54 protein-coding genes (1 of these 54 cut by a window edge) are annotated in these 55846 nt (G+C 69.5%); 27 read left to right on the forward strand and 27 right to left on the reverse strand.

The features are described 5' to 3' along the window. On the reverse strand, window positions 1-716 hold a 716-nt coding region (locus ABTZ89_RS01595), incomplete at its 3' end, for an aldehyde dehydrogenase family protein (RefSeq protein WP_351038879.1). A gap of 168 nt (window positions 717-884) precedes the next feature. Here ABTZ89_RS01595 and ABTZ89_RS01600 point away from each other — a divergent pair. After that, entirely contained in the window at window positions 885-1991 is a 1107-nt protein-coding gene (locus ABTZ89_RS01600) for a zinc-binding dehydrogenase (protein ID WP_351038881.1), read from the forward strand. A gap of 3 nt (window positions 1992-1994) precedes the next feature. Here the strand turns inward: ABTZ89_RS01600 and ABTZ89_RS01605 are convergent, their stop codons facing one another. Beyond that, window positions 1995-2768 (reverse strand): IclR family transcriptional regulator, encoded by a 774-nt coding sequence (locus tag ABTZ89_RS01605; RefSeq protein ID WP_270954175.1) that lies wholly within the window; start codon window positions 2766-2768, stop codon window positions 1995-1997. 71 nt (window positions 2769-2839) lie between these two features. Between ABTZ89_RS01605 and ABTZ89_RS01610 the strand changes: the two genes are divergently transcribed. Next, window positions 2840-3613, forward strand: a complete 774-nt coding sequence (locus ABTZ89_RS01610) for a 2-keto-4-pentenoate hydratase (RefSeq protein ID WP_351038884.1) — start codon at window positions 2840-2842, stop codon at window positions 3611-3613. A gap of 59 nt (window positions 3614-3672) precedes the next feature. On the opposite strand, the gene ABTZ89_RS01615 is transcribed toward ABTZ89_RS01610, so the two are convergent. Next, on the reverse strand, window positions 3673-4086 hold the full coding sequence (locus ABTZ89_RS01615) for an SRPBCC family protein (RefSeq protein ID WP_351038886.1): 414 nt from the start codon (window positions 4084-4086) through the stop codon (window positions 3673-3675). Between the two features lie 32 nt (window positions 4087-4118). After that, window positions 4119-5129 (reverse strand): aldo/keto reductase, encoded by a 1011-nt coding sequence (locus ABTZ89_RS01620; protein ID WP_270953258.1) that lies wholly within the window; start codon window positions 5127-5129, stop codon window positions 4119-4121. Window positions 5130-5279: 150 nt separating this feature from the next. Between ABTZ89_RS01620 and ABTZ89_RS01625 the strand changes: the two genes are divergently transcribed. Beyond that, window positions 5280-6179 (forward strand): LysR substrate-binding domain-containing protein, encoded by a 900-nt coding sequence (locus ABTZ89_RS01625; RefSeq protein ID WP_270953256.1) that lies wholly within the window; start codon window positions 5280-5282, stop codon window positions 6177-6179. A gap of 60 nt (window positions 6180-6239) precedes the next feature. Here the strand turns inward: ABTZ89_RS01625 and ABTZ89_RS01630 are convergent, their stop codons facing one another. The 3 genes from ABTZ89_RS01630 to ABTZ89_RS01640 form a co-directional block, all read right to left on the reverse strand. After that, window positions 6240-7226, reverse strand: coding sequence for an LLM class oxidoreductase (locus ABTZ89_RS01630; protein WP_351038889.1), 987 nt, complete (start codon window positions 7224-7226; stop codon window positions 6240-6242). A 64-nt stretch (window positions 7227-7290) separates the two neighbouring features. Continuing rightward, complete coding sequence (locus tag ABTZ89_RS01635; protein WP_351038891.1) at window positions 7291-8109, reverse strand: aldo/keto reductase; 819 nt, start codon at window positions 8107-8109, stop codon at window positions 7291-7293. Between the two features lie 35 nt (window positions 8110-8144). Beyond that, window positions 8145-9347 carry an MFS transporter gene (locus tag ABTZ89_RS01640; protein ID WP_351038893.1) on the reverse strand — a complete coding sequence of 401 codons (1203 nt, stop codon included), beginning with the start codon at window positions 9345-9347 and terminating at the stop codon, window positions 8145-8147. Window positions 9348-9517: 170 nt separating this feature from the next. Between ABTZ89_RS01640 and ABTZ89_RS01645 the strand changes: the two genes are divergently transcribed. Next, window positions 9518-9982: a MarR family winged helix-turn-helix transcriptional regulator gene (locus ABTZ89_RS01645; protein WP_351038895.1), complete on the forward strand. Its 465-nt coding sequence runs from the start codon at window positions 9518-9520 to the stop codon at window positions 9980-9982. Between the two features lie 36 nt (window positions 9983-10018). On the opposite strand, the gene ABTZ89_RS01650 is transcribed toward ABTZ89_RS01645, so the two are convergent. Continuing rightward, complete coding sequence (locus tag ABTZ89_RS01650; RefSeq protein WP_351038897.1) at window positions 10019-10891, reverse strand: LysR family transcriptional regulator; 873 nt, start codon at window positions 10889-10891, stop codon at window positions 10019-10021. Window positions 10892-11037: 146 nt separating this feature from the next. Between ABTZ89_RS01650 and ABTZ89_RS01655 the strand changes: the two genes are divergently transcribed. After that, window positions 11038-12348, forward strand: a complete 1311-nt coding sequence (locus ABTZ89_RS01655; protein WP_351038899.1) for an MFS transporter — start codon at window positions 11038-11040, stop codon at window positions 12346-12348. A gap of 68 nt (window positions 12349-12416) precedes the next feature. Here the strand turns inward: ABTZ89_RS01655 and ABTZ89_RS01660 are convergent, their stop codons facing one another. After that, entirely contained in the window at window positions 12417-13211 is a 795-nt protein-coding gene (locus tag ABTZ89_RS01660) for an SDR family NAD(P)-dependent oxidoreductase (protein WP_351038901.1), read from the reverse strand. Window positions 13212-13447: 236 nt separating this feature from the next. On the opposite strand from ABTZ89_RS01660, the gene ABTZ89_RS01665 reads away from it, so the two are divergent. Further along, window positions 13448-14632 (forward strand): Gfo/Idh/MocA family protein, encoded by a 1185-nt coding sequence (locus tag ABTZ89_RS01665; RefSeq protein WP_351038903.1) that lies wholly within the window; start codon window positions 13448-13450, stop codon window positions 14630-14632. A gap of 345 nt (window positions 14633-14977) precedes the next feature. Here the strand turns inward: ABTZ89_RS01665 and ABTZ89_RS01670 are convergent, their stop codons facing one another. Genes ABTZ89_RS01670 through ABTZ89_RS01690 form a run of 5 tightly spaced genes read right to left on the reverse strand, consistent with a single transcriptional unit; the run spans window position 14978 to window position 20434 of the window. Then, window positions 14978-15994 carry an ABC transporter ATP-binding protein gene (locus ABTZ89_RS01670; RefSeq protein ID WP_351038905.1) on the reverse strand — a complete coding sequence of 339 codons (1017 nt, stop codon included), beginning with the start codon at window positions 15992-15994 and terminating at the stop codon, window positions 14978-14980. Continuing rightward, complete coding sequence (locus ABTZ89_RS01675) at window positions 15991-17004, reverse strand: ABC transporter ATP-binding protein (protein ID WP_351038907.1); 1014 nt, start codon at window positions 17002-17004, stop codon at window positions 15991-15993. Before ABTZ89_RS01675 ends, ABTZ89_RS01670 begins: the two co-directional genes overlap by 4 nt. Next, window positions 17001-17897 carry an ABC transporter permease gene (locus ABTZ89_RS01680; RefSeq protein WP_351038909.1) on the reverse strand — a complete coding sequence of 299 codons (897 nt, stop codon included), beginning with the start codon at window positions 17895-17897 and terminating at the stop codon, window positions 17001-17003. Before ABTZ89_RS01680 ends, ABTZ89_RS01675 begins: the two co-directional genes overlap by 4 nt. Beyond that, a complete protein-coding gene (locus ABTZ89_RS01685; protein ID WP_270953242.1) occupies window positions 17890-18816 on the reverse strand; it encodes an ABC transporter permease in 927 nt (308 codons plus the stop codon). The genes ABTZ89_RS01680 and ABTZ89_RS01685 overlap by 8 nt, the downstream gene beginning before the upstream one ends. A 7-nt stretch (window positions 18817-18823) precedes the next feature. Further along, the gene (locus ABTZ89_RS01690; protein ID WP_351038912.1) at window positions 18824-20434 is read right to left on the reverse strand and encodes a peptide ABC transporter substrate-binding protein; all 1611 of its coding nucleotides are present in this window, start codon (window positions 20432-20434) and stop codon (window positions 18824-18826) included. 334 nt (window positions 20435-20768) lie between these two features. Between ABTZ89_RS01690 and ABTZ89_RS01695 the strand changes: the two genes are divergently transcribed. From ABTZ89_RS01695 to ABTZ89_RS01715, 5 genes are all read left to right on the forward strand, one after another. Next, on the forward strand, window positions 20769-21665 hold the full coding sequence (locus tag ABTZ89_RS01695) for an SIS domain-containing protein (protein ID WP_270953240.1): 897 nt from the start codon (window positions 20769-20771) through the stop codon (window positions 21663-21665). 14 nt (window positions 21666-21679) lie between these two features. Next, a complete protein-coding gene (locus tag ABTZ89_RS01700) occupies window positions 21680-22564 on the forward strand; it encodes an ROK family protein (RefSeq protein ID WP_502949500.1) in 885 nt (294 codons plus the stop codon). A gap of 2 nt (window positions 22565-22566) precedes the next feature. Further along, window positions 22567-23421, forward strand: coding sequence for a class II fructose-bisphosphate aldolase (locus tag ABTZ89_RS01705; RefSeq protein WP_270953238.1), 855 nt, complete (start codon window positions 22567-22569; stop codon window positions 23419-23421). After that, window positions 23418-24338 carry a 1-phosphofructokinase family hexose kinase gene (locus ABTZ89_RS01710; RefSeq protein WP_351038917.1) on the forward strand — a complete coding sequence of 307 codons (921 nt, stop codon included), beginning with the start codon at window positions 23418-23420 and terminating at the stop codon, window positions 24336-24338. Before ABTZ89_RS01705 ends, ABTZ89_RS01710 begins: the two co-directional genes overlap by 4 nt. A 68-nt stretch (window positions 24339-24406) precedes the next feature. After that, complete coding sequence (locus ABTZ89_RS01715) at window positions 24407-25186, forward strand: DeoR/GlpR family DNA-binding transcription regulator (protein WP_351038919.1); 780 nt, start codon at window positions 24407-24409, stop codon at window positions 25184-25186. 8 nt (window positions 25187-25194) lie between these two features. Here ABTZ89_RS01715 and ABTZ89_RS01720 read toward each other — a convergent pair whose 3' ends face one another. Beyond that, on the reverse strand, window positions 25195-25842 hold the full coding sequence (locus tag ABTZ89_RS01720; protein ID WP_351038920.1) for a TetR/AcrR family transcriptional regulator: 648 nt from the start codon (window positions 25840-25842) through the stop codon (window positions 25195-25197). Window positions 25843-25950: 108 nt separating this feature from the next. On the opposite strand from ABTZ89_RS01720, the gene wzt reads away from it, so the two are divergent. Continuing rightward, window positions 25951-26718, forward strand: a complete 768-nt coding sequence (wzt, locus tag ABTZ89_RS01725; protein ID WP_351038921.1) for a galactan export ABC transporter ATP-binding subunit Wzt/RfbE — start codon at window positions 25951-25953, stop codon at window positions 26716-26718. A 120-nt stretch (window positions 26719-26838) separates the two neighbouring features. Continuing rightward, entirely contained in the window at window positions 26839-27033 is a 195-nt protein-coding gene (locus ABTZ89_RS01730; protein ID WP_270953233.1) for a hypothetical protein, read from the forward strand. Between the two features lie 65 nt (window positions 27034-27098). On the opposite strand, the gene ABTZ89_RS01735 is transcribed toward ABTZ89_RS01730, so the two are convergent. After that, a complete protein-coding gene (locus ABTZ89_RS01735) occupies window positions 27099-28154 on the reverse strand; it encodes an NAD(P)H-dependent flavin oxidoreductase (protein ID WP_270953232.1) in 1056 nt (351 codons plus the stop codon). 132 nt (window positions 28155-28286) lie between these two features. On the opposite strand from ABTZ89_RS01735, the gene ABTZ89_RS01740 reads away from it, so the two are divergent. Beyond that, on the forward strand, window positions 28287-29183 hold the full coding sequence (locus ABTZ89_RS01740; RefSeq protein ID WP_351038924.1) for a LysR substrate-binding domain-containing protein: 897 nt from the start codon (window positions 28287-28289) through the stop codon (window positions 29181-29183). 3 nt (window positions 29184-29186) lie between these two features. On the opposite strand, the gene ABTZ89_RS01745 is transcribed toward ABTZ89_RS01740, so the two are convergent. After that, window positions 29187-30188, reverse strand: coding sequence for a LacI family DNA-binding transcriptional regulator (locus tag ABTZ89_RS01745; RefSeq protein WP_351038926.1), 1002 nt, complete (start codon window positions 30186-30188; stop codon window positions 29187-29189). A gap of 111 nt (window positions 30189-30299) precedes the next feature. Between ABTZ89_RS01745 and hisD the strand changes: the two genes are divergently transcribed. The 4 genes from hisD (at window position 30300) to ABTZ89_RS01765 (ending at window position 34554) form a co-directional block, all read left to right on the forward strand. Further along, entirely contained in the window at window positions 30300-31619 is a 1320-nt protein-coding gene (hisD, locus tag ABTZ89_RS01750; RefSeq protein WP_270953228.1) for a histidinol dehydrogenase, read from the forward strand. 27 nt (window positions 31620-31646) lie between these two features. Next, window positions 31647-32981: an MFS transporter gene (locus ABTZ89_RS01755; RefSeq protein WP_351038928.1), complete on the forward strand. Its 1335-nt coding sequence runs from the start codon at window positions 31647-31649 to the stop codon at window positions 32979-32981. A gap of 177 nt (window positions 32982-33158) precedes the next feature. Beyond that, window positions 33159-34028 (forward strand): SDR family NAD(P)-dependent oxidoreductase, encoded by an 870-nt coding sequence (locus ABTZ89_RS01760; RefSeq protein WP_351038930.1) that lies wholly within the window; start codon window positions 33159-33161, stop codon window positions 34026-34028. A 10-nt stretch (window positions 34029-34038) separates the two neighbouring features. Then, complete coding sequence (locus ABTZ89_RS01765) at window positions 34039-34554, forward strand: nuclear transport factor 2 family protein (protein WP_270953736.1); 516 nt, start codon at window positions 34039-34041, stop codon at window positions 34552-34554. Between the two features lie 120 nt (window positions 34555-34674). Here the strand turns inward: ABTZ89_RS01765 and ABTZ89_RS01770 are convergent, their stop codons facing one another. Next, window positions 34675-35388: a GntR family transcriptional regulator gene (locus ABTZ89_RS01770; protein ID WP_270953735.1), complete on the reverse strand. Its 714-nt coding sequence runs from the start codon at window positions 35386-35388 to the stop codon at window positions 34675-34677. A gap of 66 nt (window positions 35389-35454) precedes the next feature. On the opposite strand from ABTZ89_RS01770, the gene lhgD reads away from it, so the two are divergent. Further along, window positions 35455-36684: an L-2-hydroxyglutarate dehydrogenase gene (gene lhgD, locus ABTZ89_RS01775; RefSeq protein ID WP_270953734.1), complete on the forward strand. Its 1230-nt coding sequence runs from the start codon at window positions 35455-35457 to the stop codon at window positions 36682-36684. Between the two features lie 7 nt (window positions 36685-36691). Here the strand turns inward: lhgD and ABTZ89_RS01780 are convergent, their stop codons facing one another. Then, complete coding sequence (locus ABTZ89_RS01780; protein ID WP_351038933.1) at window positions 36692-37159, reverse strand: nuclear transport factor 2 family protein; 468 nt, start codon at window positions 37157-37159, stop codon at window positions 36692-36694. Further along, window positions 37156-38046, reverse strand: a complete 891-nt coding sequence (locus tag ABTZ89_RS01785) for an LLM class F420-dependent oxidoreductase (protein ID WP_351038935.1) — start codon at window positions 38044-38046, stop codon at window positions 37156-37158. The genes ABTZ89_RS01780 and ABTZ89_RS01785 overlap by 4 nt, the downstream gene beginning before the upstream one ends. A 204-nt stretch (window positions 38047-38250) precedes the next feature. Here ABTZ89_RS01785 and ABTZ89_RS01790 point away from each other — a divergent pair, with 204 nt between their 5' ends. The 4 genes from ABTZ89_RS01790 (at window position 38251) to ABTZ89_RS01805 (ending at window position 43137) form a co-directional block, all read left to right on the forward strand. Next, window positions 38251-38682 (forward strand): nuclear transport factor 2 family protein, encoded by a 432-nt coding sequence (locus ABTZ89_RS01790; protein WP_351038937.1) that lies wholly within the window; start codon window positions 38251-38253, stop codon window positions 38680-38682. A gap of 152 nt (window positions 38683-38834) precedes the next feature. Further along, complete coding sequence (hutU, locus tag ABTZ89_RS01795; RefSeq protein WP_270953730.1) at window positions 38835-40586, forward strand: urocanate hydratase; 1752 nt, start codon at window positions 38835-38837, stop codon at window positions 40584-40586. A gap of 5 nt (window positions 40587-40591) precedes the next feature. Next, window positions 40592-41809, forward strand: coding sequence for an imidazolonepropionase (gene hutI, locus ABTZ89_RS01800; RefSeq protein WP_351038939.1), 1218 nt, complete (start codon window positions 40592-40594; stop codon window positions 41807-41809). After that, a complete protein-coding gene (locus tag ABTZ89_RS01805) occupies window positions 41806-43137 on the forward strand; it encodes a formimidoylglutamate deiminase (RefSeq protein WP_351038941.1) in 1332 nt (443 codons plus the stop codon). The genes hutI and ABTZ89_RS01805 overlap by 4 nt, the downstream gene beginning before the upstream one ends. A 114-nt stretch (window positions 43138-43251) precedes the next feature. On the opposite strand, the gene ABTZ89_RS01810 is transcribed toward ABTZ89_RS01805, so the two are convergent. The 4 genes from ABTZ89_RS01810 to ABTZ89_RS01825 form a co-directional block, all read right to left on the reverse strand. Then, window positions 43252-44868, reverse strand: a complete 1617-nt coding sequence (locus ABTZ89_RS01810; RefSeq protein ID WP_351038943.1) for a glycoside hydrolase family 13 protein — start codon at window positions 44866-44868, stop codon at window positions 43252-43254. 102 nt (window positions 44869-44970) lie between these two features. Further along, window positions 44971-45858: a carbohydrate ABC transporter permease gene (locus tag ABTZ89_RS01815; RefSeq protein ID WP_351038945.1), complete on the reverse strand. Its 888-nt coding sequence runs from the start codon at window positions 45856-45858 to the stop codon at window positions 44971-44973. Next, entirely contained in the window at window positions 45858-46757 is a 900-nt protein-coding gene (locus tag ABTZ89_RS01820) for a carbohydrate ABC transporter permease (RefSeq protein ID WP_351038947.1), read from the reverse strand. Before ABTZ89_RS01820 ends, ABTZ89_RS01815 begins: the two co-directional genes overlap by 1 nt. A 2-nt stretch (window positions 46758-46759) precedes the next feature. After that, a complete protein-coding gene (locus tag ABTZ89_RS01825; protein WP_351038949.1) occupies window positions 46760-48055 on the reverse strand; it encodes an ABC transporter substrate-binding protein in 1296 nt (431 codons plus the stop codon). A gap of 167 nt (window positions 48056-48222) precedes the next feature. On the opposite strand from ABTZ89_RS01825, the gene ABTZ89_RS01830 reads away from it, so the two are divergent. Next, window positions 48223-49350 carry an ROK family protein gene (locus ABTZ89_RS01830; protein WP_351038951.1) on the forward strand — a complete coding sequence of 376 codons (1128 nt, stop codon included), beginning with the start codon at window positions 48223-48225 and terminating at the stop codon, window positions 49348-49350. A 365-nt stretch (window positions 49351-49715) separates the two neighbouring features. Here the strand turns inward: ABTZ89_RS01830 and ABTZ89_RS01835 are convergent, their stop codons facing one another. The 3 genes from ABTZ89_RS01835 to ABTZ89_RS01845 all read right to left on the reverse strand — a co-directional run bounded on the left by ABTZ89_RS01835 (window position 49716) and on the right by ABTZ89_RS01845 (window position 53081). Next, window positions 49716-51359 carry an HAL/PAL/TAL family ammonia-lyase gene (locus tag ABTZ89_RS01835; protein WP_351038953.1) on the reverse strand — a complete coding sequence of 548 codons (1644 nt, stop codon included), beginning with the start codon at window positions 51357-51359 and terminating at the stop codon, window positions 49716-49718. Next, complete coding sequence (locus ABTZ89_RS01840; protein ID WP_351038955.1) at window positions 51356-52192, reverse strand: IclR family transcriptional regulator; 837 nt, start codon at window positions 52190-52192, stop codon at window positions 51356-51358. The genes ABTZ89_RS01835 and ABTZ89_RS01840 overlap by 4 nt, the downstream gene beginning before the upstream one ends. Before the next feature lie 214 nt (window positions 52193-52406). Further along, complete coding sequence (locus ABTZ89_RS01845) at window positions 52407-53081, reverse strand: GntR family transcriptional regulator (protein WP_351038957.1); 675 nt, start codon at window positions 53079-53081, stop codon at window positions 52407-52409. Between the two features lie 118 nt (window positions 53082-53199). On the opposite strand from ABTZ89_RS01845, the gene ABTZ89_RS01850 reads away from it, so the two are divergent. The 3 genes in view from ABTZ89_RS01850 to hpaE are tightly spaced (at most 17 nt apart) and all read left to right on the forward strand, a layout consistent with a single transcriptional unit that may run on beyond the window. Further along, the gene (locus ABTZ89_RS01850; protein ID WP_270953724.1) at window positions 53200-54690 is read left to right on the forward strand and encodes a fumarylacetoacetate hydrolase family protein; all 1491 of its coding nucleotides are present in this window, start codon (window positions 53200-53202) and stop codon (window positions 54688-54690) included. Window positions 54691-54707: 17 nt separating this feature from the next. Next, complete coding sequence (gene dapA / locus ABTZ89_RS01855) at window positions 54708-55685, forward strand: 4-hydroxy-tetrahydrodipicolinate synthase (protein ID WP_351038960.1); 978 nt, start codon at window positions 54708-54710, stop codon at window positions 55683-55685. Window positions 55686-55687: 2 nt separating this feature from the next. After that, window positions 55688-55846, forward strand: the start of a protein-coding gene (hpaE, locus tag ABTZ89_RS01860) for a 5-carboxymethyl-2-hydroxymuconate semialdehyde dehydrogenase (RefSeq protein ID WP_502949499.1). It continues 1335 nt past the right edge of the window; the window shows 159 of its 1494 coding nt (coding positions 1-159); its start codon is at window positions 55688-55690; its stop codon lies off the right edge, out of view.

Below are 55846 nucleotides of genomic sequence, written 5' to 3' on the forward strand. Positions count from 1 at the left end.
GTGACGAATACCGGGTTGACGCTGCCCAGCTCGCCGAAGAACGGGATCGGCTCCGGCCGGCCGGTGGCGATGTCGAACAGCGCCCGGCCCGCTTCGATCGAGCCGGTGAACGCGCCGGCCTTCACCCGCGGGTCCGCGATGGCCGTGCGTCCGGCGTCGGTGCCGAAGATGACGTCGAAGAGTCCATCGGGCGCGCCAACGGACTCCAGCGCCTGCTGCACGACCTCAGCCGTGGCGGCCGAAAGCCTCGGGTGGCCCGAGTGCGCCTTGACGACGACGGAGCAACCCGCGGCGAGCGCCGAGGCGGTGTCCCCGCCGGCCACGCTGAACGCGAACGGGAAGTTGCTGGCGGAGAAGACGAGGACCGGGCCGAGCGGTTCGAGCACCCGGCGCAGGTCGGGCCGCGCGCCCATCGGCCACTCCGGATCGGCGCGGTCGATCGTCGCCCCGAGGTACTCGCCGCGCGTCACCGCCTGGGCGAAGAGCCGGAGCTGGAACGCGGTGCGGACCACTTCGCCGTTCAGCCGGGGCTCGCCGAGGGCGGTCTCCTCGTCCGCGATCGCCACGAGCTTCGGCGCGGCCTCCTCGAGGGCCGAGGCGATGGCCTCGAGCGCGGGGGCGCGGTCGGCTGGCTGGAGGCGGCTCCACCGCTCGAACGCGCCGACGGCGGCGTCGAGCTTGTGCGCAAGCTCCTGCGGGCTCGTCGCACCGGTCATCGGGCACCTTCTTCCCACATGTGTCCAATATTTCGGACAACGTCTTCTGGTCAAGACACAGTTGCATTCTCGTCCGACCTAGTCAATGGCCTTGACGGCGACAGCGGGCATCTTGATACTCAACCCGTAAGACAGTGTCCGAAGTTTCGTACAACAAGGCGAGGTTCGATGAGAGCAGCAGTCCTGCGCCGGCCCGGTACGCCGTTGACCATCGAGGACGTCGACCTCGACGACCCCGGGCCGGGCGAGGTCGCCGTCCGAGTGTTCGCCGCCGGGGTGTGCCACAGCGACCTGCACTACATGAACGGCGATCTCCAGGGCCGCCTGCCCGCGGTGCTCGGGCACGAAGGCGCCGGTGTCGTCGAGCGGGTCGGTGCGGGCGTGACCCGGGTCCGGCCCGGCGACACCGTCATCACCCTGTGGCGGCCGCGGTGCGGCGAGTGCGAGTTCTGCCTGACCGGCCGGCCCGCCCTGTGCCCGCTGGGGAAGGTGCAGGCGACCTCGGGTGGTCTGCCCGACGGGACGTCGCGACTGGCGTTGAACGGCGAGAAGGTCCACCACCTCATGGGGGTTTCCTGCTTCGCCGAGAAGTGCGTGGTGTCGGAGCGCTCGGTCGTCGCCGTCGACCCGGCCGTGCCGCCCGCGGTCGCGGCGATCACCGGATGCGCTGTGGTGACCGGCGTCGGTGCGGCGCTGAACGTCATGGAGGACGTCGCCGGATCGGGCGTCGTGGTGATCGGGGCCGGCGGTGTCGGGCTCAGCGCGGTGATGGGCCTGCGGCTCGTCGGCGCGAACCCGATCGTCGCAGTGGACACAGTGGACACCAAGCTGGACAAGGCGCTCGAGCTCGGCGCCACCCACACGATCAACGCGAGCACGCACGACGTCGCCGAGGAGCTGGCGAGGATTTCGCCGCGCCCGATGAGCTGGGCGCTCGACGCGGTCGGCGCGCCGCAGACGCTCCAGCAGGCGTTCGAGGTCGTGGGGACGGGCGGCACCGTGGTCGCCGTCGGGCTCGGCAAGGTGGGCGCCACCGTGCCGGTGCCCATCAATCCCCTGGTGCAGCAGGAGAAGCGGCTGATCGGCAGCCTCTACGGCTCGGCCAACACCCCGGTCGACATCCCGAAGCTGATCGACCTGTTCAAGGCCGGTCGTCTGCCGCTGGACAAGCTGCTCGGCGAGCAGTACGAGCTGTCGGAGATCAACGAGGCCTACGCCGCGCTCTCGCGAGGAGCCACCGGTCGCGCGGTGATCCTGCCCGGGGGCGAGGGGTGAGCGTCACGCCGCGTCGGACGCTCCGAGGCGTTGCGACATCTCCTTCGCCCCGGCGAGGACGAGCTCGACGTGGCGCTGCTTCTCGGCGTCGCTCCACCGCACGACGGGCACGGAGATGCTCATAGCGGCCACGCAAGCGCCGAGCCGGTCGTACACGGGCGCGGCGACGCAGGCGGCGTGGTCGTTGGACTCGCAGTTCTCCTCGGCCCAGCCGCGCTCGCGCGCCGCGTCCAGGTCGGCCAGCAGCCGGTGGCGGGTGGTGATGCTGTTCGGCGTCATCTTCTGCAGCGCCCGGTCGTCCGGGAACAACGCGTCCAGTTCGGACGCGGGCAGGGCGCTCAGCATCGCCTTCCCGCCGGCGGTGCAGGTGGCCGGCAACCGGCTGCCGGCCTGCGACACCAGGCGGACCGGGTGGGTGCTGTCGATGCGGACGATGAACACGACGAATCCGCCGTCGCGCACGACGACCTGGACCGTCTCGCCGCAGGCGGCGGCCACCTCGGTCGCGCACTCGCGCCCGACGCTGGCGAGATCGATGCCGCGCTCGTACCCCGCGCCGAGCTGCAGCGCTTTGACGCCGAGCGCGACGCGCCCGGTCTCCTTGGACAGGGTGAGGTAGCCGCGGTCGACCAGCGTGTTGACCAGCTCGTGCGTGGTGGCCCGCGGCAGGCCGAGCCGCCGGGTGATCTCCGGGACGCGCAACTCCTCGGTGCTCTCGGCGAGCATTTCGAGGATGTCCAGGCCCCGGCGCAGGGCTGGAGCGGTCAGGCGGGCCATGATTTCCTCCCAGTGCCAAGGTGCAGACAATGTCCAAAATATCAGACACTCTCGACTTCGTGAGGAGACCCGTGCAGAACGACGCGATCCCGGAACTGGCCAGGCGATTGTGGCAGGCGGGCAACGGCGAGCCCCCGGTCGACCCGGAGCTGGCCGGTTGGCTGGACGACCTGGAGTCGGCCCACGCGGTCGAGGACGCGACCCGGGCCCTGGTCGTCGACGCCGGCGAGCGGGTGATCGGGTACAAGATCGGTCTCACGTCCCAGCCGGCGCGAGACGTCTTCGGGGCTGGTGAACCGGCGGCCGGGCACCTGCTCGCCAGCAGACTGCTGCCCGAAGGCGAGGACCTCGCCATCGCCGAGCTGTTCGCGCCGAAGGCCGAGGTCGAGATCGCTTTCGTCCTCGGCGAGGCGCTCCCGGGCCCGGACGTGACCGCGGGCGATGTCCGCAACGCCACCGCGGAGGTCGCACCTGCCTTCGAGATCGTCGACAGCAGGTGGCGAGGAGGCCCGTCGACGCTCCCGATGCTGGTCGCGGACAACACCAACGCTGCTCGTGCCGTGCTCGGACCCCGCGTCGGGCTCCCCGGCGGGAGCTTGTCGGAGGTCGTCGCGACCCTGTCGATCGGCGACCGGGAGATCCCGGGCAGCGCCACGGCCGTCATGGGCGACCCCGCCGAGGCCGTCGCGTGGCTGGCCCGGCACCTGCTGAACCGCGGGCTCCGGCTGGAAGCCGGTGACATCGTGCTGAGCGGAACCCTTTGCCCGCCAACGGTGATCAGCGCCGGTGATCGCCTGGTCGCCGATCTCGGCGAGCTGGGCCGGGTCGCCCTCGACGTCGACTGATCGCCCGACGCAGCGGTGCCCGCTGCCGGGGGCAGCGGGCACCACTTGCACCTCCGGTGTCACACGCCGAGGGTCTTCTCCAGCGCGGCCAGTCCGTCGGAGTAGATGCCGTGGAACAGGGCGATCGCCTCCTCGTCGCTCGCCCCCACCGGCGTGAAGGTGCCGGACCACTCCACGCGGCTCTGCGAGTCCGACACCTCGTGCACGGTGATCGTGGAGCGGTAGCCGGTGACGGGGAACGGGGCATCGACGATGGAGTAGGTGTACGTGCGGGCGTCGTTGTCGAACGCTTCGAGGCGTTCGACGATGGTGCCGCCCTCCGCGTTGGTCAGGCTGCGGACGCGCCCACCCTCGCTGAGCTCGCTGGTGGGGATGTAGGGCAGCCAGTCGGGCAGCGAGTCGAAGCCGCCGATGAGCTGCCAGACGCGGTCCGCGGGCACCGGGATGTCGACGCTCGTGGTCGTGGACGCCATGATCTCTCTCCTGGGCAGTTGGCGTGTTGGGGTCAGGCGGTGGGGACCGGGGCGTTCGGAGCGATCAGCTCCTCGGCGCGCAAGGCCTCCCAGAAGGCCGCCGGGACGGTCTCGTTGAGCGCGGCCACGTCCTCGGCGATGCGGCTCGGCCGCGTGGCGCCGGGGATGGTCGCGGCGACGGCGGGGTGGGCGAGGGAGAACTGCAACGCCGCCGCCTTGATGCTCACACCGTTCTGCGCGGCGAGCGACTTGATGCGCTCCACCTTGTCGATGATCGCGGCGGGGGCCTTCTGGTACTCGAAGTGCTGCCCGCCGGCGAGGATGCCGGAGCTGTACGGACCGCCGGCGACGATGTCGACGTCCTGGGCCTCGGCGGCCGGCAGCAGGCGCTGCAGGGCGCGGTCGTGGTCGAGCAGCGTGTAGCGCCCGGCGAGGAGGAACCCGTCCGGCTTCGGCTCGTCGAGGTCGAGCGTCATCTCCAGCGGCTCGACCTTGTTGACGCCGAGGCCCCAGCCCTTGATGACGCCTTCGTCGCGCAGCTTCTGCAGGACGCGGAACGCGCCGGTGCGGGCGGACTCGTACGCGGCCACCCACTCGTCGCCGTAGAAGTCCTGCGCGACGTCGTGCACCCACACGAAGTCGAGGCGGTCGGTCCGCAGCCGCTTGAGGCTGTCCTCGATGGACCGGATGGTGGCGTCGGCCGAGTAGTCGGGGACGATCTTGTTGGGGCGGCCGTGCTCGAAGATGCCGCCCTTCTCGCCCAGATCGCGGGAAGCCGGGTCCTCGACCTCGTCGAGGATGATCCGGCCGACCTTGGTGCTCAGGGCGTACTCGTCGCGCGGGCGGTCGGCCAGCACGTCGCCCAGCCGGATCTCGGCCAGGCCCGCGCCGTAGAACGGGGCGGTGTCGAAGTAGCGGATTCCGTTGTCCCACGCGGCCTGCACGGTGGCCGCCGCCTCCTCGTCGGGGATGGCGCGGAACATGTTGCCCAGCGGTGCGGTGCCGAAGCCCAGCTTTCCGGGCAGGGAGGAAGTGATGGACATGCTGAGTGATCCCTCGAATTGCGGGCTGTGACGGGAAATCGCACCTGCATCCGGTGCTCGCTCCGTCGGTTGACAACTTCAAGGCTAGGGACGAAACTTAAGACTGTCCAAGACTTGCTTGGACACAGTTAAGTCTTCTGAGGTCTCAAGATGTTGGACTTGCGGCAACTCCGCTACTTCGTCGCCGTCGCCGAAACCGAACACGTCGGTCAGGCCGCCGAGCGGCTGCACATCTCCCAGTCGCCGCTCAGCAGGCAGATCGCGCAGCTGGAGAAGAACCTGGGGCTCACGCTGTTCGAGCGCTCCCAGCAGCGAATCCGGCTCACCCGGGACGGGCAGGTCTTCCTCGCCGAATCCCGCGCGCTGCTCCAGCACGCCGACCGCCTGGAGAACCTGGGACGTCGGCTGGGCCGCGGGGAAGAGGGCGGCCTGTGCATCGGCTACGTCGCCGATGCCATCCACACCGGAATCCTCCCCAGTGCACTGCGGACGCTGCACGACGCACAACCCGACGTCCACATCGCGCTGTACAACCTGTTGCCCAGCGCGCAGTTCGAAGGTCTGCGGCAGCGCAGCCTCGACATCGCGCTCGTGCACGCGCCGCCGTCCGAGGACGACCCCGACCTGGTGTCGGCGCCATTGCTCCAGGACCCGCTGCTGCTCGCCATGCCGGCGAAGCATCCGCTTGCTGCCAAAGGCGAAATCGCACCGAGCGACCTCGACGGCCAGCCGTGGATCGCGATCGAGAACGCCCAGGATCCCGCCTGGCGCGACACTTTCGTCGCTTCCTGCGCTGCCGCGGGCTTCACTCCGGACATCCGCCTCGACGCCGCGGAACCGCTGACCGCGCTCGGTCTGGTCGCCTCGGGGCTCGGACTCGCGCTGGTGCAAAAGAGCATGGCAGGCGCCACCACGGAGGACATCGAGGTGCGCGAACTCCCTTGGCACGACGGTTGTGTCAAGCTGTGGGCCGCCTGGCACCACATCGACCTGCGGCCCGTGGTGACCGCGTTCCGCGCCACCGTCCTCGGCACGAGCAACGCCGCATAGCACCGAATCGTCCATCGTGGAACAAGTCCACGATGGACGGTTCAGAGGGTGGTAGGGCACTCAGCTGGTGGCGAAGTGCGGCAGCACCTCATGTGCCAGCTCCTTGAGCACCTCTTCGACCGGGCGGTCCCCGGGGCGGAGGTTGAAGGAGACGTGCGCGACACCGAGCTCGCCCATCGCGCGCAGCTGCTCGATGAGGGCCAGCCGGCCGGTCCGCATGCCGAGTCGGAGCGGGGTGGTGTCGGCGGTGGGGTCGTCGAGCAGGTCGAGCTGCATCGGGGTGAGGTACGGCTTCGAGGCGTCCCCGGTGAGCTGCCGCCACTCGTCGGTCTTCTTGCGCAGCGCCCCCAACTGACGGGGGTAGTTGAGGGACGCGTCCGCGTTCTCGGCGATCCACTCGGTGGACTGCTGCGCGGACCCGGCGATGGCGATCGGGATCGTCGAGCCGGTCGGCTTGGGCAGCACCTCGAGCCGGCGGTCGGCGGTCAACCCGATGTCCGGCAGATCGATGCCCTCGCCCGGGGAACGCGGCGCCCAGGCCGCGCGGAGGATCTCCACGCCCTCGCGGAACGCGGCTCCGCGGGTGTGGAAGTCCAAGCCGAACAAGGGATATTCGACCGGCCGGTCGCCGCTGGCCAGGCCGAGCACGAACCGTCCTCCGGACAGCACGTCGACAGTGGCCGCCGCCTTGGCGACCAGCCAGGGCTGGCGCAGGGGCAGCACGACCGCGGCGGTGCCGAGCACCGCGCGCTTGGTGATCGCGGCCAGGTGTCCCAGGTGCGTGAAGGTCTCGAAGACCGAACCCGCGTCGCCGAACTGGACCGGGTCGTGGAGCGGGACGTCCCGCACCCACAGGGCGGCGAAGCCGAGGTCGTCGGCCAGCTGGGCCAGGCGGGCGTGTTCGGAGAGGTCCGGGATGCCGAAGGGCCGTTCCCCGGTGCTGAGCCGGGACTCGCCCCAGTCGTTGTCCAGCGGGAGCTCGAGGCCGAGCGTCGGCAGACCGGTCGGGCCGACGAGGCGGTCCAGCGCGGTGGATTCGGAAGGCATCGTGATTCCTGCGGGGGAGGCGCCGGGCAGGCCGCACGGCTCGCGCGGCCTGCCCGGCGGGCGGTCAGTTGAGGGTGTCGGGGTCCGGGCCGGTGCGCAGGCCCCGGTCGAGACCGGCGATCGCGGTCATCTCGTCCTCGGACAGGGCGAAGTCGAAGACGTCGATGTTCTGCTGGATGCGGGCCGGGGTGACCGACTTCGGGATCACGATGTTGCCGAGCTGCAGGTGCCAGCGGATGACGACCTGGGCGGGCGACTTGCCGTGCCGCTCCGCGATGTCGGTCAGCGTGCTCTCGCGCAGCATCGCGCCCTGCGCCAGCGGGCTCCACGCCTCGGTCGCGATCCCGTGCTCGGCGTGCACGGTGCGCAGCTCGCGCTGCTGGAGACCGGGGTGCAGCTCGACCTGGTTGACCACCGGGACGAGCGAGCTGTTGTCGATCAGCCTGCGCAGGTGCGCGGGCTGGAAGTTGGACACACCGGCGGCGCGGACCCGGCCGTCGGCGACCAGCTCCTCGATGGCCTTCCAGGTGTCGAGGTACAGGTCGCGCGCCGGGGTCGGCCAGTGGATGAGGTACATGTCCACGTGGTCCAGCCCGAGCTTGGCGAGGCTGCTGTCGAAGGCGGCGAGGGTCGAGTCGTAGCCCTGGTCGGCGTTCCACAGCTTCGTGGTGATGAACAGCTCGTCGCGGGCGATCCCGGATTCGGCGATGGCGCGGCCGACGCCGGCCTCGTTGCCGTAGATCGCGGCGGTGTCGATCGAGCGGTACCCGGCCTGCAGGGCGGCGGAAACCGCGGCGGTGGTCTCCTCGTCGGGCACCTGGAAGACGCCGAAGCCGAGCTGCGGGATCTCGACGCCGTTGTTGAGGGTGGTGGTGGGAACCATGGTGGTGGAACTCCTGGTGATCGTTGCGGATCGGGTCAGTGGTGGGAGGCGACCGGCTCGGCGCCCTCGGACGCCGGGACGGCGGCGGTCGCCCGGGTGCGGCGGTCGAGGAAGGCCGCGAGGAACGACAGCAGCAGCGCGGTGCCGGCGAGCAGGGCCCCGACCCAGTTGGGCGAGGTGTAGCCGAACCCGGCGGCGATCACGATCCCGCCGAGCCAGGCGGCGAGGGCGTTGCCGAGGTTGAAGGCACCGATGTTGGCCGCCGAGGCCAGGGTCGGCGCGGCGGAGGCCTGGTCGAGGATCCACTTCTGCAGCGGCGGGACGGTCGCGAAGCCCAGGGCGCCGATGACGGGCAGGGTGATCGCGGCCAGGACCTGGCTGTGCGCGGTGACCGTGAACAGCAGCAGGGTGCCGGACAGGAGCGCGAGCGTGACGAACAGCATGGGCATCAGGGCCTTGTCGGCGAACTTGCCGCCGAGCAGGTTGCCCAGGAACATGCCGATGCCGAACAGCACGAGCAGCCAGGTCACGCCGCCCTCGGAGTAGCCCGCGACGTCGGTCATCATCGGCGCGATGTAGGTGATCGCGGCGAACACGCCGCCGTAGCCGAGGACGGTCATCGCCATCGCGAGCCAGACCTGCACGTTGCGGAACGCGGTGAACTCGGTGCGGATCTTCGCGGCCTCGGGCTTGCCCTGCTCGGGGACGAGCGCGGCGACGCCGAGGAACCCGACCAGGCCGAGCAGCGCGACGATGGTGAAGGTGACCCGCCAGCCGAAGGCCTGCCCGACGTAGGTGCCGCCGGGGACGCCGACGATGTTGGCGACGGTCAGGCCCATGAACATCAGCGAGATGGCCGAGGCCTTCTTGTTCGGGGCGACCAGGTCGGCGGCGACCACGGAGCCGATGCCGAAGAACGCGCCGTGCGCGAACGAGGCGACGACCCGGCCGGTGAGCATGACGCCGAAGGTCGGTGCTGCGGCGGAGAGCGCGTTGCCGACGATGAAGATGCCCATCAGGAACAGCAGCATCTTCTTCCGGGACACCTTGGTGCCCAGGACGGTGAGGATCGGTGCCCCGACGAGGACGCCGAGCGCGTAGCCGGACACCAGCCACCCCGCGGCGGGGATGCTGACTCCGAACTCGCCGGCGACCTGCGGGAGCACACCCATGATCACGAACTCGGTGGTGCCGATCCCGAAGGCACCGATGGCGAGAGCCAGGAGCGCGAGAGGCATGTCGAGGCCTTCCTAGTCCGACTGCGTCTGTGTCTTACGAGCGTCGACAATAGTTGCACACGCGCGCTATTTCAAACGAGGCGTATTGTGATGTGGCAGATAGTTGCACACGCCTCATATGGGTGCAAGCTGGTAACGTTGGTAGTAGGTCAGCTGATAGGAGGTGCTCAGTGGGAATCGCCGACGACGCCGTCGAGGTCCGCGCCCACGGCTGGCGCACGCTCGCCGCGCTGCACGGGGCGCTCGACACCGCGCTGGAGAAGGCACTCCAGGCCGAGCACGGCCTCTCGGTCGTCGAGTACACGGTCCTGGATGCGCTCGGCCGCCAGGACGGCTGGCACATGCGCATGCAGCAGCTCGCCCGCGCCACCGCGCTCAGCGGCAGCGCGACGACACGGCTGGTCAGCCGCCTGGAAGACCGCGAGCTGCTCACCCGCATCCTCTGCAAGGACGACCGCCGCGGGATCTACACCGAGCTCACCGACGCGGGCCGTGCGCTCCTGGAGCGAGCCCGCCCGACCCACGACGCCGCCTTGGAGGCAGCGCTCGCCGAGGCGTCCGAAACCCCGGAGCTCGCCCCGCTGGTCGAAGCCCTCCACGGCCTGACCCAACCCGCGCAGGCGCTGCAGCGCTGACCGTCGTGCGCCGACGCCGTAGTCTGGTGTGGACAGTCATCGCTTCTCGTCGAGCAGTTCCAGGAATGCTCGTGCGGCGGGGGAAACGCCGGATGTGAGCGACACCGCCTGGACCGTGCGGGGTGCTACTCCGGCCGTCGGGACGCTGTCCACTGTGGGCATTCGGGCAGCGACGGCGGCGAAGACCACGCCGAGGCCGAGACCGCGTGCGACGAGCTGTTCCAGCATCGCCGTGGTGTCGGCCTCGAAGGCGACGGTGCGGGTGACCCCGGCTGCGGCGAACGCGGCGTCGTTGTGGCCCCGGATGCCGGAGCGGAGGGGCATGTCGACCATGTCCTCCTCCGCCAGCTGCGCGGGCGTGACCTCCGCGGACCCGGCCAGCCGGTGGCCGCGCGGGACGATGGCGACGAGATCGTCGGTGTTGAGCACGCGCCCGGCGAAGCCGCGGGGGAGCTCACCCGGGCCGACGTCGACGAAAGCGATGTCGCAGGTGCGCTCGCGCACCTGCTGCAGCTGGTCCCGGACCAGGGAGGAGCGCAAGGTCACGCGAACCGCCGGGTGCTTCTCCCGGTAGGTGGCGAGCAGGTCGGGCAGGTTCACGGCGGTGAGCGGAGCGATGCTGCCGATGACCAGGCTGCCCCGGATCTCGCTGCTGCGGGCCACCGCCTCGCTGCGAGCGCGCTCGGCCGCGGCCAGCGCCTCCCGAGCCGGTTCGAGGAATCCCTCGCCGGCCGGGGTGATCTGGACGCGGCGGCTGGTGCGCTCGAACAGCCGGACCCCCAGCTCGCTCTCCAGCCGGGCGATCTGCTCGCTGAGCGCGGACTGGACGACGAAGCAGCGCTGGGCGGCTCGGGTGAAGCTGCCGGTCTCGGCGACCGCGACGGCGTAGGTGAGCTGGCGGAGTTCCACGCATCCATCGTGATCTCCGATAGGTCCTATGGCAACTACCTGTTGGACCGATGCACGCGTGCCGGGAGAGCATCGGCGAGTGGCCGGATCCGCCCAGTTCCACCAGCGCTGCGCTCGCGTACTCGTTCTCCCGGAAGGAAAACGTCGTGGCTTCCTCCGCTGCTCAGCAGCCCTCGCTCCACAACGCTGCGCGCCCGGACACCCGTGATGGCCCGCGCCGCGGCACGGTCCTGCTCCTGGCCGTGGCCGTGGGGTTGTGCGTGGCCAGCAACTACTACGCCCAGCCGTTGCTGGGCACGATCGCCGGTGACCTGGGCATGTCGTCGGCGTCCGCATCGCTGATCGTCACGGTCGCCCAGGTCGGCTACGCCCTGGGGCTGGTCTTCCTGCTGCCGCTGGGCGATCTGCTGGAACGCCGCCGCCTGGTGTGCGGACTGACGCTGGCCACGTCGATCTCGCTGGCGCTGACCGCGATCGCCCCGAGCGGCGCCCTGCTGCTGGCCGGCGCTGTGCTGACCGGTCTGCTGTCGGTCACGGCGCAGATCCTCGTGCCCTTCGCCGCGGACCTCGCTTCGCCGCACCAGCGCGGCCGGATCATCGGAACCGTGATGACCGGTCTGGTGCTGGGCATGCTGCTCGCCCGCACCGCGTCCGGAGCGCTGGCCATCGTCGGGGGCTGGCGGACGATCTACGTGGTCGCGGCGCTGGCCATGCTCGCCCTGACCGCGGCCCTGCACCGCGCGCTCCCGCAGTTCCGGGGAACCGCGGCCTCGAGCTACCCGGGACTGGTGCGCTCCACCGCCCGGCTGCTGGTCGACGAACCGGTCCTGCGGGCGCGCGCGGCGATCGGGATGCTGGCCTTCGCCTGCTTCAGCGTGCTTTGGACTTCGCTCGCCTTCCTGCTGTCCGGGCCGGGTTATGGCTGGTCGGATGGTGAGATCGGGCTGATCGGCCTGTTCGGTGCTGCGGGCGCGATCGCCGCGCAGCTGGCCGGGCGACTCGCGGACCGCGGACTCACGACGCACACCACGCTCGTCGGCGCAGTCGTGCTGCTCGCGTCCTGGGGTCTGCTGCTGTTGGGGGCGCACAGCTTGGTGCTGCTGATCGCCGGGATCGTTCTGCTTGACCTGGCCCACCAGGGCGTGCACATCACCAACCAGTCGCTGATCTACGCGCTGCGCCCGGACGCGCGCGGGCGCATCACCTCCGCGTACATGACGTGCTACTTCGCCGGCGGTGCTATCGGCTCGGCCCTGGCCGGGGTGGTGCACGCCCGCGCTGGGTGGGCGGGAGTGTGCGCGCTCGGCGCCGTGCTGGCGGTCGCGCTGTGCCTGGTCTGGGCGGCGAGTTCCGTTCAGCGAGCCAGGATGCGGGAGCTGCGGTCAGTGGCGAGCGCCGCGTTCATGGGCGCGGGTTTGCTGGCGCTGATCGCGGTGGTGCTGCGCCTCGCCGCCTGATCCGAGCGGCGTCCCCTCAGGTCGATGTCCTTTGTGCACTGGGGGGCGCCGCTCGGCGGCGGGAGCTGTCAGGGCAGGATCGAGTCGACGTAGCCGCCGTCGACGCGGACCGCTCCGCCCGTGGTGGCCGAGGCGAGCGGGGAGGCGAGGTAGACGACCATGTTGGCGATCTCCTCGGGCTCGATGAGGCGCTGCAGGAGCGACTGCGGCCGGTTGGCGCGCATGAATTCGCGCTGCGCTTCGTCCCAGGGCAGCGAGCGGTCGACGAGCTGGTAGACGAAGTCCTCCACGCCGCCGGTGTGGGTCGGACCGGCGATGACCGAGTTGACGGTGACCCCGGTGCCCGCGGCGGCCTTCGCGAAACCTCGGGACGCTGCGAGCAGCGCGGTCTTGCTCATCCCGTAGTGGATCATCTCCTCGGGGATGACCACGGCGGAGTCGCTGGCGATGTTGAGCACGCGGCCCCAACCGCGCTCGATCATCGCGGGCAGCAGCAGGCGGGTCAGCCGCACCGCGGCGAGGACGTTGACCTCGAAGTAGCGGCGCCAGTCCTCATCGGTGATCTCCAGCGCCGGGATGGCGCCGAAGATGCCGAGGTTGTTGACCAGGACGTCGACCTCGCCGGCCAGCTCCACGACCCGGTCCGCCCCGTCCTCGGTCGTGACGTCGGCAGCGGCAGCGCGCACCGCGACGTCGGGGAATTCCTGCCGGATCTTGTCCGCAGCGGCGGTGACGGTCGCCTCCGAGCGCCCGTTGACGACGACGTCGGCACCGGCGCCGGCCAGTCCGCGCGCGATGGAGAAACCGATCCCCGACGAGGATCCGGTGACGAGAGCGGTCTTCCCGCTGAGATCGATGCGCATGCTCTGCCTCTCTGCTGTCTGCTGGCGCACGGGACGTCCCGGGATTCTCCTCCGCGGGACTTCCCGCCGCTGGCCGCGACTCGCGGCCATCCCGAGCCCGTGGAGATCGCGGCCGCCCGTCCGTCGCGGGGGTGGTGCGGGCGGCGTCGGGAACATAGGGTGGCTGCGCACAAGTGATCGATATAGGCTTGTATCGATCAGAATTCAGCACATGTGCGCGTGCGGGAAGGTGGGGCATGGACGTCAGGACTGGTGTGCTCGGGTGCGGGCTGCGGGTGGGGATCGCCGATCACGCCCACCAGCCCGGTGCGGGATCGCGGATCGTCGCGGTGTGCGACCCGGATCCGGCTCGGGCCGAGGCCGCGGCGCAGCGCTACGGCGACGGCGTCCGGACCACCAGCACGCTCGACGAGCTGCTGGAATGCGGGCTGGACGCGGTGTTCGTGGTCAGCCCCGACCACCTGCACGAGGAGCACGCGATCCGCTGCCTGGAGGCCGGGCTCGCCGTCTACCTCGAGAAGCCGCTGGCGATCACCGCGGAGGGCTGCGACCGCGTCCTCACCGCCGCGCAGCAGCACGGCGGCAAGCTCTACGTCGGGCACAACATGCGGCACATGCCGGTGGTCCGGACGATGCGCGACCTGATCGTGTCGGGTGCGATCGGGCGGGTCACCTCGATCTGGTGCCGCCACTTCGTCGGGCACGGCGGCGACTTCTACTTCAAGGACTGGCACGCCGACCGCAGCAAGAGCACCGGCCTGCTGCTGCAGAAGGGCGCGCACGACATCGACGTCCTGCACTGGCTGGCCGGCGGGTACAGCAGGCGGGTCAACGCGATGGGTGCGCTGACCGTCTACGGCGGCATCACCGACCGCAACGAGCGCGAGACCTACAAGACGGGCCACGACTGGGACGAGTACGAGCAGAACTGGCCGCCGCTGAGCCAAACCGGCCTCAACCCGGTGGTGGACGTCGAAGACCTGAGCATGGTCAACCTCCAGCTGGACAACGGTGTGCTCGCGACCTACCAGCAGTGCCACTACACACCGGACTACTGGCGCAACTACACCGTCATCGGCACCGAAGGCAGGCTGGAGAACTTCGGCGACGGTTCAGGCGCGGTGGTCAAGGTCTGGAACCGCAGGCACCGCGGCTATGCCCCGGACGGCGACCAGGTGGTGGAGGTCGAACGAGCCAGCGGAGGCCACGGCGGAGCGGACCCGCGCATCGTGGCGGAATTCCTGGACTTCGTCCGCGCCGACATCCCCACCGTCACCTCGCCGATCGCAGCCCGCGAAGCAGTCGCAACAGGCTGTGCCGCAACGGAATCCCTCCGCAACGGTGGAAAACCGGTCGACGTGACAGCCCCCGACGCTGCCCTGCTCGACTACTTCGAGCACCCGCACGCCAGCGCGTCCTGAGCGGGTGCTTGAAGAGGGCTCCGCTACTGCTGGATGACCATGTCGACGACGATTCCAGACCCGACGGCGAAGTGGTGACGATCGCAATTTCGATTGAAATTGGCTGAATGCTCACCGTGACTTCCGTCGAAAACGGCGCCAATTTCGATTGAAATTGCGTAACGCGAAGCAACCACCTACCGCTTGGAACCCAAAAGCAACCCCGCACCCGCCGCACACCACATCGCGAACCCCCACCCGGTATCACCACCGGACCCCGACGACGCACCGATCGCTACCCCCCAAAAACCCACCAACGCAGCAAAAGAACCCCCGGCGCCGCACCGCAGCGCCGGGGGTGTGGGTTCAGTGCTTCGCAGCGGGATCCGCGTCGGCGACCTCAGCGGCGTAGTGGCAATGCGAGACATGCCCCTCGCCCAGGTCGTGCCCGGTCGGGACTGCGGTGGAGCAGTCCGGGCGGGCCATCCAGCAGCGGGTGTGGAACGGGCAGCCGGGTGGCGGCGAGATCGGCGACGGCGGGTCGCCTTCGAGGACGATGCGCTGCTGCTCCGGTTCGTCGTCGAAGCTGGGGCGGGGGATCGCCGAGAGCAGCGCTCGGGTGTAGGGGTGCGCGGTCCGGTCGTAGACCGCGTCGCAGTCGCCCTCCTCGACCACCTTGCCCAGGTACATCGTCGCGATGCGGTCGCAGAAGTGGCGCACCACGTCGAGGTCGTGCGCGATGAACACGACGGTCAGCGACAGCTCGCGCTGCAGCTCGGCGAGCAGGTTCAGCACTTGCGCGCGCACCGAGACGTCGAGCGCTGACACCGGTTCATCGCAGATCAGCACCTCCGGGTTCAGCGCGATGCCGCGGGCGATGCCGATGCGCTGGCGCTGGCCGCCGGAGAACTCGTGCGGGTAGCGGTCCAGGTGGTCCGGGCGGAGGCCGACCTGTTCGAGGAGCTGCTCCAGTCTCTGCCGCAGGCCCGATCCGGGGATCGCGTCGCGGTGGATCCGGAACGGTTCGGCCAGGATCGAGCCGACGGTCTTGCGCGGGTTGAGCGAGGCGTAGGGGTCCTGGAAGACCATCTGGATGTTGCGCCGCATCTGGCTCTGCTCGGCGCCTTTCGCGCGGTGGACGTCGATGCCCCGGTAGCGGACCTGGCCGCTGGTGGGCTTCTCCAGCGCGGTGAGCAGGCGGGTCAGCGTGGACTTGCCGCAGCCGGATTCGCCGACGATGCCCAGCGCTTCGCCCTTGCGCAGCTGCAGGTTCACCCCGTCGACGGCCTTGACGGTGGACGAGCCGAGTCCGAACCGCCCGCCGCCGCGCTTGCGGTAGTGCTTGGTGACGTCCCGGACGTCGAGGATGTGCTGCTCGGTCACGACGAGACCTCCGACCAGAAGTGGCACCGGGTCTGCCTGCCGTCCTCCAGCAGCAGCAGCTCCGGTTCGACCGATGCGCAGTGCTCCCGCGCGATGCCGCAGCGCGGGTGGAAGCGGCAGCCCGCCGGGCGATCGGTGAGGCTCGGCGGCAGACCGCCGATCGCGGGCAGCGGGCCGCCGCGGTGCGAGCGCTGCGGGATGGAGGCGACCAGCCCCCGGCTGTACGGGTGGACCGGCGAGGTGAACAGCTCGCGGATCGGCCCGCGCTCGACGACCTGCCCGGCGTACATCACCAGCGCGCGGTCGGCCATCCGGGACGCGACGCCGAGGTCGTGGGTGATCAGCACCAGCGCCAGACCTCGTTCGGCCTGCTGCTCGGCGAGCAGGTCGAGGATCTGGGCCTGCACGGTCACGTCCAGCGCCGTGGTCGGCTCGTCGGCGATGACGACCTCCGGGTCCAGCGCCAGCGCCATCGCGATGAGGATGCGCTGGCGCATGCCGCCGGAGAACTGGTGCGGGTAGTCGCCGGCGCGGCTGGCCGCCGCGGGGATCCGCACCCGGTCCATCATCTCCACGGCCTTCTGCCACGCCTCCCGCCGGGACGCGCCGCGGTGCAGCCGGTACATCTCGCCGATCTGCTTGGCCACCGGCTGCACCGGGTTCAGCGCGGTGAGCGCGTCCTGGAAGATCAGCGACACGCGGGACCCCGCCACCGCGCGCCGCTGGCGGTCGGGGAGCGCGAGCAGGTCCTGGCCGCAGAGTTCGACGGTGCCGCCGACGATTTCGGCGGGCGGGGTGTCGAGGATCCCCATGATCGCCTGCGCGGTGACGCTCTTGCCCGAGCCCGATTCACCGAGCACGGCGAGGGTTTCGCCCGCGCCCACGTTGAAGCTGACGTCCTGCACGGCGTGCAGCCGTCCGGCCGGCGTGTGGAAGTCGACGCTGAGGCCGCGCACGTCGAGAACCGCGGCCCCGTCCTGGTGCGGTGCCGACCGCGCCTTGGCGTTCATGCTTGCTTTCCCTTCGGGTCGAGGGCTTCCCGCAGGCTGTCGCCGAGGACCACGAACGCCAGCACGGCGCCGGTCAGGAACAGCGCGGGGTAGAGCAGCAGGTGCGGGCTGGCCTGCCACTGCGCTTGGGCGGTGGACAGCTGCAGCCCCCACGAGATCGCGGGCGGCTGGAGCCCGATGCCGAGGAAGGTCAGCGCTGCCTCGGCGGCGATGATCCCGCCGATCTCCAGGGTTTTCAGCACGATCAGCGAGGTCAGCGCGTTCGGCGCGATGTGCGTGCCGATGATGCGCAGGTGACTTCCGCCGAGCACGCGCGCGGCCTGCACGTACTCCAGGTTGCGGACCTTGAGCACCGAGCCGCGCATGTAGCGCATGCCGCCGGGCCAGCTGAAGACGATCAGAACCAGGCTCACCGTCCAGATCGTGCGGTCCTCGAACATGTTGAGCACCACGATCGCGGCGATGATCATCGGCAGTCCGAACACCACGTCGGCGATCCGCGACACCACGCCGTCGACGACGCCGCCGAAGTAACCGGCCAGCGCACCGAGCACCGCGGCCACCACGAACGTCGCCGCGGTGACCAGCAGGCCGATCGCCATCGACGGCCGGGCGCCGTGCACGACGTTGGCGAAGTAGTCGCAGCCCTGCATGTCGAAGCCGAACGGATGGCCCGGTGCCGGGCCCGCGCCGCTGAGCCGCAGCTCGCAGTGCATCGGATCGGCGGAGGTGAACAGGCTCGGCCAGACCGCCATCAGCACGTAACCGGCGGCGATCAGCGCGGCGACCACGAACAGCGGGGCGCGCAGCGGTTTCGGCAGCCGCCCGACGACGGTGAACCTGCGGCGGGGCGCGGTCGTGGCGGCGGGGGAGAGATCGGTTCGGTCAGCCATTGCGCACCCTCGGGTCGATGATTCCGTAGCTGATGTCCACGAGCAGGTTGACCAGCAGGTAGATCAGGATGATGAAGGTGGCCACGCCGACCACGATCGTGCCCTGCTGGGTCTGCACCGCCTGCACCAGCAGTCCGCCGATGCCGGGCAGGTTGAACACGCTCTCGACGATCACGGCGCCGCCGAGCATCGCGGCCAGGCTGAGACCGAGGTAGGTGACCACCGGGATCATCGAGTTGCGCAGCGCGTGCCCCCACACGACGCGGCCCGGCGAGGCCCCCTTGGCCCGCGCGGTCCGGATGAACTCGGCGCTCATCGCGTCGACCAGGCTCGACCTGGTCAGCCGGGCGAGCGGGGCGGCGGCTTCCAGCGCCACTACCAGCGCCGGGAGGAGGAAGCTCACCGGCCAGCCCTCGGCGATGCCGGCGATCGGGAACAGCTGCAGCTTCAACCCGAACAGCAGCTGCACCATGAACGCGATCACGAACCCGGGCAGCGCCACGAACAGCACGGTGAAGGCCAGCGCCAGGTGGTCGCCGGCGCGGCCGCGGTGCAGCGCGCCGAAGATCCCGACCCCGAGGCCGATCACCAGCTTGAGCACCCAGGCGGTCAGCGCCAGTTGCAGCGTCGTCGGCCACCGCTCGGCGATCATCTCCAGCACCGGGCGGTCGAAGAAGTCGGTGCCGAAGTCGCCGCGCAGCAAACCGCCCATGTACAGCAGATATTGGGTGATCAGCGGTTCGTCGAGGTGGTAGCGCTCGCGCAGCGCCTCCACTGTGGAGGGTGGCAGCGGCCGGTCGCCGGCCAGCGCGGCGATCGGGTCGCCGGGCATCGCGTAGACCAGCGCGAAGATCAGGAACGTGACGCCGAACAGCACCGGCAGCATCGCCGCGATGCGGCGTACGAGGTATCCGAGCACGTCGGCCTCACTCCTCGCGGCCGGGGCCGCACTTGAACGCGGTCAGGTAGTACTGCAGGTCGCCGCCCAGCGTTTCCGGTGTGGCGCACGGCGTGTGCGCGGCGTAGATGGCCGGGTAGTAGAGCGGGATCGCGGGCATGTCGGCGAGGATCAGGTCCTCGGCGCGCTGCCAGAGCTGTGCCGCCTGCTGCCCGTCACCGGTGCCCAGCGCCTGGTTGATCAGTTCATTGGCACGTGGGTTGTCGTACTGGGTGTACTCGTTGCCGTCGCCGCCCTCGCGGAACATGCCCAGGTACTGGTCGGGGCTGGGGTAGATGTCGCCCCACAGGCTCAGCGCCGGGCCGGTCAGCGTTCCGTCGTTCTGCGCCTGCTTGAGCTGGGCGGGCAGCACCGGCCTCAACCGGACGTCGGCGCCCAGCTCCTGCCGCAGCGCGTTGGCGATGGCCAGCGCGACCTGCGACATCTCGGTGCCGCCACCGCCGCCGGTGTTGGAGTACCAGATGACCACGGGCTCCCGGAATCCGCCGGCCTCGGCCACGAGCTGGCGAGCCCGGTCCGGATCGAACCGGCAGTCCGCGCAGGCGTCGGCCCGGTAGGCCGGACCGACGGCGCTGACCAGCAGGGAACGCGCGGGCGTCGCCGACCCGCGCATCAGCGCCCCGGCCATCGCGTCGCGGTCGATCGACAGCGAAATCGCCTTGCGCAGCCGCGGATCGTGCAACGACTCGACGTAGTCGGGGATCAGCATCTGGGTGATCTGCCGCTGCTGCGGGATGGTGAACAGCCCGGAGTCGCCGAGCTGGTTGCGGGCGTCCTGGAGCAGGCCGCCGGGCATGTTGCGCAGCACGTCGAGCTGCCCGGCCTGCACGTCGCGGTAGGCGGTGTCCTGCGACTGGTAGATCTTGAAGTGGATCTCCTCGGCCGCGTCCGGCGGAAGCTCGCCCTGGTAGTCGTGCCAGCGCTGCAGCACGATCCGCTCGTTGCGGTCCCAGCGGACGAAGCGGTAGGGGCCGTTGCCGATCGGCGCCTGCGAGTAGCCGGTCGGATCGGCCAAGCCTTCCTTCGGGATCGGGCAGGCGCTGTAGGAGGCGATGATCTTCGGGAAGTCGTAGTCGGGCTTGGTGAGCGTGACCCGCAGGGTCAGCTCGTCGAGCACTTCCAGCCCGCGCAGCGTGTCGCGCTTCGGCTCGTCCTCGTTGAGCTCGTCGTAGCCGTCGATGGCGCTGAAGGTCGAGCTCGCCTTGTAGGCGTTGGGTCCGTAGGAGACGGCGTTCCAGGTGTCGGCGTAGGTCTGCGCGCTGATCGGTTCGCCGTTGTGGAACTTCCGGCCGGGGCGCAGCTTGATCGTCCACACCCGGCCGTCGGTGGTGTCGATGCGTTCCGCACCGCGCATCCGGATGTCGCCGGCATCGGCGAAACCGAGCCCGACCAGCGGTTCGCACAGTCCCATGTAGACCTGGCTGCCCTCGTCCTGCTGCGAGTTCAGCTCATCCGGGTCGGGGTACTGCGCGACCTGCAGCACCCGCGCGCTGCCGGTGTCGTGCGCGCCGCAGCCCGCCAGCAGCGCCAGGCACATCCCGGCAGCGAGCACCAGCCGCCTCCGGAGCTTCTGGGCCATCTGTTGCTCTCCCTTGCTCAGACAACGAGCTTGCGCATGTGTGCTCGTTAATCCGATTTATCGAGCAACTTCATGCAAGTTGGGTCATTATTAACGTGGCCCGTGGTGGCTGTCACTACCCAGATCCACATCGGCCGGAAGCCGGTCCCGTCCCGTGACATCACGTGTCCGGAGTGCTACGGGCGGCTTTTGCCTGGTGGCCGCTTCGTCGACTCTCGATGATTGCTAATGATTGAACAGATGCTTGTTGAATCACTTTTGTGCATCTAGTCTGGCGAAGTGGTGCGCGGAGGACGACGCGCGCCGCGGAGATCGACGGTCTTGGAGGGCTTTGATGGCGACTGGCGGATACCTCGTGGACAGCGAGATCGACAGCCAGCCGGAGTGCTGGCTGCGCGCATCGGAGCTGGCCCAGGAGGTGGCGGGGGTGCTGCCCGCGCGCGGCGAGCGGGTCGCGGTGGCCGGGTGCGGCACGTCCTGGTTCATGGCCATGGCCTACGCGGCCCTGCGGGAATCCGCTGGTCAAGGCGTCACGGACGCGTTCCCCGCCTCAGAGGTGCCGCTCGGCCGCTCCTACGACCGCGTGCTGGTGATCAGCCGCTCGGGAACGACCACGGAGGTGCTCGAACTCCTGCGGCAGCTGAAGGGGACGACTCCCGCGGTGGCGATCACCGCGGTCCCCGACGCGCCCATCGCGGAGGTCTGCGACGAGTTGATCGGGCTGGAGTTCGCAGATGAGCAGTCCGTGGTGCAGACGCGCTTCGCGACGACCGCCCTGGCCCTGCTCCGCGCTTCGCTCGGCGAGGACCTGACCAGCGCCGTCTCGGATGCGCGCGCCGTGCTGAACACCGAGCTCGGTGCGCTGCCGACCAGCGAGCAGATCACGTTCCTGGGGACGGGCTGGACGGTCGGGCTGGCGCACGAGGCGGCGCTGAAGGTGCGGGAAGCGGCTGGTCTGTGGTCCGAGGCCTACCCGGCCATGGAGTACCGGCACGGTCCGATCAGCATCGCCGAACCCGGCCGGACGACCTGGATGTTCGGCGAGGCCCCGACCGGGCTCGCCGCCGAGATCTCCGCTGCCGGCGCGGATTTCGTCGACAGCGGGCAGCGCGATCCGATGGCGCACCTGGTGCTCGCGCAGCGAGTCGCGGTGGCCGCTGCGGTCGGGCGCGACCTGAACCCGGACCAGCCCCGCAACCTGACCCGGTCGATCGTCCTGGACGAGGTGTGAACCTTCACGGCCCCGTGATCGGTGTCGACGTGGGAGGGACCGAGACAAAAGCGGTCCTGGTCGACGCCTCGGGGGCAGTGTTGGCGCAGCGGCGTGGCACGACACCACCGCCCTCGCTCGACACGGTCGAGCAGGTGCTGGACCTGGCGTGTTCGCTGGTCACCGAGCTGTCCTCGCGCGTCGCGCCGACGGCCGTCGGGCTCGTCGTTCCCGGGATCGTGGACGAATCCCGCGGTGTTGCGGTGTTCTCGGCGAATCTGGGGTGGTCGGACGTCCCGTTCGCCTCGCTGCTCGGGGCTCGGCTCGGAATGCCGGTGGCCTTCGGTCACGACGTCCGGGCCGGGGCTCTGGCGGAACAACAGCTCGGCGCCGCGCGCGATGCCGATGACGCCGTGTTCCTCCCGGTCGGCACCGGCATCTCGGCGGCGTACGTGCAGGCCGGTCGGCTGCACGCCGGAGGCGGATATGCCGGTGAGATCGGGCAGGTCCCGGTCGGCGGTGCCCGGCTGGAGGCGGTGGCCTCCGCTGCCGCGATCAGTCGGAGCTACCAGGAACGGACCGGAATTCCGGTGGCCGGATCAGCGGACGTCGCGCAGCGGGTCGCCGCTGGAGATCCGGTCGCGACCGCTGTCTGGGACGAGGCGGTCGACGCCCTGGGCAGCGCGCTGATCTGGATCACCGCGCTGCTGGCGCCGGAAGTCGTTGTCGTGGGCGGAGGTCTGTCGCAGGCAGGGCCAATGCTGTTCGATCCGCTCACCCGCCGCTTGGACGCGGACTGGAACCTCGCGCGCGCACCGCGGATCGTGCCCGCAGCTCTCGGCGATCGCGCGGGCAGCCTCGGCGCGGCGCTGCTCGCTGCCGAGCTGGTGAACCACAACCACGGGGAAGAGGGGGAGTAGTCATGCCTTTGGTCAGCACCGGCAGCGTCGTCGAGGCCGCCGTCCGCGCAGGTCTCGGGGTTGGCGCGTTCAACGTCATCGGGCTGGAGCACGCCGACGGCCTGGTGTCCGGAGCGGAACGCGCGGGTGCCCCGGTGGTGCTGCAGATCAGCGAGAACTGCGTGCGCTACCACGGCGGGCTCGAACCGATCGCGCTCGCGACGCTGGCCCGCGCCCGCAAGGCGGAGGTGCCGGTGGCCGTGCACCTGGACCACGCCGAGTCCGAAGAACTGGTCGGCGAGGCCATCGAGCTCGGTTTCGGCTCGGTCATGTTCGACGCCTCGAAGCAGCCCTACGAGGAGAACGTGGCCCGCACGCGCGCGGTCGCGACCCGCTGCCACGATGCGGGCCTGTGGATCGAAGCGGAGCTCGGCGAGGTCGGCGGCAAGGACGGCGTCCACGCGCCGGGCGTCCGCACCGATCCTGGTGAGGCCGCGGACTACGTGGCCGCCACCGGCGTGGACGCGCTGGCCGTGGCGGTCGGTACCTCGCACACGATGGTGACGCGTGATGCCGCGCTCGACTTCGAGCTCATCGAGCGGCTGAACGAGGCACTGGACGTTCCGCTCGTGCTGCACGGGTCTTCGGGTGTTTCCGACGACGACCTCGGTGCCGCGATCCGCAGTGGAATGACGAAGATCAACATTTCGACGCACCTGAACAAGACGTTCACCGAGGCGGCGCGGGAGGTCCTGGCGGCCAAGCCGGACCTGGTCGATCCGCGCAAGTACCTCACCGCGGGCCGGGAAGCCCTCGCCGCGGAAACCGCGCGCCTGCTCGGAGTCCTGCGCTTCGAAACCGGCTCGGAGCGCGGATGATCGTCACCGTCACCCCGAACCCGGCGCTGGACATCAGCTACCGAGTGGAGCACGTCGGCATCGGTGCCTCCCACCGCGTCCGCAGCGTCCACGAACGCGCCGGCGGTAAGGGGCTCAACGTCAGCAGGGTGCTGCACGACCAGGGCATCGCCACGCTCGCCACCGCTCCCGTCGGAGGCGCACTAGGCGACGCGGTTCGCGATGACCTCACCGCGGCGGGCATCGAGCACTCCTTGCTGCCGGTGTCCGGGCCCACCCGCCGGACCATCGCGGTGGTCGCCGACGAGGGCACTCCGGGAGAAGCGACCCTGTTCAACGAACCCGGCAGCCACCTGGGAGAAGCGCACTGGCGGCGGTTCCGGGAACTCGTCGCTGCGCGGTTGGACGGCGCGTCGGCTCTCGTGTGCTCGGGGAGCCTGCCGCCCGGGTGCACTGTGGACAGCTACGCCGAACTGGTCCGGGACGCCCATGCCCGTGCGGTACTAGCGGTGGTCGACACCGCCGGTCCCGCACTGCTCGCCGCGGCAGAAGCGGGAGCCGACGTCGTCAAGCCCAATGCCGCTGAACTCCGCGAAACCACGGGACACGACGACCCGCTGGCGGGAGCTCAGCAGCTGCGCGAGCGCGGCGCGGCGGCTGTGGTCGTCTCCCTCGGCCCGGACGGGATGCTGACGGTCACCGGTGAAGGCGTCTGGCGCGCAGCGCCTCCCTTCGCAGTGAGCGGAAACCCGACGGGCGCAGGTGACGCGGCGGTAGCGGCGTTGGCCGCCGGCATCGAGCGTCAGGAGCCCTGGCCCGATCGCCTGCGCCGTGCCGTGGCCTGGTCTGCGGCTGCAGCAGCGGCACCTGTCGCGGGCGAGCTCGACCACCGGGTGTTCCGCGACATCGCCGACCGCATCGAGGTCGAGCACCTGTGATCAGGTGATCGGTCGTGCGCGATACTGGCTGATCGATCCTGCGTACGGCCGAGGAATGAGGGATACCGATGGACCGGCACGCGCGGCTGTCCGCGTTGCTCGACCTGCTCGGGGAACGCGGCAAGGTCTCCGTGGAGGAGATCGCCACCGAGCTCGAGGCCTCCGCGGCCACGGTCCGCCGCGACCTCGACCACCTCGCGGAGCAGCAGCTGCTGACCCGAACCCGAGGTGGGGCCGTTGCGCAGAACATCGCCTACGACCTGCCGCTGCGCTACAAGGCCGCCCGGAACGCCCGCGAGAAGGAACGCATCGCCCGGGCAGCGGCGGCGATGGTCGCCCCCGGTGCGGTGGTCGGGGTCAACGGCGGCACGACGACGACCGAGATCGCACGCAGCCTGGTGGCCCGCGCGGACCTCGGTGACAGCGGCACCTCGCTGACCATCGTCACCAACGCCCTGAACATCGCCAACGAGCTCGTCGTGCGGCCCCAGGTGAAGACCGTGGTCACCGGAGGCGTGGCGCGACCGCAGTCCTTCGAGCTCACCGGCCCGCTCGGCATCCACCTGCTCCAGGAGATCACCCTCGACATCGTGTTCCTCGGCGTCGACGCGGTCGACCCGACCCGCGGCGCGTTCGCGCACAACGAGGGCGAGGCGAACATCAACCGCCTCATGACCGAACGAGCCGACCAGGTGGTCGTGGTCGCGGACAGCTCCAAGCTCGGCCGGACGGCCTTCGCCCACATCTGCCCGACGGCCTCGATCGACATGCTCCTGACCGACTCCACAGCCCCCGGCGAACTCGTCGACCGCTTTACCGCCGAAGGAGTCCCGGTCAAAGCGGTGTGACCGAACCGCTACTCGACCTCGGACGGTTCCTGCGGGCGGGAGGCCAGGTATGTCATGGCCATCTCGGTCGTCGCGTCCGCCCACGCCTGCCAGGACAGGCCGTCCGGCCACGACTGGCAGGTGGCGGCCCGGTGCACGCAGGAGCCGATGATGCTGCGCGCGGCGAACCGCACGGCGTTCCGCGGATCGCGCTGTGCCACGTCGTCCAGGTAGGGCTCAGCGGATTCGACGAGCGCCCGCTGGATCGTCTCGAGCGCTTGAAGACCGCGTTCGACGCCTTCCGCAGGCTGCCCGCCGAGCAGCTCCGGGAAGGCCCGGGTGCGACCGGAGAAGGTGCGCGCCATCGCATCGGTGAAGGCGTCGATGGCACCGCGCAGGCCGGGGGAGGCCGCGCGAAGTGCTTCGGCGACACCGGTTTCCAGCTGTTCGAGCAGGTCGTCCTTCACCGCTTTCAGGAGTTGCTCCTTGCCGGTGAAGCGGCGGTAGATCGCGCCGACCGACACGCCCGCGTGCTCGGCGACCGCTGCGACGGTGAACTCGTCGATGCCGCCGGTGCTCAGGACGTGCTCAGCGGAGGTCAGCACCTTCTGCAGGGATTCCCGGCTGCGGGCCTGCTGCGGGGGTCGGAAGCCGGGCTCGGCGTGCTGGGCGCTCACTCCCCGGACGTTACCGCTCGCCGCGAGGGGTGCGGACCACCGGTCAGATGCGAATGGTAATTTCCGTTCGCATTCAGTCCGGCACTGCGGCGGGAGCGGGTCCAGAGCATGGTCAACATCGAGGTGCGCGGCGCTTGCGTCGACTTCCCGATCTTCGACGCCAAGACGCGATCGCTGAAGAAGAAGGTCTTCGGCAAGGTCGGCGGCCGGATCGGCACCGGGGCGAAGGTGCCGGTCATCGAGGCGCTGCACGACATCACGCTGTCGCTGACCGACGGCGACCGGGTCGCCCTGGTCGGGCACAACGGGGCGGGGAAGTCGACCTTGTTGCGCCTGCTGTCGGGCATCTACGAGCCCACGCGCGGGACCGCCCGGATCGAGGGGAGCGTCGCGCCGGTCTTCGACCTGGGCGTCGGGATGGATCCGGAGGTCTCCGGGTACGAGAACATCATCGTCCGCGGCCTGTTCCTCGGGATGACCCGACGGCAGATGCGGGAGCGGGCCGAGGACATCGCGGAGTTCACCGAACTCGGCGACTACCTGCACATGCCGCTGCGGACCTACTCGGCGGGCATGCGGGTTCGGCTGGCGCTCGGCGTGGTCACCACGATCGACCCGGAGATCCTGATCCTCGACGAAGGCCTGGGTGCGGTCGACGCCGCCTTCATCGCCAAAGCGCGGCAGCGCATGGTGGACCTGGTCGCTCGATCAGGGCTGCTGGTGTTCGCATCGCACGTCGACGAACTGCTGCTGGAGCTGTGCACGACGGCGATCTGGATGGACGAGGGGAGGATCCGGATGCGCGGTTCGGTGCGCGAGGTGCTCACCGCCTACAAGGGCCACGAACCGCAGGTCTTCCCAGTGCAGGATGCGTGAGGGCCTGCTGCTCCGGCTCACCCTCCTGGGCGTCGATCGACTTGGTGGTGCGGCGGGCGAGGGGCCGGGGCGGACAGCAAGATCGAGGCGCTTTGTCCCGAAACGTCAAGGAGTTTCACAATGCGCTTGCGTGCAGCTGCTGTCGCGATCCTCACCGCCGGACTCGCCCTCGTGGGCACCGGGGTCGCTTCGGCTGCCGAATCCCCCACCTTCATCGTCGCTCCCGGTGCTGCCAACACCTTCTTCGCGTTCACCGGTGACGCGGTCGTCGCTTCCGGGGGCGGTGCTGTGTTCGCCTTCGATTCCGGCGCCTGAGCGAGGAACCGGACGACGAAGCCCCGCGCCTCAGGTGCGGGGCTTCGTCATCTGCTGACCGCGGTTCAGGCGAGCAGCTCGCGGGCGTCCGCCCACATGCGCTCGATGATCTCCCCCGCGGGTGCCGTGGTGGCGAGGGCCGCGCTCTGACCGGCCCAGTTGTTGGCGCGGTCGACCCGGGCACCGCCCCGGCGCCACTGGCCCACCAGTCGTCGCTGGTCGGGGTAGGGGGCGGGCAGGGGAGCTCCGTCGCCGGTCCACGCCTCCACGAACTGCGTCGGCACCGCGCGTCCGAGGCGGCCGGAGTAGGCGCGGGTGGGGATCGTCTGCTCCGGGGACAGCCCCTCCATGGCGGCGGACCAGGCCGGGTCGATGCCGGCCTCGGGGGAGCGCAGCAGCGCGGTTCCCACCTGGACCGCGCTCGCGCCGAGGGCCAGCGCGGCCGCCACGCCGCGGCCATCGGTGATGCCACCAGCGGCGATGATGGGAACCCGCAGCCGGTCGGCCAGGTAGGGGAGCAGGGAGAACAGGCCGACGTCGATCTGCTCGGCGGTCTGCGGGTCGAAGCTGCCCCGGTGCCCGCCGGCTTCCATGCCCTGGGCGACGACGGCATCCGCACCGGCTTCCTGGGCGGCCATCGCATCGGCGATGTTGGTCGCGCAGGCGAACCAAGCGATGCCCTCGCGGTGCAGCCGCTCGACGTAGTCGGGCTCGAACAGGCCCATGATCGACGAGATGACCGCAGGCCGGGCGGCCAGCATCGCCTCGCACTGCTCGGCGAAGACCGGCCCGGGCCCCGCGGGCTCGCCCGCTTCGCCGAACCGGTTCAGGAACTGCTCGGCCGCCCGCACCCGGTCCGGCGCGTCCACCGGCTCGTCCGGGATCCAGGTGTTGAGCTGGCACGGGCCGTTCGTCCCGGCGCGGAACTCCGCCATCCAGTCGGCGATGCGTTCCGGCTGGTCGAGCACCACGCCGTTCGCGCCGAGCCCACCGGCTTCGGCCACCGCGATCGCCAGCGCGGGCGGGCAGGCGCCGGCCATCGGTGCTTCCAGGATCGGCACCCGCAGGCCGAAGCGCGCGCAGAAGTCCTGAACCCGTTGCTGCACTTGCTGTCCCGCCACCACTGCTCTCCCAGCTGTCGATCCGAAGTCCGAGGTGCACGGAGGACGCTAGGCTGCACCTGCCATCGTGTCCAACGATGAGTGGCGAACGCTGCCATCGCCACAGGCGAACACTCGATCTCGGGAGAACGCGTGGAGCTGTCCGACCTGCGGATCTTCGTCGCGGTGGCGCGCACCGGCGGCATCACGCGCGCGGCCGCGGAACTGCACACCGTGCAGTCCAGCATCAGCGCCCGCATCGCGGGGCTGGAACGAGAGCTCGGGGCGACCCTCCTCCGGCGGCACGCCCGGGGCGTCGCCCTGACCTCGGCGGGGGAGCAGCTGCTCGACTACGCCCGGCGGATCACCTCGCTCGCGGACGAGGCCGCCCGCGTCGTCCGGGACGAGACGCCCAGCGGCCCGCTGCGGATCGGAGCGATGGATTCCACGGCCGGTTTCCGGCTCCCGCCCGTCCTCGAGTCCTACACCGCGGCCTGGCCGGACGTCGACCTGTCCGTGCTCACCGGCCCCACCGATTCGCTGGTGGTCATGGTCAAGGAGCACGCACTGGACGGAGCTCTCGTCGCGGGACCGGTGAACGACGCAGACCTGCACGAGGACGAGGTCTTCACCGAGGAGATGGCGGTCGTCACCGCAGTGCGCCACCGCGACCTCGACGACGCCCTGCGCAGCCCCAACGGCGCCCGGCTGCTCGTCTTCCGCGCGGGGTGCGCCTACCGGCGCGGTCTCGAAGCCGTTGCCAGGTCGCGCGGGGTGGAACCGAAGGTCCTCGACTCCGGCACCGTCGAAGGGATCCTCGGCTGCGTCGCCGCCGGACTCGGGATCACGATGATGCCCCGCGAGGTGGTCGAACGCTCCGAACTGCGCCCCCGGCTCCGCATGCACCGACCGGCGCCCGTCGACGCGAGATCCGCGACCGTGTTCGTGCGCCGCCGCGACGCGCACGTCACCACGGCGCTGGCGGAATTCCACCGCCACCTTCGCGAAACCGGCCGCGCAGCACCGGAACTGGTCGCGCTGAACGACTGACGTTCAGCGGACCTCGGTGCGCGCCGTGGAGCTGCGGACCACGAGTTCGCTGGGGAACTGCTCCTTCCGGGGCGGCAGCGAGCGGTCGTCGACGCGTTCCAGCAGGAGGTGCACGGCGGCGCGGGCCATCTCCGCGATGGGCTGGCGGACCGTGGTGATGTCGTAGGAATCCCACGACGCCATCGCGATGTCGTCGTAGCCGATCACCCACACGTCCTCGGGGACGCGCCGGCCCATCGACACCGCGCCGTCGACCGCGCCGAGCGCGGTCAGGTCGTTGGCGCAGAAGACCGCCGTGGGCGGGTCGTCCTGCGCGAGGAGCTCGCGCATCGCCGAGCGGGCGAGGTCGTGGGCGAACCCGCCCTGGCCGGTGAGCTCCGCGGCCAGCGGGTGGCCGAGTTCGGCCAGGCGGTCGCGGAATCCGCGTTCGCGGTGCCGGGCGGTGCTGGTCAGCTCGGGGCCCTGCAGGAAGCCGATCCGGGTGTGCCCGGTGGCGACCAGGTAGTCGGCCACCGCCCGGCCGCCGGTGAGGTTGTCGGTGGTGACCTGGTCGCAGTCCAGCGAGTCCAGTCCGCGGTGCAGCAGCACGATCGGCTCGCCCCGGTGGAGCGCGTCGGAGAGCTGGTCCGACCCCTCGGTGATGGTGGTGAAGATCAGCCCGTCGACCGTGCCCTCGTCCAGCGCTTGCAGGGCGCTCGATCCGCCGGGATCGGGTGCGTTCCAGAGCACCATGCGCTGACCGGCCGCCTCCAGCGCCTGGCCGACCGCTTCCAGCAGCTGCGGGTAGAAGGGGTTGGTGATGTCGGCGACCACGACGCCGACGGTCGAGGTGCGCCGGGTCCGCATGGTGCGCGCTGCGGCGTGGGGGCGGTAGCCGGCCTCCTGCATCGCGGCCAGGACGCGTTCCCGGGTCGCGGCGGCGACCTTGTCGCTGCCCTGCAGGACGCGGGACACCGTCATCTGCGAAACGCCGGCCAGCTGCGCTACGTCGCGGCTGGTGACCACCGAGCACCTCCGAGGTCTGTATCGAGGGAGTTGGCCCTGCTGGTTTACGTAAACATGGTATCGGCCTATGGTGCGATGTGTACGTAAACATCGGAAGGGATCACGGAACCCATGGTTGTCTCGCTCAAAGCCCCGGCCACCACCTCGGCGGGGACCACGACCTCCTCGCCCGACGTGCAGGAGAAGGTCGCGGCGATCGTCTCCGACATTCGCACCCGCGGTGACCAGGCGGTTCGCGAGTACTCGGAGAAGTTCGACAACTGGCAGCCCGAGTCGTTCCGGCTGTCGGCCGAGCAGATCGACGAGATCATCGCGCGCGTTCCGCAGCAGGTCATCGACGACATCGAGTTCGTCCAGCAGCAGGTGCGCAACTTCGCCGAGCGGCAGCTCGCGTCGATGCAGGAGTTCGAGGTGGAGACCCTGCCCGGCGTCCACCTGGGGCAGAAGCACATCCCGGTCTCCGCGGCCGGGGCGTACGTGCCGGGCGGGCGGTACCCGCTGCTGGCGTCGGCGCACATGACGATCCTGACCGCCAAGACCGCCGGGGTCCCGCGGGTGGTGGCCTGCACGCCGCCGATCCGCGGCGAGGTCCCGGACGCCACCGTGGCCGCCATGCACCTGGCCGGTGCCGACGAGATCTACCTGCTCGGCGGTGTGCAGGCGGTGGTGAGCATGGCGCTGGGCACCGAGACCATCGCGCCGGTGGACATGCTGGCCGGGCCCGGCAACGCCTTCGTCGCGGAGGCCAAGCGGCAGCTGTTCGGCGAGATCGGCATCGACCTGTTCGCCGGCCCCACCGAGGTCCTGATCGTGGCGGACGAGACCGCCGACCCGTTCGTGGTGGCGGTGGACCTGCTCAGCCAGGCCGAGCACGGCCCGGACTCGCCGGCGGTGCTGATCACCACCTCGGAAGAGCTCGGACGCTCGGTCCTCCAGCACGTCGACGAGCTGCTGCCGGAGATGCCCACCCGCGACAACGCCGAAGCGGCCTGGCGCGACCACGGCGAGGTGCACGTCGTCGAAAACCTCGGCGCCGCATACGAATTGGCCGACACCTACGCCAGCGAGCACGTCCAGATCCTCACCGCGCAGCCGCGCGAGGCGCTGGAGAAGATGCGCAACTACGGCGCGCTGTTCCTGGGCGAGGGCACCTGCGTGTCCTACGGCGACAAGGTCATCGGCACCAACCACGTGCTGCCCACCCGCGGTGCGGCCCGCTACACCGGTGGGCTCTGGGTCGGCAAGTACCTCAAGACCGTGACCTACCAGGAAGTCACCGACCCGGCCTCCAGCGCGCAGCTCGGCGAGGTGTGCGGCCGCGCGGCCCGCGTCGAGCTGTTCGAGGGCCACGCCCGCTCCGGCGACGTCCGGGCCGCGAAGTTCGGCGGCGCCGAATTGCCCTGGGCGCCCAACGCTTTCGCCCGGTCCTGACCAGCCACACCGAAAGGCGCACCGCGCATGTCCTCCAACGCAACGACGCGTGCCGGGGTCTCGTCGGCGTCGAGAACCTTGACGTCCAGCACCATCGGCAGCGTCATCGAGTGGTACGACTTCACCATCTACGGCACGGCTGCGGCGCTGATCTTCAACCAGCTGTTCTTCAGCAACATCAGCCCGGCAGCGGGCACGCTGGCCGCGTTCGGGACCTTCGCGGCCGGGTTCATCGCCCGTCCGCTCGGCGGTTTCGTGGCCGGTCACTACGGTGACCGGCTCGGCCGCAAGGCCACCCTCGTGATGACCCTGACGCTGATGGGCGGGGCGACGACGCTGATCGGTCTGCTGCCCACCTACCAGCAGATCGGCATCGCCTCACCGGCGCTCCTGGTGCTGCTGCGGCTGGTCCAGGGCTTCGCGGTCGGCGGCGAGTGGGGCGGCGCGGTGCTGATGGCCGTCGAGCACGCGCCCGACGGCAAGCGCGGCCGGTACGGCGCGTGGCCGCAAACCGGTGTGTCGGCGGGACTCCTGCTGGGCACCGGGGTGTTCAGCATCGTCTCGCTGCTGCCGGAACCCCAGCTGATCAGCTGGGGCTGGCGGATCCCGTTCCTGCTGAGCATCGTGCTGGCGCTGGTCGGGCTCTACATCCGGTTCCGCATCACCGAGTCCGCGTCCTTCGCGGAGGCGGTGGAATCCGGCGGGCCGTCGCGCCGTCCGCTGATCGAGGTGCTGCGCACCCACCCGAAGCAGATCCTGATCGCGATCGGGGTCCGCTTCGCGGAGGGCGGGAACTACTACGTGTTCACCGTCTTCATCCTCACCTACATCACCCAAGAACTCGACCTGCCGCGTCAGGCCGGGCTGACCGGGGTGATGCTGGCGGCGGCGCTGAACATCGTCGTGCTGCCGCTGTGGGGTGCGCTGTCGGACCGCGTCGGGCGGCGGCCGGTGTTCATCGGCGGTGCGGTGTTCATGGCCGCCTACGCCTGGCCGTTCTTCTGGCTGGTCGACACCCGGTCCCCGATGCTCATCGCGCTGGCCCTGGCCATCGCGCTCGCGGTCCCGCACGGTGCGGTGTTCGCGCCCATCGCGGCGTTCTACACCGAGCTGTTCGAGCCGCGCCTGCGCTACAGCGGGGTGTCCATCGGCTACCAGATCGGCAGCGTCCTGCTGGGCGGCTTCACCCCGCTGCTGGCGACGTCGCTGATCATGTGGTCCGGCGGGGCGTCGTGGAGCGTGGCGGCGCTGGTCGCCGCAGGAGCCCTCATCGCAGCGGCCTCGATGTTCGCGGCCCCGGAAACCTTCCGCCGCAGCCTCCACGCGCCGCGGAAGAACCCGGAGCAGCGCGTCGACGCATAACCGCAGTCCCCGGAGCCGCCTGCCGCACCGGCCCGGTGCTGCAGGCGGCTCCGGCGTGCGGGGCCCGCGATCGCGGGCTTGACTCGTCGACCTCCTCGGATAGGCTCGGTCGCTCAAGCAAGCGTTTGGTTTTTCACTCGCGCGGTCGGCCGGCGGGCCGGGACTGGGAGCGGTTGCATGACCAACGAGCAGGCAGGCGGCCGGGTCGCGGTGGTCACCGGCGCGAGCCGGGGCGCGGGCAAGGGGATCGCCCTGGCCCTGGGCGAAACCGGAGCGACGGTCTACGTCACGGGTCGGACCGCGCAAGAAGGCGATGCGGCGCTTCCGGGCACGGTGTTCGCCACCGCCGACGAGATCGACCGCAGGGGCGGTACCGGAATCCCGGTGGTCTGCGACCACCGCGACGACGCGCAGGTCGAGGCGCTGTTCGGGCGGGTGCGCGCCGAGCGCGGCAGGCTGGACGTGCTGGTCAACAACGCGTTCGTCGTCCCGGACCAGCTGGCGAACCCGGGACCGTTCTGGTCCAAACCGCTTGCGCTGCAGGAGATGTTCGACGTCGGGCTGCGATCCAGCTACGTGTCCGGCTACTTCGGCGCACCGCTGCTCGCCGGCACCGGTGGTGGTCTGCTGGTCAACACCTCGTCCTTCGGTGGCACCTGCTACATGCACGGCCCGGCCTACGGGTCGGTGAAGGCGGGTGCGGACAAGATGGCGCACGACATGGCCGTGGACCTCGAACCGTTCGACGTGGCCGCGGTGTCGATCTGGATGGGGCTGCTGCGCACTGAGCGCACCGAGGCTGCGTTGAACGCCGATCCCGAGCGCTACGGCGAACTGACCGCGATGGCCGAATCGCCGGAGTTCACCGGGCGGGTCATCGCCGCCCTCGCCGCGCACCCGGATCGGATGCGGTACTCGGGGAAGGTGCTGGTCGGCGCTGAGCTCGGTGCGGAACTCGGGGTGGTCGACGTGGACGGCAAGGCACCGGCGTCGCACCGGCAGTTCCTCGGTTCTCCGGTGGAGTTCAGCGAAGCCGTGGTGGAGTGAGGTGGGAGAGATGTCCGACGAGGTGGACGTGCGCGACCTCGCTCGCAGGGTGGCGCGCCTGGAAGCGATCCAGCAGATCGAACGCCTGAAGTACCGGTACTGGCGCGCCTGCGACAGCAAGGATCCCGATGCCTTCCGGGAGTGCTTCGTGCGCGAGGGCGCCGAGATCGACTACGGGCCGCTCGGCGGCTTCGAGGGCCGCGAGAAGCTCGTCGAGCTCTACAGCCACCTGGCCCTGCGCCGGGATGGCGACCGCTGGCTCTACAACGACATCCACCAGGGAGTCCACCCGGACATCGAGCTGGTCGACGCCGGCACCGCGGTCGGCAGCTGGACGTTCTGGTTCATGCGGGTCAACCTCGTCGACGGCGTCATCGAGCAGAACTCGCTGGAGTACCGGGACCGGTACGTGGTCGAGGACGGCGAGTGGAAGATCCAGCGCTCGCAGGTCATCCCGCTGACCGGCGTGACCTTCCCGATCCCGGAAGGCGCCGACGTCGCCCCCGGCCCCGAGGTGCCGGAGTAACCCGGCAGGCGCTCTCGGGCAGGTCGAGTCCGCCCATCGTTGCATGTTGCATGCTACTCGGCCTACGGTGTTCAGGTGCACACGGAGTACCTCGACCTCGGGCGTCCTGTTCGGGGTGGATCAGGTGAGGAGGCCGCGGAGGCGGTCGGCCACGCCGTGGTCGTGGAACTCCGAGCGCCGGCGGGACTCCTGGGCGATGAGGAGGGTGGCCGTGTTGACGATGTGGCGGCTCATGGCCTCGCCGATCGCCGCTTCGTCCCCGGCCATGAAGGCTTCGTAGATGTCGGCGTGGTCCTCGAAGCACTCGACGGGCGTGCGGGACGTCGGGACGGTTCCGACGCCGCTCTCCAGGACCATGTCGCGCTGTTCGCGCAGGACGCTGGTGGCCCGGTCGTTGCCGCTCAGCTCGAGCAGGACCGTGTGGAAGTCGCGGTCGGTTCGCAGCGTGAGCTCGGCGTCGCCCTCTGCCGCCACATCGCGGAAGCGCTCGTGCACCTCGGTGAGGCGGCGGCGGACGCCGGGCTCGTCCCGGGCGTGCCGGGTGGCGCGGCGGGCCAGGGGGACCTCGAGCATGAGGCGGACCTCGAACCCCTGGAGGAGGGTTTCGACCGACGTCGCGACGATGCGGATGCCGCGATTGCGCTCGATCTCGACGAGTCCGAGGCGGGCCAGTTCGTGCGATGCTTCGCGGATCGGGGTTCTCGACACGCCGAGCTGCTCGCCCAGGGCCGCGGCGCTGTAGAGCCGGCCGGGCTCGAGCTCGCCGCTCATGATCGCCGCCCGGAGCTGGTCGAGGACGCGGCCGGTCACGCTGCTGACGTCGAGAGCTTCCACACTGCCGATTCTGCCGGATGCGTCGGCGCAGCACGGTGACGCGCCCCGGACGACGAGAGGGAACGAATGGTTGAGACGCGCCGTGTCGCGGTCGTCGGCGGCGGCATCATCGGTGCCGCGGTCGTCCGCGAGTTGAACCGGCAACTCCCCGGTGCGCAGGTCGTGCTCTTCGAGAAGGAACGCGAGCTCGCGGCCCACCAGACCGGGCACAACTCGGGCGTCGTGCACGCGGGGCTCTACTACGAGCCCGGCGGGTTGAAAGCGCGGCTCTGCCGTCGCGGTGTGCAGTTGCTGCAGGACTACGTGGCCGAGCACGACATCCCCTACGAGCGCTGCGGGAAAGTGGTCGTCGCGCTCGACGAGGTGGAGCGCGGGCGCCTCGACGCGATCTACGACCGGGCGACGAAGAACGGCGTTCCCGGCGTTCGCCTCATCAGCGGCGCCGAACTGCGGGAGATCGAGCCGGAAGCGCGCGGTATCGCCGCGATCCATTCGCCGGACACCGCGATCATCGACTACGCGGCGGTCACGCGCTCACTCGTCGAGGACGCCAGGAGCGCTGGGGTGGACGTGCGCTTGGGCGTCGAGGTCCTCGGTGTCGATGAACCATCCGGCGGCGGCGTGCGCGTTCGCACCAGTCGGGGAGACGAGCGGTTCGACAACGTGATCGCGTGCGCGGGATTGCAGTCCGACCGGCTGGCGCAGCGTTCCGGGGCTGCCAAATCCCCCTCCATCGTGCCCTTCTTCGGGCAGTACCTGGTCCTCGAACCCCGCTTCCGGGACATCACGCGCGGACTCGTCTACCCCGTGCCCGACCCGAAGTACCCGTTCCTGGGCGTGCACCTCACGAAGCGGGTCGACGGTGCGATGACGGTCGGGCCGAACGCCTTCCTGTCCTTCTCGCGGGAGATCTACCGGGGGCTGGGCATCAACGTGCGCGATTCCCTCGCGATCGCCGCGGATCCCGGGTTCTGGCGATTCGCGTCCGAGAACCTGGCCGGGGCCCGGCGGGAGATCCTCGGAGTTCTCTCGGCCAAGAAGTTCATCAAGGACGCGGCGCGCTACGTCCCCGCCATCGAAGGTGCCCGGTTCGCGCGGATGCCGCGCGGTATTCGCGCGCAGGCCCTCGCCGGCGACGGCAAGCTCGTCGACGACTTCGTGATCCAGCACGTCGGTCCGGTCACGCACTTGCGCAACGCTCCGTCGCCCGGTGCGACGTCGTCGCTGGCCATCGCCGAGCACATCGTGGAGAACGTGATCGAACGCCACGACCTCGCCTCGCGCCGCACTCGATGATGCCGGGTCACGCCTCCGCGATGCGCCAGCGGCGGGGTGTTCGGCGTTCGATCCAGTCGATGGTGATCTCGCGCCTCGCGTAGCGCCACGTTCCGCCGCTCTCGCGGTAGGTGTCGGCGTAGGTGAGGTGCCAGATCAGGTCTTCCAACTCGCCCGCCGAGTTCCGGCGCAAGTGGTGGGCGATGCACGAGATCCGGCCGGTCGCGGTGTGCGGGTCCTCGGTCTCGTCGAACAGCTGGCCGACGATCTCGTGCTTGGTCATCGGATATCTCTCGACCACCTGCATCGCGACGGCGATGTCCGGTCCCTCGAGGAACGAGGTCGGGCCGAGCTCGTCCGGTGGTGCGGGAACGCCCAGCACCGCGTCGTCGGTGAACAGCGCGAGCGCTGATCCGGCCGACCGCTGGTCGACGTTGGCGGCGTAGCGGGCGACGAGGTCGGCCAGGGCCTGCCGGTCCGCGGTGGTGAGGCTCATCGTCTGTCGAGACCGAGTCGTTCGGCGCAGGCGGAGAGCTCGTCCTTGGCCTCCTCCAGGTCTGCGGTCGGTGTCGGTTGCAGGACGATCCGGTGGGCTCCGCGTTCCGCGAGGGACTCGGCCTTCTCGGGGGTGATGCGCGAAACCGCGTGGCCGAGGCTGAGTTCCAGCGCGTCGGGGTCCCGGCCGGCGGCCTCCGCCTCGCTGCGCATCACGTCCACCAGCTTCGCCAGCTCCTCGCCTGCCACGCCCAGCGGTTGGAGGCCGTCGCCGCGACGGCCGGCTCGGCGTGCGGCGGCGGCGCTGTGCCCGCCGATGTGGATCTCGATGTTCCCGCCGACCGGCTTGGGATAGCTCATCGCGCCGTCGAAGTCGAAGAACTCGCCGTGGTGGTCCACACCGTCGGGGGAGGAGTCGGCCCACAGCGCGCGCAGCACGTCGATCTGCTCGTCGGCCCGGCGTCCGCGGGTGGCGAAGTCGGCGCCGCACGCCTCGATCTCCTCCTTCATCCAGCCCATGCCGACGCAGAGCCGGAGCCGCCCACCGGAGAGGGCGTCGATGGTCGCCAACCGCTTCGCCAGCACCACGGGGTGGTGGTTGGGCAGGACGAGCACCCCGGTGGCGAGCTTCAGCCGCGTGGTGCGCGCAGCGAGGAAGCACAGCAGTTCCAGCGGATCCGGGATGTCCAGGTCATCGGCCAGCTCCATCTTCCCGGAGGAGGCGTACGGGTACGTGCTGGAGTACCTGCTGACCACCACCGCGTGCTCGACCGCGACGAGGGATTCGAAGCCGCAGGCCTCGAGGTGCTCCGCGTAGCCGCCGATCCATTCGGGGCGCGCGGTGACGCCTGCCGACACGGGAGCGATCACTGCGTACTTCATTCCCATGGTCACATGGTAGGAGAGGTCCGCCGGAAAGCAAACCTATCGTTTGCTTGGTGCTCTGTTCGGGCCAGTGCGCGGAGCCCTTGCTGCGCAACGGGATCCGCGCTTGCCTTCGAACGGCGCGGTGGTCCATGGTGGCTGCGAGCCGGTTGCACGTCCGATGCCCAGGACTGCGCAGCACCGTCCACTTCGGCCACAGATCGGGGAATGATGCTGTCCCTGCAGGAGATCTCGGACCGGTTGGAGATCCAGGACCTCATGGTCCGCTACTGCCACGCCGTCGACACGCGGCAGTGGGACCTCCTCGACGAGGTGTTCACCGAGGACGCGCTGATCGACTACACCGCCACGGGCGGAGCGCGCGGGAACCTGGCCGAGATCAAGGAGTTCCTGGCCGAAGTCCTCCCCGCCTTCCCGGCCTTCCAGCACCTGATCGCCAACCCGGCGATCAGCGTCGACGGCGACGCGGCGACCGGGCGCACGATGTGCCACAACCCGTTGGTGCTGCCGGACGGCGGGGTGCTGATATGCGGGTTCTGGTACGTCGACGCGTTCGTCCGGGTCGACGGGACCTGGCGGATCAAGGAGCGCGTCGAGGAGGCGTCCTACTCCTGCACCGTTCCGCCGCCTCCCACCTGATCACGACCCGGAGCGACTGTTCTCGTGCTGTGGGAATGGGCGTTGCTGGGGCTTTCCGCCCGGCGCTTGACTGTGGTCCGGTCAGCGCCGGGACCCGCGCGCTGACGTCCATCCAGTGCCGCTCTTCTGGCCGGTGAGAAGGGGAGTTCGCGATGACGCGGGCAGCTGAGAACAAGTACGTGCACATGGCCACGTCCTTCCCGGATCCGCCTGCGCAGGCGCCCGAAGTCCTGCGCGGGATCAAGGCCCAGCGCGGGGACGTCCTGCGCTGCAAGGGGCCCAAGCAGGAGACCATCCTGCGGATGCTCGAGAACAACATGGAGGTCGCCGAGCATCCCGAACGCCTCGTCGTCTACGGCGGCATCGGCAAGGCCGCGCGGAACTGGGAGTCCTACCACGCCATCGTCGAGGCGCTGAAGCAGCTCGAGAACGACGAGACGCTGGTCGTGCAGTCGGGCATGCCGGTCGCCGTGTTCCAGACGCACGAGCTCGCGCCGCGCGTGGTCATGGCCACCACCAACTTCGTCCGCCCCAGCTGGCAGCGCTTCTACCAGCTGGAGGACCAGAACCTCACGATCTTCGCCCAGTACACCGCCGCGCCCTGGGAGTACATCGGGACGCAGGGGGTCATCCAGGGCACCTTCGAAACGCTCCGGTCCGTCGCGGCCGTCCACCTGGACGGGTCCTGGGAGGGCAAGATCCTGCTGTGCGCCGGCATGGGAGGCATGGGCGGCAACCAGCCCCGTGCCATGACCATGCTCGGTGGTGTGGCGGTGTGCGCGGACGTCGACGAGCGCATCATCAACAACCGCATCCGGATCGGCTACTGCGACGTCCTCGCCGAGTCCATCCCGGAAGCGCTCGCGATGGCGCGCAAGGCCGCTGACGAGGGAAAGCCGCTCGGCATCGCCGTCGTGGCCAACGCGACAGAGCTGTTCGAGTACGCCCTGGAACACGACTTCCGCCCCGACGTGGTCACCGAGATGACCCCGGCCCACGACCCGGTGGCCTACGTGCCGGTCGGTTGTTCGGTGGCGGAGGCCGAGGAGTTCCGCAAGCGCGACCGCGACGCCTACTTCGAGCTCTCGCGCGACGCCATGGTCCGGCAGCTCAAGGCGATGAACCGGTTCTACGACCTCGGCGTGCCGACGTTCGAGTACGGCAACCAGATCCGCCGCCAGTGCGAGGAGCACGGCTTCGCCGATGCCATGAAGATCCCCGGTTTCGTCGCGGCCTACCTGCGGCCGCTGTTCCTGGAGGGCCGAGGCCCGTTCCGCTGGACCTGCACCTCGGGGGATCCCGCCGACCTCGCCCGGCTCGACGACCTGGCGGTGGAGCTGTTCGCCGACGACGAGCTGGTCACCCGCTGGATCGGCCTCGCCCGCCGGCACGTGCCGATCGAGGCCCTGCCCGCCCGGGTCTGCTACCTCGGTTTCGGGCAGCGCAAGAAGTTCGGCCTCGCGGTGAACGAGCTGATCAAGTCCGGTGAGATCGCCGGGCCGGTGGCGTTCTCCCGGGACAACCTGGACAGCGGTTCGATCATCAACCCGACCTTCGAGACCGAGAACATGCCCGACGGCTCGGACGTGATCTCCGACTGGCCCTACCTCAACGGCCTGCTCAACGCCTCGGCGATGTGCGACCTGATCGCCATCCAGGCCAACTACGCGATGGGCGATTCGGTGCACACCGGCGTCACCATGATCGCCGATGGCACCGACATCGCCGCGTTCCGGTTGAAGGCCGCCCTGACGGTGGACTCCGGCATCGGCGTCGTGCGCCACGCCCAGTCCGGTTACGACCGGGCGCGCGAGGTGGCCACCACCGTCGGGCCCGGCGAGGGCCTGTCGATCCCGCTGTGGTGGACCCCGAAGGCGACCTTCGGCCCGGACGACGAGGGCTGAGCGCCATGACCGAGCAGACCCAGGTGGTCGACCTGGTCATCACCGACGCTGCCGAGCTGCTCACCTGCGCCCCGGACGCGCCCGATCTCATCGGCCGCGTCCGGGGCGGGGGGCTCGCGGCCGACGGCGGGCGCATCGTCGCCGTCGGCGACGTCTCCGGTTACCGGGGGCGCCGGGTGATCGACGCCTCGGGCAAGGTCGTCCTGCCCGGTTTCGTCGACAGCCACACCCACGTGGTCTTCGGCGGGGACCGGGCCGCGGAGTACGCGGCGAAGGCGGCCGGGACATCCCCGCCCGCGGGCGCGACGGTGGGCATCACCGGGACGATGGCCGACACGCGGGCGCTGTCGGTGGCCGAGCTCGTCCAGCAAGCCCTGCCGCGGGTGCGGGAGATGGTGGCATCGGGCACGACCACGTTCGAGTCCAAGACCGGGTACGGGCTCAGCCGGGAGTCCGAACAGCGGTTGCTGGTGGCCAACGCGCTGCTGGCGGAGGCGGCGGATGCCCGGCTGGTGTCGACCTACCTGGGCGGTCACGCCATCGAGCCGGGTCGCGACCCCGAGGAGTGGACGGCGGAGATCATCGCGCAGCTGCCGGAGGTCGCCGGTTCGGCCGCGTTCAACGACGTGTACTGCGACGACGGGTACTTCACCCCGGCGCAGGCCGAGCGGATCCTGGAGGCCGGGCTGGCGCACGGCCTGGCGCCCAAGATCCACCTGGACGCCTACAGCCGCACCGGGTTCGCCGAGGTCGCCGCACGGCTCGGCGTCGTCAGCGCGGACCACCTGAACCACACTTCGGACGCGGAGCTGGAAGTGCTGGCCGAGGCCGGTGCGGTGGGCGTGTACATGCCCTGCCTGGACTACGCCGTCGCCCATCCGAAGCCGTTGGACCCCGCGCGCCTGCAACGGGCGGGGATGGAGATCGCGCTGGCCACCGACGTGTGCCCGGGGTGCTGGACGACCAGCATGCAGACGGCGATCGTGATGGCCTGCCGCACCGGCGGGATGAGCGTGGCGGCGGCGATCCGGGCGGCGACCCTGGGCGGAGCGCGCGCTCTGGGGCTGGGAGACCAGATCGGTTCGCTGACCGCGGGCAGGGAGGCGGACGTGCTGGTCCTGGACATCCCGAGCCACGAACACCTGGCGTACCGGCTATCAGGATCCACTGTGGACTCCGTGGTGCGAGCTGGAACCGTTGTCGGAGCGGAGGGTGCGAGATGAAGCGCTTCTTGGCGGAGTACGCGTGGCTGGGCGGGGACGCCCCGGAACGGGACGTGCTCATCGAGGTCGAGGGGGAGCGCATCACCAGCGCGACCCCGAACGTGTCCACATCGGACGGTTCCACCTGGCTGGCCGGGCTGACGCTCCCCGGCTTCGCCAACGGCCACTCGCACGTGTTCCACCGCGTGATCCGCGGGCAGGGCCAGCGCGACGTGGGCAGCTTCTGGGCCTGGCGGGACCTGATGTACCGGGTCGCCGGGGCACTGGACCCGGATTCGCTGTACGACCTCGCGCGGGCCACCTACGCGGAGATGACCCTGGCCGGGATCACCAGCGTCGGCGAGTTCTTCTACCTGCACCACGATCCGCGCGGCCGCCCCTACGCGGACCCGAACGCCATGGGGCACGCGGTGGTCCAGGCGGCGGTGGACGCGGGCCTGCGGATCACCCTGCTGGACACCTGCTACCTCCAGGGCGGCGTGGACGGCCAGGAGCTCGAAGGCGTGCAGCGCCGCTTCACCGACGGTTCCTGGCAGTCCTGGGCCGAACGCGTGTCGGCGCTGCCCACCACACCGAACTCCCGCCCCGGTGCGGCCATCCACAGCGTGCGTGCGGTCCCGCGCCAGGCGTTCGCCCCGATCGCCGAGTTCGCCCGTTCCCGGGGAATGCCGATCCACGCGCACGTTTCCGAGCAGCCGGCGGAGAACGAGGCGGCCCTGGCCCGGTTCGGCCTGACACCCACCGCACTGCTGGACGAAGCGGGTGTGCTCGGACCGGACATGACGTCCGTGCACGCCACCCACCTGACCGCGGCCGACATCGCCGCCTACGGCACCAGCGGGTCGACGATCTGCATGTGCAGCACGACCGAACGCGACCTGGGCGACGGCGTCGGCCCGGCCGGTCTGCTGCACGGAGCGGGTGCGCGGCTCAGCGTCGGCTCGGACGCGCACATGATGATCGACCTGCTGGAGGAGGCCCGGGCCATCGAGCTCGACCTCCGGGTCACCTCCGGCACCCGCGGCCACGTCGGCGTCCCCGACCTCGCGACCGCCCTGACCGCGGGCGGTGCGGCGTCGCTGGGCTGGAACGCAGGCCGGATCGAGGCGGGTCAACTGGCCGACCTCACCGTGGTGGACCTGACGACTCCGCGCACCGCCGGTGCGGCGGCCGGAGACGTCCTGGCGCACGTGCTCTTCGCCGCCCAAGCCGGGGACGTCCGAACGGTCCTGCGCGGCGGCGAGGTCGTCGTCGACGACTTCCGCAGCAAGAAGGTCGCAGAACCCGGCCGCGACCTGAACCGCACCATCAAAACCCTGCTCCGCTGACCCCCGGAGGAGGGGCGCCGAACCACGGATGACGCAAATTCAATGGAAACCGGAGGTCCAAAAGTCCTTTGTGGACAAGGATTCAAGTGGGAGGTTGCGTGACCGCGCGTGTGTTCACGCGGCGAACCACGCCGTGGTGCTCGGCTCGACGATGCCGTCCTCGGACGTGGCGGAGCTGGACAGCAGCTGCTCGCCGCCGTCGAACACGACCGTCTCATCGCCGAAGTTCGTGATCGATGTCCATCCGTTCGGTCGGCGGAAGGCGACGACGTGGGGTCCGAGGTCCAGCCATTCCAGCGATTCCTGGGTGCGCAGGCGGCTCCGGAGATCCAGTGCTCGCCGGTACAGATTGAGCGTGGAATCGGGGTCGTTGTCTTGGATCGTCACGGCGTAGCCGGCGAACCACGCGGGCTGGGGGAGATGCGCGCCGCCGGGGCCGAATCCGAAAGAGGAGCCGTCCGGGGTCCATGGCAGCGGGACACGGCATCCGTCGCGGCCGACTTCCACGCCCTTGTTGCGGTAGAAGGCCGGATCCTGACGGCATTCGTCCGGAATCTCGGCGACTTCCGGAAGCCCCAGCTCTTCGCCCTGGTACAGGTAGGCGCTTCCTGGGAGAGCGAGTGAGAGGAGTGTGGCGGCGCGGGCGCGGGCGAGACCGAGCGTGCGGTCCTCCACCGGGTCGGTGCCACCGGTGAGGAGCCATGCCTTTCCGTTGGTCCGGGTTCCCAGCCCGAAGCGAGTGGCGTGTCGTACCTTGTCGTGGCTGGAGAAGACCCAGGTGCTGGAGGCTCCGGAGCGTGCGGCGAGGTCTAGGTTGTCGGAGATGATGCGACGGAACTCCGTAGCATCCCAGCCGGCGCTGAGCAGATCGAAGTTGAATGCCTGCCCGAGCGACTCCGGGCTCGCATACCGGACGCGGCGGTGAGCGGGCACCCATGCTTCCGCGACGGCAGCACGGGGAGGGGCGTAGCTGTTGAACAAAGCGCGCCACTCGGCGTAGATCTCGTGTACCTCGTCGCGGTCGACGAGCGGATGGAACCCTTCTGAGTAGGCTCCAGGGCTGCGGAGCTCCTCCCAGGAGGGCAGTACCTCGGGGATCGCCTTCGTGAGGTAGTGGGCGACGTCCACCCGGAAGCCGTCGACGCCGCGGTCCGCCCAGAATGCCAGCGTCGTCAGGAAATCATCGCGAACTTCTCGGTTGGCCCAGTTCAGGTCGGGCTGCTCCTTGGCGAACGTGTGCAGGTACCACTGCCCGTCGGGTACGCGTGTCCATCCAGGACCGCCGAACTTCGATTGCCAGTCCGCAGGAGGGAGTTCCCCGTGCTCTCCCTTTCCGCCACGAAAGATGTAACGGTCGCGTGCCGGGGAACCGGGTCCGGCCGCCAGTGCCTCCTGGAACCAGGCGTGACGATCGGAGGTGTGGTTGGGAACGATATCCACGATGATCTTCAGCCCCGCGTCATGGAGAGCGGAGACAATGAGGTCAAAGTCGTCGAGTGATCCGATCCGCGGGTCGACATCGCGATATTCATCGACGTCGTAGCCGCCGTCTGACAGCGCGGAGGGGTAAAACGGACTGAGCCAGACTGCGTCGATCCCGAGGTCGCGCAGATAGGGGATCCGGGAGGTGATACCCGCGAGGTCACCGATGCCGTCGCCGTTGGCATCTGCGAAGCTGCGCGGGTAGATCTGATAGACCGCCGCGTTCCTCCACCAATCGGGGTCGTTCATCTTCTGGATGCGATCCGGTCCTGACAGGGGCTGAATGGGCACTGTGGTGTTCATTTCTGGTGAGTATTCCTTTTCATGGATTGCCTCGTGGGCGCAAGTTGCCTACTTGATGGCGCCGCGCATGACCCCGGAGAGCACCCATCGTTGTGCGATGACGTAAGCGATCAGCGTGGGAGCGAGGGCCATCAGATACGACGCGAAGGCCAGGTTGTAGTTGACGTTGAACTCCCCTTGGAACAGGAACTGCACGACGGGAAGCGTCTGCAGGTGGGGATCCGCGATGATCATCCGGGGGATGAGGTATCCGTTCCATGCACCGAGGAAAGTGAAGATCCCGACTGTTGCGATCATTGGGCCCAGAAGTGGGAAGACGATGTTCCAGAACACTCGCCAGGTGGATGCTCCGTCGATTCGTGCGGACTCTTCTAGCTCGAGGGGGATGGAACGGATGAACGCGATGAACAGGAGGGAGTTGAAGGCCAGGTCGCTGACGATGTAGAGCAGTGCAACTCCGAATGGGTTATCCAGCCCGAGAATTGCTGTCTGCTTCACCAGCGGCAGGATCACGACGGGAATCGGGATGAACAGGCCGGCAAGGATGTAGACGTAAAGGGTCTTGAACAGCAGGCGGTCCCAGTTACGCACCACTGCGTAGGCCAGCAGGGCACTGGCGACGATACCGCCTGCCACGGCGATGGCGGTGATGACAGCGGTGGAGATCATCGCCTGGCCGAAGTTGACTGTCTTCCAGGCGACGGCGAAGTTGTCCCACTGGATGGGAGCCGGCCATTCCAGGCCGCTTCCCGTCGCTGCTTGTTCCGGCGTCTTAAGCGCCATTGCGATGGTGAGGTAGAGGGGTATCAAGACTGAGAGGGAGAGGACCGCGAGCAGGGCGGTGAGCCTCCAACCGCCCTTGCGCCGCGACCTCGGTTTTTGGGACCCCGGTCGAGGTACGGACATGATTGCCTGCGTGCTGCTGGTGGCGGTCATCAGATGCTCATTCCTCTGCGAGGGAGCCGTAGCTGAAGAAGGGAGATCACGACAGTGATCACGAAGAAGATCACAGCGTTGGACATCTGGTAGGCGTAGTCGCCGGCGTTCATGCCGGTGAAGATGCGCATGGCGACGGACTGGGTCGCTTCTCCTGGGCCGCCATTGGTCAGGGCGACGATGATGTCGTATGAGCTGAGGTAGCCCTTGAACCCGAGGATGGTATTGATCAGCAGATATCCGGAGATCAGGGGAAGCGTGACGCTCCGGAAGGTCCGCCAGCGGCCCGCGCCGTCCAGGCGCGCCGCCTCGTAGAGGTCCTCGGGCACGGCTTGAAGCCCGGCGATGTAGATGATCATCGCCCCGGGAATGGTCTGCCATGCGGTCACGCCAACGACAGCCAGCCACGCCCAGTTGGGGTCAGCAAGCACGCTGGTCGTCACGTTCCATCCCAGGGTGGTGAACAACGCGGGCGCGGTCTTCGAGAGCAGGAAGTTGAACACGTACGCGATGACGATCGCGGAGAGGACGAGCGGGACGAAGAACACTGTGCGCAGCAGGGTGCGGAATCGAATGCGCGCATTGAGACCGAGGGCGAGGGCCAAAGCGATCACGTTAACGAGGAGCACGGTCACGATCGCGAAACCAAAGGTGAACCGATAGCCGCGCAGCACGGCGGGATCGTCGAAGATCCCCAGGTAGTTCCGCAGTCCAACGAACTTCCAGGACCCGTAACCCGCGTAGTCGGTGAAGCTGAAGAACATCGCCACAACCGCAGGGACGACCATGAACGCGGTGAACAGCGCAGCTGCGGGGATGGCCATGAACAAATAGGCGCGGTCGATCCGGCGCCCACTCTGCTTGCGAGGAGTCGAGAGGCGGGTCTGGGCAGTGGTCATGGTTACTGCTCCCCGAGGAAAGTTGTACGTGCGGCCACACGGGCCCACTGCTCGTCGATGGCTCGAAGGAACGTCTTACCGTCGCCCCCAAGGGCAAAGGACTGCACGTAGGCCCGCACCGGCACCGACACCGGTAGGTACGTCAGCGTTCCCTGGTAGAACTTGCCGGACTCGATATATGAGGTGAGCCCCTCGATGCGAGGATCGGCCTGCGAAGGTGCGTTCTTAAGCGTGGAGTACGCAGCATTGTCACGGTTGTACTTGTTGATGATGTCCGGCTGAAACAAGAACTCCACGAACTGGCGAGCCTCCTCCGGATGCCGCGCACCTTCCGGAATGGAGATCGCCATGTCGACGCTCACCCGCACCTTCGTGTCGGCAGGATCGTTCGTCACCGGCAGCGGGAAGGAACCAAGGTTCACCTCGGAATTGATGGAATGGATGGCCGACAGCGCCCACGGGCCCTGCAGATACATCGCCGCTTTGCCTTTGGCCATGGCTGCGTTCCCGTTCGAATACGTCTGGGACGAAGCATTTGGCTGAGTCACCGTACGCAGGTACTCCATCGCGGGCAGCGCCTTCGTAAAAGCATGGCTGAATGTCACGTTCCCGTTCGGGGCGAACTTCGACCCAACCTTGTTCAAGGACGCGAAGAACGAGGCGACATCAGTCGTTCCTCCCACCGCGTAGTCGAGCATCCCCTGACCGATCGTCCAAGGCGTCTGATACGTGCCGTAGATCGGCGTCACGCCGTTCTCCTGGAACTTCTCGCACGCCGCCCTGAACTCATCCCAGGTGGTTGGGACGGCGACCCCGTACTTCTTGAACAGGTCCTTGTTGTAGATCACGCCCGCCGCGGTCACCGAGAAAGGGAGGGCGACGGTCGCGTTGGGGTCGTAGGAACCCCACTCATCAACGAGCTTCTGGTACTTCGGCTCGACCGCCTTCGCAGCATCCAGCCCGGACAGATCAGAGAACACCCCCCGTTGCGCCAGACTTGCGGACGCTTCTGCCCAACCTCGGGTCGTCACATCCGGTGGCGAGTCCCTCACCAGCGAGGGCACGAATCCCGCCTCACCCAGAACAAGATCGACCTTGATCCCGGGATGACTCCGCTCGAACTTGTCGATGACATCCCTCATGTAGTCGACGATCTCGAGCTTGTTGATGACCATCTGAATCGTCACTGGCTCGGCCGCAGTGCTGGGGGCGGCGCAGCCCGAGAAAAGCAATCCAGACAGCAGCAGTGCCGACGCGCCGAGGCACTGACGTCGGGACAAGTGCACGGCGCCTGGCATGAGAGCTCCTTTGCTCAGATTAATATGGAGTGTATATATACAGGTCATAGTAAAGTCGGGGGTGCGCTACTGTGTCAAGGCCGAGTTAGGTTGGAGTTCACATGAAGACGGAAATGTCCGTGACGTCCCGCCGAGGCGCTGTGCGGTCACAGCGGGCGGTGCGTGGCTTGAACTCCCGACTTGTTCTCGAGCAGATCTGGCGAAGTGACCCACGCATTGGCCTGAGCACCAACGATCTCGTCGAGACGACAGGGCTCACACGGGCGACCGTCCTGCTGATCTGTGATGAGCTGATCGACGACGGCCTCATCGTGCCGGCCACCTCCCGTCCGGAGACGACGACCGGGCGACCCGTGCGCCGGTTCGCCCTCAACGCCCACCGCGCCTACGCAGCGGGCGTTGACGTCGGCTACCGATCTGTCTCCTGCGCCGTTGCCGATCTCTCCGGACACTGGCTCGCGACCACGCGACGCGAGTTCTCGGATCAGTCCCACGAGAGCCGCACGGCCCTTGTTCGCACCGCGATCGACCAGACCATCGAACAGGCAGGAATCCGTCACGACGCTGTCGAGTCGGCATGCTTCGGCGTGGCCGCCCCCATCGCGGCCGACGGGCACATCTCCTTCGACAACCCGTTCTGGAAAACAGTCCAGCTCGACCCGAAGGAAGTGCTGGACGGCGTGGACTGGTCAGTGTCCGTCCACAATGACGCAAACCTCGCCGCCATCGCCGAACGCGACACGGGCGTTGCAGAGAGCACTGATAACTACATCGCGCTCCTGGCCGGCGAACGATTCGGAGCCGGGATCGTCTCGGCAGGACAACTACTCACCGGCTCCGCAGGCGGAGCAGGCGAAATGGCCTACCTGACGCAGGTGATCGGTGTCGGAGAACGCAAGGGCATCGGAGCCCTCGCCCGCGAATGGGCGGCCCAGGCGAACGAAGCACGCTCCTCGCAGAACGTTCTGCCCACCGACGCACACGCCGTCCTTGCCGCCGCCACCGCCGGTGACACGGACGCAATCACCATCGTCGAGCGTCTCGCAGACCGACTGGCGCGCGTCACCGGAACCCTCGCCAGCCTGCTCAACCCCGACATCATCATCATCAGCGGCACCACCTCCCACCAGAGCGAACCGCTTCTCCGCCGCACAGCGACCCTGATACCCCAGTTCAGCCCCCTACGCGTCGAACTCGCCGCGTCCGCCCTTGGACCACAAGCCGTCCTCACCGGCGCCATACGGGTCGCACTCGATACGATCTTCGACCGACAGAGCGCCAACCTCACCTCATAGAGGCGCACCACCCACTTGCTGTACGGAGCGTAAGAAAATCCAAAAGGGTCGGAAGCGCATCCGAGTGCGCGACCAGAAGAATGTTTATCTGCTCACGCGTCGGTCATGACGTTTCATTAGTGAGGATCTCGCTGCCCTGACGGAGGCCGGGACCAACTGATCGCGGTCCGGGCTTGCTGAAGATCATCGTCGGGCTCCATGGCAACGATGCAGACCGAGCAATTCCCCTGCAGGTGTGCCGAGGACTGCGGCTGCGGAAACAACGCAGCACTGGTCACGAATGCCGGTGTCGCCCTGTGCGAACCGCCCTGGGCTCCGGCGGCCAGTGCCCGGGTGGAGCGGCTTCACCCGGGTACTGAGTCCTTTTAGGACTGGGGGCGTTCGTCGACTGCCGTCAGGACGGCGCCTGAGGCGACGAGGTCGACGGCTGCGTCGAGCAGGGGCTTGAGGACCACGTCCTGGGTGAGGAACGGGATCGTTCGGCCCGTTGCCGTGGGGGTGGCGCGCACCAGGTCGAGGACGGCGCGGGCGGCCGAGGAGATCTCGGAACGGGGCACGTCCTCCCGCTGCATCCGCAGTTCGAGCGCTTGGCAGGCCATCAGCAGTTCGATGGCGATCACGTCGCGCACGTTGCGGACCACCGCCCTGGCGTGCAGGCCGGCGTTGTTGGCCATGGACACGTGGTCCTCCTGGTTCGCCGAGGACGGGATCGAGTCCACCGAGTCCGGGTGGGCCAGCGTCTTGCACTCCGAGACCAGCGCGGCGGCCAGGTACTGCGGCAGCATGTACCCGCAGTCCATGCCGACCTTCTCCGAGTCCACCAGGTAGTCCGGCAGGCCCCGGTTGAGGCTGGAGTCGGTGAGCCGGAAGACGCGCCGCTCGGCGATGTTGCCGACCTCGCTCATCGTCATGGCCAGCAGGTCGGAGGCCATCGCCAGGTACTCGCCGTGGAAGTTGCCGCCGGAGGCCGCCTTCAGCGAGCGCGGCAGCTCGGTGATGATCAGCGGGTTGTCGGTGGCGGCGTTGATCTCGGTCTCCACGATCCCGCGCATGAACTCCAGCGCGTCCAGCACCGGGCCGAGCACCTGCGGGGTGCAGCGCAGCGAATAGGCGTCCTGCGGCGGGTTGCGCACCGGGTCGGTGTCGGCGTCGCCGTCCACGAGTCCGCTGTCGGAGAGCAGTTCGCGCAGGCGGGCGGCGACCGCGATCTGCCCGCGGTGCCCGCGCGCCTCGTGGATCTGGGGGATGAACGCGTCCCCGAACCCCCGCATGGCCTCGATGGAGATCGCCGCGGTGATCTGCGCGGTCTTCAGGACCACCTCGGCATCGGCGAGGGCGAGGGCGGCGTGCGCGCAGGAGAACGAAGTCCCGTTGGTCGCCGCCAGCCCTTCCTTGGCGCCGAGCACGATCCGCTCCAGCCCGGCCTCCTGCATCGCCTGCACGCCCGAGACGCGTTCGGTGCCGCGGAACACCTCACCGCTGTCGGCCGCGATGTCCTCCCCGGACGGACGCGTCATGACCAGCGCCAGGTGCGCCAGCTGGATCAGGTCGCCGGAAGCCCCCAGGGACCCGTACTGCGGGATGACCGGGAACACGCCCCGCTGGAGCATGTCCACCAGCAGTTGCGGCAGTTCGGGGCGCACCCCGGAGTAGCCGCGCGCCAGGGACGCCGCCCGGATCACCATGGCCGCCCGGACGGTGTCCTCGGGCAGCGGATCGCCCGTGCCGCAGGCGTTGGAGACGATCAGCCGCCGGGACAGCTCCTCGGCGTCCTCGACCTTCTCGAACGCCTGCTTGCCCGCCAGCGAACCGAATCCGGTGTTCACGCTGTAGACCGCGTCCACCGGACGGCCCGCGCGCATCGCGTCGGTCAGCCCCGCCACCCACCGCGCGCTCGGCTCCATGGTCTCCAGCGCGCGGTCGGACAGCGCGATGCCGCGCCGGCCGCGGCTGACGTCGACGAGGTCTTCCAAGGTCAGGCGCTGGGCACCCAGGATCACTTCGGTCATGGTCGCTCTTCCTGTCGGCGGTCGGACGGTGGAGCTGATGGGACATCGCCGGAATCCATGTGCTCATCAGCTGCGGTGATCCGGTCGGAGAGCCGCTCGGCGCTCGCGCGCAGGAGCTGAACGGCCCGCTCGATCCACTCCGGGTGGTCGCAGCGGGACTGCTTCCCGGCCGCGGTGAGCGAGCAGATCGCCTCGCCCTTGATCAGCACCGGGACGGCGATGGCCAGCGCGCCGCGCCGCAGCTCCCCGCGCGAGATCTGGTAGCCCTGCTGCCGCGCCGTCCGCAGCTCCGCGCGCAGGAACTCCGGGTCCACCTGCAGCCCCGTGGGCGTGCCGAGCTTGCGGGACAAGATCGAGCGCAGCAGCGGGGCGGAGGCGTGCGCGAGCAGGATGCGCTGACCAGCTCCGGCGTGCAGCGGCAGCAGCTCGTTGATCCGGAAGGACACGTGGTCGGGACGCGGCCCGCGCACCTGGCGCAGGCACACTGCGTGGGTCCCGGTCCGGACCGTGATGACAGCGGTCTCCTCCAGCGCGGCCGAGAGGTCGACGAGCTCGTCGAGGGCGAGGCTGGACAGGATCGTGTTGGTCAGGTTCCGGCCGGACATCCCGATGGCCCGCCAACCGGGGGTGTAGAGGCCGCCGTCCTCCTCGACCAGCTGGTGACCGCAGAGCACCTTCAGGTGCCGGTAGACCGTGGAGCGGGGGACGTCCAGCTGGCGCGCGAGGGAAGCGGCCGACACCTCGCCCTGGTCGGCGATGGCGATCAGGATGGCGAGTCCGCGTTCGAGCGAGGACATCGACCGCCCCCACGCCGGAACCGGTTCGTCGGTCAAGACCCCCTGCCCTTCCGCGCGGCCGCCACGTCGTCGTGGACCGCGCCCATGAGACCCCAGCGGTTTCCCGCTCCACAAGCTCGGTTCTCATGCTGTGGGACACCGCCGCGCGGCGCTGCGGAGCCGAGGCCGTCGAATGCGACATCGGGGTCTCGGGAGGCAAAACCGGACGGGTGAAGTCCACAGTGGATCAACGCCGGCCGGAGCTGTCGGGTCAGTGGTCGCGCTGGAACCGGCGGAGCGCGTCGAGGGTGGCGGTGCGGTGGCGGCGCGCGGCGAGCTCGATGTCGATCGGATCGGCGCCGCTCTCGATCAGCGCGATGAGGTTGTCGTGCTCGGCGACGGATTCGACCGCGCGGCCCGGGACGAAGCTGAAGGTCGAGTTGCGCAGCATGCGCAGCCGGCCCCAACCGCGGCGCACCAGGTCGGTGATGTGCTCGTTCGGGCAGCGGGCGAACAGGACCGAGTGGAACTCCTCGTTGAGCTGGGTGAAGCGGCTCGGGTCGAAGTGCTCGAGGCTCTCCCGCATCCGCTGGTTCACCGCCCGCGCCTCGGCGAGGTCGGCGGCGGTCAGCAGCGGGGCGGAGAAGCCGGTGGCCGCGCCTTCGACGACCGCGAGCGTCTGCATCGTGGTGACGTACTCGCCCTCGTCCAGCAGGGCGACCTGCGCGCCGATGTTCTTCTCGAAGGTGACCAGCCCTTCGGCCTCCAGCCGGCGGATGGCCTCGCGGACCGGGACCGCGCTGATGCCGAGCTCACCGGCGATCTGGCTCAGCACCAACCGGTAGCCCGGGGTGAAGCGGTGCGAGACGATCCGGTCGTGGAGCCATTCGTAGGCCAGCTGGGACTTGCTGGTGGTGCCGCGGCCGGTCGGTGCGTCCGTGGTCATGGGGCCTCGTTTCGGTGAAGTGCGCTCCATCTTGCCCGAGGGGGCGGTGCGTCCCGATCTCTCCGGCGGTGTGCTCGAACCGTTGATATCAGATACGTCATCATATACGATCCTCGTCATGACGCACGACGACGTTCGTTCTCCGGTCGAAGGACTGGCCTGGCACCCGCTGGTCGGGCGGCCGGGCAAGGTGATCGCGCTGCACCTGAACTACCCGTCGCGGATCGCCCAACGCGGCCGGACGCCGGCCAAACCGTCGTACTTCCTCAAACCGGTGACCTCGCTGGCGGCCACGGACCAGACCGTCGAGCGTCCGCCGGGGGCCGAACTGCTGGCCTTCGAAGGCGAAATCGCCCTGGTGATCGGCAAAACCGCTCGCCGGGTCGCGCGGGAGGACGGCTGGTCCTACGTCTCGGCCGTGACCGCGGCGAACGACCTCGGCGCCTACGACCTGCGCACCGCGGACAAGGGCTCGAACCTGCGTTCCAAGGGCGGCGACGGCTACACGCCGCTCGGCCCCGAATCCTTGCCCGCCGCCGAGATCGATCCGGCCGCGCTTCGGGTCCGGACCTGGGTCAACGGCGAACTCGTCCAGGACGACTCCGCGGGCACCGTCGTCTTCCCGTTCGGCGAGCTGATCTCCGACCTGTCGCAGCTGATCACCCTCGAACCCGGCGACGTGGTGCTCACCGGCACGCCCGCCGGATCGTCGGTGGTGGTCCCGGGCGACGTCGTCGAGGTCGAGGTGGACGTCCCGGGCACCGAGCACCGCACCGGCCGGCTGCGGACCACCGTGGTCGAGGGGACGGTCCCGCTGCCGGACTTCAGCGCGCAGCCGGTGGTCGACGACCACCAGCGGGCCGAGGCCTGGGGGAGCCGCGAAGCAGCCGGGCTCCCGGCCGAGTTCGAACTCACCGACGAGCTGGTGGCGAAGCTGCAGAAGGTCGCGGTGGCGACGCTGTCCTCGCAGCTGCGCAAGCACGGCTACAACCAGGTGTCGATCGACGGCGTGCGCACCAACAGCCCCGGTCGGAAGATGATCGGCCGGGCCCGCACGCTGCGCTTCGTGCCCGCCCGCGAGGACCTCTTCCGCAGCCACGGCGGCGGGTACAACGCGCAGAAGCGGGCCTTCGACGCCCTCGGTCCCGGTGATGTGCTGGTGGTCGAGGCGCGCGGCGAGCGCGGCACCGGGACGGTCGGCGACATCCTCGCGCTGCGGGCCCAGGTCCGGGGCGCGGCAGGCATCGTCACCGACGGCGGCGTGCGGGACTGGAACGCGGTCGCCGAACTCGACATCCCCACGTTCTCCGCCGGCCCCCACCCCGCAGTTCTCGGGAGGCGCCACGTGCCGTGGGACCGCGACATCACCGTCGCCTGCGGCGGGGCGACCGTGCAGCCCGGCGACGTGATCGTCGGCGACGACGACGGGGTCCTGGTCATCCCGCCGGCGCTGCTGGGCGACGTGCTCGACGACGCGATCGAGCAGGAGGCCCAGGAGGAGTGGATCGCGGCGCGGGTCGCCGAGGGCGCCGCCGTCGACGGCCTCTACCCGCTGACCGGCGACTGGCGGAAGCGCTACGAGGCCGACCGGACCAACACCGACGCATAGTTCGCAGGAGGATTTGGATGAGCAACGCCCCGGGTGCCTGGCGCACCCGCCCCGAGGAACTGACCGGATCGATCGCGCCGGTCGTCACCCCGTTCACCGCGGACGGCGAGGTCGACCACGCGTCGCTGGCGAACCTCGTCGACTGGCAGCTCAAGCAGGGCTCCGACGGGATCTCCATCGGCGGCTCGACCGGTGAGCCGAGCGCGCAGACGATCGCCGAGCGGGCGGACGCGATCCGCACGGTGCTCAAGACCGTCGACGGCCGGGCCCCGGTCGTGCCGGGCACCGGCTCGGCCAAGCTCGACGAGACCATCGAGCTCACCGGCGCGGCCTACGACGCCGGCGTGGACGCCGCGCTGATCATCACGCCGTACTACGCGCGGCCCACCCAGGAAGCGCTGTACGTCTGGTACAAGACGGTCGCCGCGGAGTACCCGGACCTGCCGATCATCGCCTACAACGTGCCGAGCCGGACCGCGGTGGAGATCGCGCCGGAGACGGTCGCCCGGCTGCACCGCGACGTGCCGAACTTCGTCGGGATCAAGGAGACGACCAAGGACTTCGAGCACTTCTCCCGGGTGATCAAGGCCGCCGGTCGCGATCTGCTGGTCTGGTCCGGCATCGAGCTGCTGTGCCTGCCGCTGCTGGCCCTCGGCGGCACCGGATTCGTCAGCGCCACGGCCAACATCGCGCCCGCGGCGACGAAGAAGATGTACGAGGCCTTCCACGCCGGGCGGCTGGAGGAAGCGCTGGACATCCACTACGGCCTGCACCCGCTGGTGGACCTGATCTTCGTCGAGACCAACCCGGCGCCGGTGAAGTGGGTGCTCCAGCAGCGCGGCCTGATCAGCTCCGGGCACGTCCGCTCGCCGCTGATCGCGCCGACCGAACCGGGCAAGGACAAGATCCGCGCGCTGCTCGCCGAAGGCGCGGAGCAGCTCTCGCCGGTCGACGCCGAGGACACCATCGCCGCCCGCGCAACCGGAGGGGAATGACCATGACCGACCAGCACGTGCCGCAGAACCTGCCGAAGCGGCTCCAGCACTTCGTCGCAGGCGAATTCGTCGACAGCCTCGACGGCGCCACCTTCGACGTCCTGGACCCGGTGTCCAACAAGAACTACCTCGAGGCCGCGGCCGGCAAGCAGGCCGACGTC

This window comes from Saccharopolyspora sp. NPDC002686, assembly GCF_040295745.1.
Taxonomy (GTDB): domain Bacteria; phylum Actinomycetota; class Actinomycetes; order Mycobacteriales; family Pseudonocardiaceae; genus Saccharopolyspora; species Saccharopolyspora oryzae.

Bases quoted from the DNA above. Each gene is read 5' to 3' on its own strand.
- ABTZ89_RS01705 (WP_270953238.1), top strand. From the start codon at position 22,567: ATGCCTTTGGTCAGCACCGGCAGCGTCGTCGAGGCCGCCGTCCGCGCA.
- ABTZ89_RS01710 (WP_351038917.1), top strand. From the start codon at position 23,418: ATGATCGTCACCGTCACCCCGAACCCGGCGCTGGACATCAGCTACCGA.
- lhgD (WP_270953734.1), top strand. From the start codon at position 35,455: ATGGTTGAGACGCGCCGTGTCGCGGTCGTCGGCGGCGGCATCATCGGT.
- ABTZ89_RS01835 (WP_351038953.1), bottom strand. From the start codon at position 51,359: ATGACCGAAGTGATCCTGGGTGCCCAGCGCCTGACCTTGGAAGACCTC.
- hutI (WP_351038939.1), top strand. From the start codon at position 40,592: ATGACCGAGCAGACCCAGGTGGTCGACCTGGTCATCACCGACGCTGCC.
- ABTZ89_RS01815 (WP_351038945.1), bottom strand. From the start codon at position 45,858: ATGACCGCCACCAGCAGCACGCAGGCAATCATGTCCGTACCTCGACCG.
- ABTZ89_RS01730 (WP_270953233.1), top strand. From the start codon at position 26,839: ATGCGCTTGCGTGCAGCTGCTGTCGCGATCCTCACCGCCGGACTCGCC.
- ABTZ89_RS01845 (WP_351038957.1), bottom strand. From the start codon at position 53,081: ATGACCACGGACGCACCGACCGGCCGCGGCACCACCAGCAAGTCCCAG.
- ABTZ89_RS01820 (WP_351038947.1), bottom strand. From the start codon at position 46,757: ATGACCACTGCCCAGACCCGCCTCTCGACTCCTCGCAAGCAGAGTGGG.
- ABTZ89_RS01695 (WP_270953240.1), top strand. From the start codon at position 20,769: ATGGCGACTGGCGGATACCTCGTGGACAGCGAGATCGACAGCCAGCCG.
- hutU (WP_270953730.1), top strand. From the start codon at position 38,835: ATGACGCGGGCAGCTGAGAACAAGTACGTGCACATGGCCACGTCCTTC.
- ABTZ89_RS01765 (WP_270953736.1), top strand. From the start codon at position 34,039: ATGTCCGACGAGGTGGACGTGCGCGACCTCGCTCGCAGGGTGGCGCGC.
- ABTZ89_RS01690 (WP_351038912.1), bottom strand. From the start codon at position 20,434: ATGGCCCAGAAGCTCCGGAGGCGGCTGGTGCTCGCTGCCGGGATGTGC.
- hisD (WP_270953228.1), top strand. From the start codon at position 30,300: ATGGTTGTCTCGCTCAAAGCCCCGGCCACCACCTCGGCGGGGACCACG.
- dapA (WP_351038960.1), top strand. From the start codon at position 54,708: ATGAGCAACGCCCCGGGTGCCTGGCGCACCCGCCCCGAGGAACTGACC.
- ABTZ89_RS01630 (WP_351038889.1), bottom strand. From the start codon at position 7,226: ATGCCTTCCGAATCCACCGCGCTGGACCGCCTCGTCGGCCCGACCGGT.
- ABTZ89_RS01755 (WP_351038928.1), top strand. From the start codon at position 31,647: ATGTCCTCCAACGCAACGACGCGTGCCGGGGTCTCGTCGGCGTCGAGA.
- ABTZ89_RS01680 (WP_351038909.1), bottom strand. From the start codon at position 17,897: ATGGCTGACCGAACCGATCTCTCCCCCGCCGCCACGACCGCGCCCCGC.
- ABTZ89_RS01810 (WP_351038943.1), bottom strand. From the start codon at position 44,868: ATGAACGACCCCGATTGGTGGAGGAACGCGGCGGTCTATCAGATCTAC.
- ABTZ89_RS01640 (WP_351038893.1), bottom strand. From the start codon at position 9,347: ATGCCTCTCGCGCTCCTGGCTCTCGCCATCGGTGCCTTCGGGATCGGC.
- ABTZ89_RS01785 (WP_351038935.1), bottom strand. From the start codon at position 38,046: ATGGGAATGAAGTACGCAGTGATCGCTCCCGTGTCGGCAGGCGTCACC.
- ABTZ89_RS01660 (WP_351038901.1), bottom strand. From the start codon at position 13,211: ATGCGCATCGATCTCAGCGGGAAGACCGCTCTCGTCACCGGATCCTCG.
- ABTZ89_RS01760 (WP_351038930.1), top strand. From the start codon at position 33,159: ATGACCAACGAGCAGGCAGGCGGCCGGGTCGCGGTGGTCACCGGCGCG.
- ABTZ89_RS01850 (WP_270953724.1), top strand. From the start codon at position 53,200: ATGACGCACGACGACGTTCGTTCTCCGGTCGAAGGACTGGCCTGGCAC.
- ABTZ89_RS01625 (WP_270953256.1), top strand. From the start codon at position 5,280: ATGTTGGACTTGCGGCAACTCCGCTACTTCGTCGCCGTCGCCGAAACC.
- wzt (WP_351038921.1), top strand. From the start codon at position 25,951: ATGGTCAACATCGAGGTGCGCGGCGCTTGCGTCGACTTCCCGATCTTC.
- ABTZ89_RS01715 (WP_351038919.1), top strand. From the start codon at position 24,407: ATGGACCGGCACGCGCGGCTGTCCGCGTTGCTCGACCTGCTCGGGGAA.
- ABTZ89_RS01805 (WP_351038941.1), top strand. From the start codon at position 41,806: ATGAAGCGCTTCTTGGCGGAGTACGCGTGGCTGGGCGGGGACGCCCCG.
- ABTZ89_RS01675 (WP_351038907.1), bottom strand. From the start codon at position 17,004: ATGAACGCCAAGGCGCGGTCGGCACCGCACCAGGACGGGGCCGCGGTT.
- ABTZ89_RS01780 (WP_351038933.1), bottom strand. From the start codon at position 37,159: ATGAGCCTCACCACCGCGGACCGGCAGGCCCTGGCCGACCTCGTCGCC.
- ABTZ89_RS01600 (WP_351038881.1), top strand. From the start codon at position 885: ATGAGAGCAGCAGTCCTGCGCCGGCCCGGTACGCCGTTGACCATCGAG.
- ABTZ89_RS01605 (WP_270954175.1), bottom strand. From the start codon at position 2,768: ATGGCCCGCCTGACCGCTCCAGCCCTGCGCCGGGGCCTGGACATCCTC.
- ABTZ89_RS01615 (WP_351038886.1), bottom strand. From the start codon at position 4,086: ATGGCGTCCACGACCACGAGCGTCGACATCCCGGTGCCCGCGGACCGC.
- ABTZ89_RS01790 (WP_351038937.1), top strand. From the start codon at position 38,251: ATGATGCTGTCCCTGCAGGAGATCTCGGACCGGTTGGAGATCCAGGAC.
- ABTZ89_RS01635 (WP_351038891.1), bottom strand. From the start codon at position 8,109: ATGGTTCCCACCACCACCCTCAACAACGGCGTCGAGATCCCGCAGCTC.
- ABTZ89_RS01825 (WP_351038949.1), bottom strand. From the start codon at position 48,055: ATGCCAGGCGCCGTGCACTTGTCCCGACGTCAGTGCCTCGGCGCGTCG.
- ABTZ89_RS01620 (WP_270953258.1), bottom strand. From the start codon at position 5,129: ATGTCCATCACTTCCTCCCTGCCCGGAAAGCTGGGCTTCGGCACCGCA.
- ABTZ89_RS01665 (WP_351038903.1), top strand. From the start codon at position 13,448: ATGGACGTCAGGACTGGTGTGCTCGGGTGCGGGCTGCGGGTGGGGATC.